The organism is Mesorhizobium sp. M0478, assembly GCF_040321305.1.
Lineage (GTDB): Bacteria > Pseudomonadota > Alphaproteobacteria > Rhizobiales > Rhizobiaceae > Mesorhizobium.
Map to the genome: position 1 here is coordinate 1 of NZ_JAMYRH010000012.1, position 57430 is coordinate 57430.

48 protein-coding genes are annotated in these 57430 nt (G+C 62.9%); 26 read left to right on the forward strand and 22 right to left on the reverse strand.

Annotated features, from left to right (window positions below; genetic code table 11):
- Positions 1–163 precede the first annotated feature (163 nt).
- The 11 genes from pyrH (at position 164) to lpxB (ending at position 11476) form a co-directional block, all read left to right on the forward strand.
- Entirely contained in the window at positions 164–886 is a 723-nt protein-coding gene (gene pyrH / locus NKI64_RS24325) for a UMP kinase (RefSeq protein ID WP_023671026.1), read from the forward strand.
- A 101-nt stretch (positions 887–987) separates the two neighbouring features.
- Positions 988–1542 carry a ribosome recycling factor gene (gene frr / locus NKI64_RS24330; protein WP_023671027.1) on the forward strand — a complete coding sequence of 185 codons (555 nt, stop codon included), beginning with the start codon at positions 988–990 and terminating at the stop codon, positions 1540–1542.
- 31 nt (positions 1543–1573) lie between these two features.
- The gene (locus NKI64_RS24335) at positions 1574–2296 is read left to right on the forward strand and encodes an isoprenyl transferase (protein ID WP_023748403.1); all 723 of its coding nucleotides are present in this window, start codon (positions 1574–1576) and stop codon (positions 2294–2296) included.
- Between the two features lie 11 nt (positions 2297–2307).
- Complete coding sequence (locus NKI64_RS24340) at positions 2308–3123, forward strand: phosphatidate cytidylyltransferase (protein WP_023696555.1); 816 nt, start codon at positions 2308–2310, stop codon at positions 3121–3123.
- A gap of 103 nt (positions 3124–3226) precedes the next feature.
- On the forward strand, positions 3227–4369 hold the full coding sequence (rseP, locus tag NKI64_RS24345; protein ID WP_023754870.1) for an RIP metalloprotease RseP: 1143 nt from the start codon (positions 3227–3229) through the stop codon (positions 4367–4369).
- Between the two features lie 217 nt (positions 4370–4586).
- Complete coding sequence (gene bamA, locus NKI64_RS24350) at positions 4587–6980, forward strand: outer membrane protein assembly factor BamA (RefSeq protein ID WP_023684694.1); 2394 nt, start codon at positions 4587–4589, stop codon at positions 6978–6980.
- 77 nt (positions 6981–7057) lie between these two features.
- Positions 7058–8116, forward strand: coding sequence for a UDP-3-O-(3-hydroxymyristoyl)glucosamine N-acyltransferase (gene lpxD, locus NKI64_RS24355; protein ID WP_023688576.1), 1059 nt, complete (start codon positions 7058–7060; stop codon positions 8114–8116).
- Between the two features lies 1 nt (position 8117).
- Positions 8118–8570: a 3-hydroxyacyl-ACP dehydratase FabZ gene (gene fabZ, locus NKI64_RS24360; RefSeq protein ID WP_023684696.1), complete on the forward strand. Its 453-nt coding sequence runs from the start codon at positions 8118–8120 to the stop codon at positions 8568–8570.
- Between the two features lie 15 nt (positions 8571–8585).
- Positions 8586–9419 (forward strand): acyl-ACP--UDP-N-acetylglucosamine O-acyltransferase, encoded by an 834-nt coding sequence (gene lpxA, locus NKI64_RS24365; protein WP_023706235.1) that lies wholly within the window; start codon positions 8586–8588, stop codon positions 9417–9419.
- Positions 9406–10308: an LpxI family protein gene (locus tag NKI64_RS24370; RefSeq protein ID WP_023706236.1), complete on the forward strand. Its 903-nt coding sequence runs from the start codon at positions 9406–9408 to the stop codon at positions 10306–10308. Before lpxA ends, NKI64_RS24370 begins: the two co-directional genes overlap by 14 nt.
- Positions 10298–11476, forward strand: coding sequence for a lipid-A-disaccharide synthase (gene lpxB, locus NKI64_RS24375; protein WP_023706237.1), 1179 nt, complete (start codon positions 10298–10300; stop codon positions 11474–11476). Before NKI64_RS24370 ends, lpxB begins: the two co-directional genes overlap by 11 nt.
- A gap of 143 nt (positions 11477–11619) precedes the next feature.
- Here lpxB and gltA read toward each other — a convergent pair whose 3' ends face one another.
- Together gltA and gltX are read right to left on the reverse strand one after the other, a co-directional pair.
- Positions 11620–12951, reverse strand: coding sequence for a citrate synthase (gene gltA, locus NKI64_RS24380; RefSeq protein WP_023671037.1), 1332 nt, complete (start codon positions 12949–12951; stop codon positions 11620–11622).
- A gap of 181 nt (positions 12952–13132) precedes the next feature.
- Complete coding sequence (gltX, locus tag NKI64_RS24385; RefSeq protein ID WP_352670540.1) at positions 13133–14557, reverse strand: glutamate--tRNA ligase; 1425 nt, start codon at positions 14555–14557, stop codon at positions 13133–13135.
- A 463-nt stretch (positions 14558–15020) separates the two neighbouring features.
- On the opposite strand from gltX, the gene arr reads away from it, so the two are divergent.
- The gene (arr, locus tag NKI64_RS24390; protein WP_023671039.1) at positions 15021–15437 is read left to right on the forward strand and encodes an NAD(+)--rifampin ADP-ribosyltransferase; all 417 of its coding nucleotides are present in this window, start codon (positions 15021–15023) and stop codon (positions 15435–15437) included.
- A gap of 106 nt (positions 15438–15543) precedes the next feature.
- On the forward strand, positions 15544–18000 hold the full coding sequence (locus NKI64_RS24395) for a ComEC/Rec2 family competence protein (RefSeq protein WP_352670543.1): 2457 nt from the start codon (positions 15544–15546) through the stop codon (positions 17998–18000).
- On the opposite strand, the gene lexA is transcribed toward NKI64_RS24395, so the two are convergent.
- Together lexA and NKI64_RS24405 are read right to left on the reverse strand one after the other, a co-directional pair.
- A complete protein-coding gene (gene lexA, locus NKI64_RS24400; RefSeq protein WP_023684703.1) occupies positions 17994–18776 on the reverse strand; it encodes a transcriptional repressor LexA in 783 nt (260 codons plus the stop codon). The genes NKI64_RS24395 and lexA overlap by 7 nt on opposite strands.
- A 205-nt stretch (positions 18777–18981) precedes the next feature.
- Entirely contained in the window at positions 18982–19746 is a 765-nt protein-coding gene (locus NKI64_RS24405; protein ID WP_352670545.1) for a GntR family transcriptional regulator, read from the reverse strand.
- Between the two features lie 167 nt (positions 19747–19913).
- Here NKI64_RS24405 and kynU point away from each other — a divergent pair, with 167 nt between their 5' ends.
- Positions 19914–21161: a kynureninase gene (gene kynU, locus NKI64_RS24410; RefSeq protein WP_023696564.1), complete on the forward strand. Its 1248-nt coding sequence runs from the start codon at positions 19914–19916 to the stop codon at positions 21159–21161.
- Between the two features lie 106 nt (positions 21162–21267).
- On the opposite strand, the gene kynA is transcribed toward kynU, so the two are convergent.
- Together kynA and NKI64_RS24420 are read right to left on the reverse strand one after the other, a co-directional pair.
- On the reverse strand, positions 21268–22104 hold the full coding sequence (gene kynA / locus NKI64_RS24415; RefSeq protein ID WP_023748414.1) for a tryptophan 2,3-dioxygenase: 837 nt from the start codon (positions 22102–22104) through the stop codon (positions 21268–21270).
- Positions 22101–23726, reverse strand: coding sequence for an AMP-binding protein (locus tag NKI64_RS24420; protein ID WP_023671045.1), 1626 nt, complete (start codon positions 23724–23726; stop codon positions 22101–22103). Before NKI64_RS24420 ends, kynA begins: the two co-directional genes overlap by 4 nt.
- A gap of 166 nt (positions 23727–23892) precedes the next feature.
- On the opposite strand from NKI64_RS24420, the gene NKI64_RS24425 reads away from it, so the two are divergent.
- Entirely contained in the window at positions 23893–24723 is an 831-nt protein-coding gene (locus NKI64_RS24425) for a hormone-sensitive lipase (RefSeq protein WP_352670548.1), read from the forward strand.
- 45 nt (positions 24724–24768) lie between these two features.
- Here NKI64_RS24425 and NKI64_RS24430 read toward each other — a convergent pair whose 3' ends face one another.
- Genes NKI64_RS24430 through NKI64_RS24450 form a run of 5 tightly spaced genes read right to left on the reverse strand, consistent with a single transcriptional unit; the run spans position 24769 to position 30213 of the window.
- Positions 24769–25974 (reverse strand): molybdopterin molybdotransferase MoeA, encoded by a 1206-nt coding sequence (locus NKI64_RS24430; protein ID WP_352670551.1) that lies wholly within the window; start codon positions 25972–25974, stop codon positions 24769–24771.
- Positions 25975–26457 (reverse strand): cyclic pyranopterin monophosphate synthase MoaC, encoded by a 483-nt coding sequence (gene moaC / locus NKI64_RS24435; RefSeq protein ID WP_023684710.1) that lies wholly within the window; start codon positions 26455–26457, stop codon positions 25975–25977.
- A 2-nt stretch (positions 26458–26459) separates the two neighbouring features.
- A complete protein-coding gene (trpC, locus tag NKI64_RS24440) occupies positions 26460–27272 on the reverse strand; it encodes an indole-3-glycerol phosphate synthase TrpC (RefSeq protein WP_023684711.1) in 813 nt (270 codons plus the stop codon).
- A 3-nt stretch (positions 27273–27275) separates the two neighbouring features.
- Positions 27276–28286 carry an anthranilate phosphoribosyltransferase gene (trpD, locus tag NKI64_RS24445; RefSeq protein WP_352670554.1) on the reverse strand — a complete coding sequence of 337 codons (1011 nt, stop codon included), beginning with the start codon at positions 28284–28286 and terminating at the stop codon, positions 27276–27278.
- 31 nt (positions 28287–28317) lie between these two features.
- On the reverse strand, positions 28318–30213 hold the full coding sequence (locus tag NKI64_RS24450; protein ID WP_352670557.1) for a peptidyl-prolyl cis-trans isomerase: 1896 nt from the start codon (positions 30211–30213) through the stop codon (positions 28318–28320).
- A gap of 147 nt (positions 30214–30360) precedes the next feature.
- Between NKI64_RS24450 and tpiA the strand changes: the two genes are divergently transcribed.
- From tpiA to NKI64_RS24475, 5 genes are all read left to right on the forward strand, one after another.
- Positions 30361–31131 (forward strand): triose-phosphate isomerase, encoded by a 771-nt coding sequence (gene tpiA, locus NKI64_RS24455; RefSeq protein ID WP_023754858.1) that lies wholly within the window; start codon positions 30361–30363, stop codon positions 31129–31131.
- A gap of 196 nt (positions 31132–31327) precedes the next feature.
- Positions 31328–31816 (forward strand): preprotein translocase subunit SecG, encoded by a 489-nt coding sequence (gene secG / locus NKI64_RS24460; RefSeq protein WP_023724397.1) that lies wholly within the window; start codon positions 31328–31330, stop codon positions 31814–31816.
- Positions 31817–32017: 201 nt separating this feature from the next.
- Entirely contained in the window at positions 32018–33136 is a 1119-nt protein-coding gene (locus NKI64_RS24465) for a L,D-transpeptidase (protein ID WP_023724398.1), read from the forward strand.
- 154 nt (positions 33137–33290) lie between these two features.
- Positions 33291–34928, forward strand: a complete 1638-nt coding sequence (gene pyrG / locus NKI64_RS24470; RefSeq protein ID WP_081725397.1) for a CTP synthase — start codon at positions 33291–33293, stop codon at positions 34926–34928.
- A 24-nt stretch (positions 34929–34952) separates the two neighbouring features.
- Positions 34953–35498: a DUF1697 domain-containing protein gene (locus NKI64_RS24475; protein WP_023743360.1), complete on the forward strand. Its 546-nt coding sequence runs from the start codon at positions 34953–34955 to the stop codon at positions 35496–35498.
- Between the two features lie 83 nt (positions 35499–35581).
- Here the strand turns inward: NKI64_RS24475 and NKI64_RS24480 are convergent, their stop codons facing one another.
- The 5 genes from NKI64_RS24480 to NKI64_RS24500 all read right to left on the reverse strand — a co-directional run bounded on the left by NKI64_RS24480 (position 35582) and on the right by NKI64_RS24500 (position 43218).
- On the reverse strand, positions 35582–37039 hold the full coding sequence (locus NKI64_RS24480) for an NCS1 family nucleobase:cation symporter-1 (protein ID WP_023693457.1): 1458 nt from the start codon (positions 37037–37039) through the stop codon (positions 35582–35584).
- 200 nt (positions 37040–37239) lie between these two features.
- Positions 37240–38028: a trehalose-phosphatase gene (gene otsB, locus NKI64_RS24485; protein ID WP_023672690.1), complete on the reverse strand. Its 789-nt coding sequence runs from the start codon at positions 38026–38028 to the stop codon at positions 37240–37242.
- Positions 38025–39806, reverse strand: coding sequence for an alpha,alpha-trehalose-phosphate synthase (UDP-forming) (locus NKI64_RS24490; RefSeq protein WP_027049439.1), 1782 nt, complete (start codon positions 39804–39806; stop codon positions 38025–38027). The genes otsB and NKI64_RS24490 overlap by 4 nt, the downstream gene beginning before the upstream one ends.
- A 144-nt stretch (positions 39807–39950) precedes the next feature.
- Complete coding sequence (locus NKI64_RS24495) at positions 39951–42113, reverse strand: amylo-alpha-1,6-glucosidase (RefSeq protein WP_023688553.1); 2163 nt, start codon at positions 42111–42113, stop codon at positions 39951–39953.
- Between the two features lie 43 nt (positions 42114–42156).
- The gene (locus NKI64_RS24500; protein ID WP_023672687.1) at positions 42157–43218 is read right to left on the reverse strand and encodes a glycosyltransferase family 4 protein; all 1062 of its coding nucleotides are present in this window, start codon (positions 43216–43218) and stop codon (positions 42157–42159) included.
- On the opposite strand from NKI64_RS24500, the gene NKI64_RS32185 reads away from it, so the two are divergent.
- Both NKI64_RS32185 and NKI64_RS24510 read left to right on the forward strand, forming a co-directional pair.
- Positions 43204–43710, forward strand: coding sequence for a DUF982 domain-containing protein (locus tag NKI64_RS32185; protein WP_373432840.1), 507 nt, complete (start codon positions 43204–43206; stop codon positions 43708–43710). The two genes, NKI64_RS24500 and NKI64_RS32185, sit on opposite strands and share 15 nt — an antisense overlap.
- A gap of 185 nt (positions 43711–43895) precedes the next feature.
- Positions 43896–44054 carry a hypothetical protein gene (locus NKI64_RS24510; RefSeq protein ID WP_023672685.1) on the forward strand — a complete coding sequence of 53 codons (159 nt, stop codon included), beginning with the start codon at positions 43896–43898 and terminating at the stop codon, positions 44052–44054.
- A gap of 600 nt (positions 44055–44654) precedes the next feature.
- On the opposite strand, the gene NKI64_RS24515 is transcribed toward NKI64_RS24510, so the two are convergent.
- The 5 genes from NKI64_RS24515 to NKI64_RS24535 all read right to left on the reverse strand — a co-directional run bounded on the left by NKI64_RS24515 (position 44655) and on the right by NKI64_RS24535 (position 49721).
- Positions 44655–44855: a hypothetical protein gene (locus NKI64_RS24515; protein WP_081726098.1), complete on the reverse strand. Its 201-nt coding sequence runs from the start codon at positions 44853–44855 to the stop codon at positions 44655–44657.
- Between the two features lie 2 nt (positions 44856–44857).
- A complete protein-coding gene (locus NKI64_RS24520; RefSeq protein WP_023682450.1) occupies positions 44858–45043 on the reverse strand; it encodes a hypothetical protein in 186 nt (61 codons plus the stop codon).
- 685 nt (positions 45044–45728) lie between these two features.
- Positions 45729–47243: a protein adenylyltransferase SelO gene (locus tag NKI64_RS24525; protein WP_352670564.1), complete on the reverse strand. Its 1515-nt coding sequence runs from the start codon at positions 47241–47243 to the stop codon at positions 45729–45731.
- Positions 47244–47486: 243 nt separating this feature from the next.
- Positions 47487–48863: an NAD(P)/FAD-dependent oxidoreductase gene (locus tag NKI64_RS24530; protein ID WP_352670568.1), complete on the reverse strand. Its 1377-nt coding sequence runs from the start codon at positions 48861–48863 to the stop codon at positions 47487–47489.
- Between the two features lie 30 nt (positions 48864–48893).
- Positions 48894–49721, reverse strand: a complete 828-nt coding sequence (locus NKI64_RS24535) for a DUF2243 domain-containing protein (protein ID WP_023696175.1) — start codon at positions 49719–49721, stop codon at positions 48894–48896.
- Positions 49722–50032: 311 nt separating this feature from the next.
- On the opposite strand from NKI64_RS24535, the gene ctaD reads away from it, so the two are divergent.
- Positions 50033–51691 (forward strand): cytochrome c oxidase subunit I, encoded by a 1659-nt coding sequence (ctaD, locus tag NKI64_RS24540; RefSeq protein ID WP_023693467.1) that lies wholly within the window; start codon positions 50033–50035, stop codon positions 51689–51691.
- A 103-nt stretch (positions 51692–51794) separates the two neighbouring features.
- Here the strand turns inward: ctaD and sdhD are convergent, their stop codons facing one another.
- Complete coding sequence (sdhD, locus tag NKI64_RS24545) at positions 51795–52184, reverse strand: succinate dehydrogenase, hydrophobic membrane anchor protein (protein ID WP_027050929.1); 390 nt, start codon at positions 52182–52184, stop codon at positions 51795–51797.
- Between the two features lie 657 nt (positions 52185–52841).
- Here sdhD and cphA point away from each other — a divergent pair.
- The 3 genes from cphA to NKI64_RS24560 are packed head-to-tail and all read left to right on the forward strand — an operon-like array spanning position 52842 to position 57339.
- Positions 52842–55619 carry a cyanophycin synthetase gene (gene cphA / locus NKI64_RS24550; protein WP_050590558.1) on the forward strand — a complete coding sequence of 926 codons (2778 nt, stop codon included), beginning with the start codon at positions 52842–52844 and terminating at the stop codon, positions 55617–55619.
- On the forward strand, positions 55619–56518 hold the full coding sequence (locus NKI64_RS24555) for an isoaspartyl peptidase/L-asparaginase family protein (RefSeq protein ID WP_352670573.1): 900 nt from the start codon (positions 55619–55621) through the stop codon (positions 56516–56518). The genes cphA and NKI64_RS24555 overlap by 1 nt, the downstream gene beginning before the upstream one ends.
- Entirely contained in the window at positions 56515–57339 is an 825-nt protein-coding gene (locus NKI64_RS24560; protein ID WP_023688542.1) for a cyanophycinase, read from the forward strand. Before NKI64_RS24555 ends, NKI64_RS24560 begins: the two co-directional genes overlap by 4 nt.
- Positions 57340–57430: the final 91 nt, after the last annotated feature.

Sequence of the window (57430 nt, forward strand, 5' to 3'; positions counted from 1 at the left end):
CACCCCCAAGTGCGGGGCCGCGAGGGGATGGCGGATTTGGGCGCCGGGCGCCGGGGGACATGGCGGCGCCCTTCGTGTATCGGAACTCGGCATCGCGCCAGCGGCGGCGCCCGCGCGAGGGCGGCCTGCCCAGGCTGCCATACGCAACAATGACGAGGTCCAGATGACGGCAAAGCCCCTCTATCGACGTGTCCTGCTGAAAGCGTCGGGCGAAGCGTTGATGGGCGAGCAGCATTTCGGCATCGATGTCTCGGTGGTCGACCGAATCGCCGCCGACATCGCCGAAGCCCGCGCACTTGGTATCGAGGTCGGCGTCGTCATTGGCGGCGGCAATATCTTTCGCGGCGTGGCGGTGGCATCCAAGGGCGGCGACCGTGTCACCGGCGACCACATGGGCATGCTGGCCACCGTCATCAACTCGCTGGCGCTGCGCACCTCGCTGAACAAGATCGGCGTCGACGCCGTCGTGCTGTCGGCCATAGCCATGCCCGAACTTTGCGAGAGTTTTTCCCAGCGCCAGGCCACCGCCTATATGAACCAGGGCAAGGTCGTCATTTTCGCCGGCGGCACCGGCAATCCGTTCTTCACCACCGATTCGGCCGCGGCCTTGCGCGCCGCCGAGATCGGCGCCGACGCGCTGTTCAAGGGCACCCAGGTCGACGGCGTCTATTCGGCCGATCCCAAGAAGGATCCGAATGCGACCCGCTTCGAGCGCATCAGCCATGCCGAAGTCATCAACAAGGGCCTTTCGATCATGGATACCGCCGCAATTGCACTTGCGCGCGAAAACAACATCCCGATAATCGTCTATTCGATCCACGAAAAAGGTGGTTTCGGCGATATTCTGCGGGGCGGCGGCCGTTGCACGATCGTCGCCGACGAGTGACCCGGAGTATACTCTCCTAAAAAGGGGATCAGTTTTCGAAAGCGGGTCCGAATATAGGCCCTAAGCACTGAACCCGGATCAAACGGGTCGAGGAGACTAAGATGAGTGGTGAGTTCGACGACCTCAAGCGGCGCATGGATGGCGCGATCGCCGCCTTCAAGCACGATCTGGCTTCGCTGCGCACCGGCCGTGCCTCCAGCAATCTGCTCGACGCCATCCAGGTCCAGGCCTACGGCACCACCATGCCCATCAACCAGGTGGCGAACGTGTCGGTGCCGGAGCCGCGCATGATCTCGGTTTCGGTATGGGACAAGTCGATGGTCGGCGCGGTCGACCGTGCCATCAGAGAATCCAATCTCGGCTTCAATCCGATCGTCGACGGCACCAATCTCAGAATTCCGCTGCCCGAGCTCAACGAGCAGCGCCGCAAGGAACTGGTCAAGATTTCGCATGGCTACGCCGAGAACGCCCGCGTTGCGGTGCGCCATGTCCGTCGCGACGGCATGGACTTCTTGAAGAAGGCGGAAAAGGACGGCGACATCAGCGAGGACGATCAGCGCAAGCGCTCCGATCAGGTCCAGAAGCTGACCGACGAAACGATCAGCACCATCGATCACCTGCTTTCCGATAAGGAAGCTGAAATCATGCAGGTCTAGGGTCGGCCCACACCGGCCCGAAAGCGAGACAATGGCAACGCCCGCGCATGTCGCGATCATCATGGATGGAAACGGACGCTGGGCCAAAGCGCGCGGCATGCCGCGGCTTGCCGGCCATCGCGCCGGCGTCGAAGCGCTGCGCAAGACGGTGCGCGCCGCGCCCGGTCTCGGCATTTCCTTCCTGACCGTCTACGCCTTTTCGTCGGAAAACTGGTCGCGGCCCAAGGCCGAAGTGAGCGACCTGATGGGGCTTTTGAAGCTGTTCATCCGCCGCGATCTGGCCGAACTGCACCAGAACGGCGTGCGCGTCAGGATCATCGGTGACAGGGCGGGGCTGCAGCCGGACATCAGGGGCCTGCTCGAAGAGGCCGAATCGCTGACTGCGCGCAATGAATCGCTGACCTTGGTCATCGCCTTCAACTATGGCGGGCGCGACGAGATCGTGCGCACGGCACGCAAGCTCGCAGCCGCAGTGGCGCGCGGCGAGATCGACGCAGAGGCGATCACGGCAGACACTTTTGCCGGCGCCCTCGACACCGCAGGCATTCCCGATCCGGAGCTGGTCATCCGCACCAGTGGCGAGCTTCGGCTGTCGAACTTCCTTCTGTGGCAGGCAGCCTACAGCGAACTGGTTTTTCTGCCTTGCTACTGGCCTGACTTCAGCCGCGAACACCTGGCCGACGCATTGCGCGATTTTGCTGGCCGCGAGCGCCGTTTTGGCGGGCTTGCCGCTCAAGATGTCGCTGCCTCGTGATCGGCGGCGGGATGAACAATCTTCAGCTTCGCATCGTCTCGGCGCTGGTGCTGGCCGCAATAGCGCTTGGCCTGACCTGGTTGGGAGGGCTGTGGTTCCGCCTGCTTTGCGCCGGGATATCGGCGGTCATCTTCTATGAATGGGCGCGCATGTCGCGCCCCTTGGCCGGTGCGACCCTCGGCTTCATTCCCGAAGCGCTGCTTCTGGTTTTCGTCGTCGCCCTGGTTGCAGGCGTGCCGGCATCGTGGCTTCTGTCTCTTGTCCTGGCCATGGTTGTGGTCGCTGCTGTCGGCGCCCGTATGCGTGGAGCGGCGCAATGGGATGCAGCCGGTCTTGCCTACGCGGCTTTGTCCGGCTTATCGCTGGCGCTGCTGCGCGGCGGCGACCATCCCGGCCTGGTCGCAATCCTGTTTCTGTTCGCCGTGGTCTGGGCGACCGACATCTTCGCCTATTTCGTCGGCCGCTCCGTCGGTGGGCCCAAGCTCGCGCCATCTATATCCCCCGGCAAGACGCAGAGCGGCGCGCTTGGCGGCGCTGTCGGCGGCGTGGCCGCCGGCGTGCTTCTGGCTGCCGCCGCCGGGGCCGGCAATCTTGGCGTCCTCGCCTTGGTTGCGCTGGTGCTGTCGATTGTTGCCCAGGCTGGCGATCTCTTCGAATCCTGGGTCAAGCGCCGCCACGGCCGCAAGGATTCAAGCGCGTTGATACCCGGGCATGGCGGTGTCATGGACAGGGTGGACGGGCTTGTCGCGGCGGCTTTTGCCCTATACGTGATCGGCTGGATTTCGGCGGGCGCCGATCATCCGGCGCAGGGGCTGTTTCCGGCTTGAGTGATATTTCACGGCGAAGAAATGGCGCACGCCACGGATTCGCCTGGATTGATGTCACAGTCGCGGCGACACCTTTTGCCGCGGGTGAATTTGAGGGCACGACTTGAACGAAATTCTTCACGCGTTTTTCAGCACGGAAGGCTTTGTCCTCGGCACGCTGGTGCCGTTTCTGTTCGTGCTGACCGTGGTCGTCTTCATTCACGAAATGGGACATTACCTGGTCGGCCGCTGGTGCGGCATTGGCGTGAAGGCCTTTTCGATCGGCTTCGGCCCCGAACTTCTCGGCTTCAACGACAGCCACGGCACGCGCTGGAAGCTCTGCGCCATACCGCTCGGCGGTTATGTCAAATTCGTCGGCGACATGAGCGCCACGTCGAGCCAGCCGAGTTCGGAAGATCTGGAAACGCTGACTGACGCTGAACGCAAGGTCGCCTTCCACACGCAGCCGATCTGGAAACGCGCCGCCACGGTGGTGGCCGGACCGCTGTTCAACTTCCTTTTGACCATTGCCGTCTTTGCCGTGCTGTTTTCCCTCTATGGCCGCCCTGTGTTTGAGCCGATGGTGGCGGCGGTCACCGCCGGCAGTCCAGCCGAAAGGGCCGGCATTTTGCCAGGCGACCGATTCGTCGCCGTCGACGGCAGCAAGGTTGAGACCTTCGCCGACGTCCAACGCCTGGTCTCAGGCCGCGGCGGCGACGCTATCAGCTTCACCATGTTGCGCGACGGCAAGGAGGTCACCGTCGTCGCGACGCCGGAGCCGATGGAGCAGCTGGACGCACTGGGCAACAAGGTCAAGGTGGCCGTCATCGGCGTCGTCAACAACAAGGATGTCGGCCAGCCCAGGCTGATCACCTACAGCCCTGTCGGAGCAGTCGGCGCCGCGGTCGAGGAGACGGGGCACGTCATTCAGCGCACCGGCCAGTTCCTGCAGCGATTCGTTGTCGGCCGCGAAGACAAATGCCAGCTGGGCGGCCCGATCAAGATCGCCAAGATGTCGGGGCAGGCGGCAAAGCTGGGCTTCCTATGGCTGGTGCAACTCGTCGCCGGCCTGTCGGTCGGGATCGGAATTCTGAACCTTTTGCCGATTCCCCCCCTCGACGGCGGCCATCTCCTGTTCTACGCACTCGAAGCCGTTTTCCGGCGTCCGGTATCGGAGCGGATGATGGAAATGGGATACCGGGCCGGCCTCTTTCTGGTGCTGGGATTTATGGGCTTCGTCTTCTGGAACGATCTGTTTGGGTGCTGAAATCATGAAGAAATTTGGCTTCAGCACCGGCAATGTTGAGACGCCGTTTACCATGCACGGGGGTATGCGTGACGCGAAAGCCACGCATCAGGGTTAAGTAATTACAAATTAACCAGAAGCCTTGCGTGTAGGGAAAATCCGGTTAATACGGTAGGAGAAATTACCGCACGTCCGGTTTTCTCGCCGTGGGGACTTCGAGAAAAGGTACAAAAGCCCGATGAAGGCAGCATCCAAATTTTTGAGCGCCGCGTCCGCGGTGGCTATGTCCGCCGCTCTGGTTGTACCAGGTGCGCTCGCCGTGCAGTTCGTTGCCACATCTGCGGCGCAGGCAGCCGTTGTCTCGAGAGTCGAGGTCAGCGGCAACCAGCGTGTCGACGCCGACACCATCCGCAACTACATCACGATCAAGCCGGGCAAGGCGTTTTCCAGCGCCGATATCGACGATGCGGTCAAGGCGCTGTTCGGCACCGGGCTGTTCTCGGACGTGCAGATCAATCAGGTCGGTTCGACGCTGGTAGTCAAGGTTGCCGAATACCAGGTCGTCAACCAGGTTCTGTTCCAGGGCAACAAGAAGCTCAAGGACAACGCGCTGGCAGTCGCCGTGCAGTTGAAGCCGCGCGGGACGTTCTCGCAGGCAACGCTGGACTCCGATGTCGAGGCGGTAAAGGCTGCCTACAGGCGAATTGGCCGGGATGACGCCGCTGTCACGACGCAGATCATGGATCTCGGCGACAACCGCGTGAACGTGGTCTTCAACATCAACGAAGGCGGCCGCACCAAGATCGCCGCTGTCAATTTCGTCGGCAACAGCGCCTATTCGAGCCGCCGCCTGTCCGACGTCATCGCAACCAAGCGCTCGAGCTTCTTGTCCTTCGTGCTGCGTGACGACGTCTATGACGAGGACAAGCTCCGCGCCGACCAGGAATCGCTGCGCCGCTTCTATTACAATCACGGCTATGCCGACTTCCAGGTGGTCTCAGCCGTCGGCGAGCTCGACGACACGACCAACCAGTACACCGTTACCATCACCGTCCAGGAAGGCGACCGCTATACGTTCGGCGACGTCAGCGTCGAGAGCACCATTCCCGAAGTCGACTCGAAGGCGCTGGAATCGGTGGTTCAGACCCACAAGGGCGACGTCTACAACGCCAAGAATGTCGAGGACACCATCATCGCGCTGACCGAAAAGGTCGCGGGTTCGGGCTATGCCTTCGCCCAGGTGACGCCGCGCGGTGATCGCAACTTCGAGAACCACACCATTTCGGTCGTCTATACGATCGACCAGGGCACCAAGGCCTATATCGAGCGCATCGAAATCCGCGGCAACGACCGCACGCGCGACTATGTCATTCGTCGTGAGTTCGATGTCAGCGAAGGCGACGCCTTCAACCAGGTACTCATCCAGCGCGCGAAGAAGCGGCTGGAAAAGCTAGATTACTTTGAGAAAGTCGACGTTTCGACTGTCCCGGGTTCTGAGCCAGACCAGGTCGTGCTCGTGGTTGACGTAGTCGAGAAATCGACCGGCGAGTTCTCGGTTGGCGCAGGATATTCGACCGGTGGCGACACTGCGGGTCCGTCCGTCGAAGGTTCGGTCGCGGAGCGCAACTTCCTCGGTCGCGGCCAGTACATCAAGGTTTCGGCGGGTGGTGGCAAGAATTCGCGCGACTACAGCCTGTCCTTCACCGAGCCCTATTTCCTCGGGCGCCGTATCGCTGCCGGCTTCGACATCTTCCAGCAGACACGCAACTACGACCACTATGACAGCGAGACGCTGGGTGCGACGGTGCGCTTCGGCCTGCCGATCACCGACAACATCTCGACGCAGTTGGCGTACAATATCGCCCAGGAGAAGTACAAGCTCGACGACGGTTGCGATAACAATCCTGCCGTCCCGGGCAACGCCCCTGGCGACGGGATTCCCGACGCGGACTGCAACGTATCTGCGGCAATCGTCCAGGGAATTGATGAAAGCCCTTGGATCAAGTCGTCGGTCAGCCTTGGGTTGGTCTACAACACCATCGATGACATGAAGAGCCCGCATGAAGGCATCTACGCCACCACGACCATGGAAGTTGCCGGCCTTGGTGGCGATGCCAAATTCGTAAAGGTTACCGGTCGTGGGACTGTCTACCAGACGTTGTCCGAACAGCTGGACCTGGTCGGCCTGATCTCAGGCGGCGCCGGCCATATCCAAGGCTTCGGCGGTGACGGCCTGCGTATCTTCGATCAGTTCCAGAGCAGCGACCGCATGATCCGCGGCTTCGAGTATGGTGGCATCGGTCCTGCGGATATTGCAACGGGTGACCACCTCGGCGGCACCACCTATTTCAATGCGTCGGCGGAAGCTCAGTTCCCGATACCGGTCATTCCGGAAAGCTTTGGTGTGCGCGGCGCCGTGTTTGCTGATGCCGCCACACTGTATGGCAGCAAGATCAACGTCGCCGGGGTTACTCAAGCTTCAACTGATCTAGAGTTGCGCGCTTCGGTTGGTGTCGGCTTGTTGTGGTCATCGCCTTTCGGCCCGATCCGCATTGACTACGCGATGCCCGTCAAGAAGGAAAAGACCGACGACGTGCAGGAATTCAACTTCGGCATGTCGAGCCGCTTCTGATGCGCGGGTAACGATGCTTCCGGGCCGTTGGGGTCCGGAAGAGAATTGATCCGACCTAGCTGGATATTGCTTCTGGAATGACCGATCCGGTGTTCTTCGCGCCATCACGCCGGTATACGGCCGGCGAAGTCGCGAATCTGACCGGCGCATCGCTTGTCGATTCCGATCTTGCCCACATATCGATCGATGCGTTGGCGCCAGCCAATGAAGGCGGCGAGGGTGCGCTCGTCTTCGTCGACGGCAAGCGCAATTTCGCGCTGATGCAGTCGCTGAAGGCGGCGGCCGTGTTTTGTCCCGCCGAGTTCGCGGGCAAGGCGCCGGCCGGCATCGCGGTTCTGGTTCATCCGCGCCCGCAGCAGGCCTTCGCCATGATCGGCCGGCTGCTGTTCCCGACGGCGGCTACGCCGGGACCGATGACCAGCGAAACCGGGGTCTCGCCGCAAGCTCATGTCGATGCCTCGGCGCATATCGAGGCCGGGGCGATCATCGAGGCCGGAGCGGTCATCGGCCCCCGCGCTTCCATCGGCAGCGGAACGGTCATTGCCCCCCACGCCGTTATCGGCCCCTCCTGCCAGATCGGCCGTGACGGCTACATTGGGCCGGGTGTCAGTGTTCAGTATGCGCTGATCGGCAACCGCGTCATCATTCATGGCGGCGCCAGGATAGGCCAGGACGGCTTCGGCTTTGTCGGCGGCGCCAAAGGCCCTGAGCGTGTGCCGCAGGTCGGCCGCGTCATCATCCAGGACGATGTCGAAATCGGCTCGAACACGACCGTCGATCGCGGCGCCATGTCGGATACGGTCATCGGTCAGGGCACCAAGATCGACAATCTGGTGCAGATCGCCCATAACGTTCGCATCGGCCGCAATTGCATTATTGCCGGGCTCTCTGGTATTTCCGGCTCCGTCACCGTCGGCGACGGTGTCACCATGGGCGGCGGCGTTGGCCTTGCCGATCATTTGACCATCGGATCAGGGGCCAAGCTTGCTGCAAGAAGCGGGTTCATGAGCAACGTGCCGGCGGGCGAGATCTGGGGAGGCTATCCGGCGCAGCCGATGGCGGAAGCCATGCGCGAGATCGCCATGCTGAGGAAGCTCGCCAGGACGCGCAAGCAGGGCGAAGGGGGAAGTAGCTGAGATGGTGCCGGCGACGCTCGAAGCGGTCGATATATTGGGGTTGATGAAGCTTTTACCGCATCGCTATCCCTTCCTGATGATCGATCGCATCATCGAAATCGACGGCAATGATTCTGCCATCGGCATCAAGAACGTGACCATCAATGAGCCGCATTTCCAGGGCCATTTCCCGGATCAGCCGGTGATGCCGGGCGTGCTCATCGTCGAGGCCATGGCGCAGACCGCCGGGGCGATCTGCATCCGTAACCTCAACACGGAAAAGCCGTCGCTGGTCTATTTCCTGACCATCGATAATGCGAAATTCCGCAAACCGGTCGTCCCGGGCGACCAGTTGAAAATCCACGTCAAGAAAATCAAGATGCGCGGCAACCTGCTCAAATTCGCCTGCGAGGCCATGGTGGAGGGCACAAAGGCCGCCGAAGCCGAGATCTCGGCAATGATGGTTACCGGCTGACGGTTCGAAATGCTCATGAAAATACAGACTTCAATCCACCCCTCGGCCGTCATCGAGGCCGGCGCGCAGATCGGCGAAGGCGCCGCAATAGGACCTTTCTGCTATGTCGGCGCTGACGCCGTGATCGGTGACCGCGTCGAACTGGTCAGCCATGTCTCGGTGCTGGGCGCGACAACCATTGGCGCCGCGACCAAGGTCTATCCAATGGCGACACTGGGCGGACCGCCGCAGAACACCAAGCACAAGGGCGGCCGCACCACTTTGGTCATCGGCCAGAACTGCACGATCCGCGAAGGCGTGACCATGCATCTCGGCACCGATTCCAGCCGCGGCGAGACGACCGTCGGCGACAACGGCAATTTCCTTGCCTATGCCCACATTGCCCATGATTGCGTCGTCGGTAAAAACGCCACCTTCGCTAATGGCGCGACCCTGGGCGGCCATTGCGAGGTCGGTGACAGCGTTTATATTGGCGGCCTCAGCGCCGTTCATCAGTTCGTGCGTGTTGGTGACAACGCCTTTCTCGGCGGCTGCTCGGCTTTTGTCGGCGATGTCATTCCCTACGCCATTGCGGTGGGCAATCGCGCGAGCCTGCGTGGACTCAACATCATCGGCCTGAAGCGCGCCGGGTTGCCGCGCGCCGAAATCTACCTGCTGCGCAAGGCTTACAAGACCATCTTCGACCGCTCCCGCACTGTCGGCGAGAACATCGAATTCGCCAAGGCCGAGTTTGCGTCGTCGCCGACGGCCATGAAAATCATCGATTTCATCACCAGTCGCGGCAAGCGGCATTTTGCCGTCCCGTCGCTTAAGGGTGGCGACGGCGACGATGCCGATGACGAAGGCTGAGGCCACTTCAACGGCCCTCGATCTTGCGCCGGACGCCAGGGTCGGCATCATTGCCGGCGGCGGTAGCTTGCCGGTCGAAGTTGCCGCCGGCCTGGCGGAGGCCGGACATCCGCCCGTCATCATCCTGGTCGAAGGTCAGGCCGACCGTCAGTCCGACCTCACAATCTATGAGCATGAAAGCCTTGCGCTGGAAGACATCGGCTCGCTGGTTGCGTTGCTGAGGCGCCGGCGGATCACCCATCTTGTGCTTGCCGGCGAGATCAGGCGCAGGCCGCGGTTGGTCGACATGCGTCCGAACCTTGGGCTACTGGCACTTATACCCTCGCTCGCCATGGCGCTTGCCCGCGGCGATGACGGGCTGTTGAAGATATTGACCCGCGGCCTGGAGGCACGGGGCGTCAAGGTTGTCGGTGCGCATGAAGTCGTGCCCCGGCTCGTCGCGGCCGAAGGGCCGCTGACCAAAGCAGTGCCGCGAAAGTCCGACTGGCGCGATATCGAGGCGGCACACGCGGCGGCAAAGGCCATCGGCGCGCTCGACATTGGTCAGGCGGCAATTGCCATCGGTGGCCGCACTGTTGCCCTGGAAGGCGTCGAGGGCACCCACGGACTGCTCGAGCGGACGCAGCAGTTGCGCGGCCATGGCAGGCTGGCCGGCAAGACGCGCGGTGTCCTGGTCAAATGCGCCAAACCTGGCCAGGAATTGCGTGCCGATCTGCCATCTATTGGCCCCCAGACCGTCGAGGCGGCGCATGCCGCGGGGCTCGCCGGCATTGCCGTCGAAGCCCGCCGTTCGCTCATCCTCGAAGGCCCCGCCGTTGTCGCGCGCGCCAATGCGCTCGGCCTGTTCGTGTTCGGCCTGCCGGCTGCGGAGTCTGTCCATGGCAGCTGAGAAGCCGCTGAAGATTGCCATCGTCGCCGGCGAAGAATCCGGCGACCTGCTCGGCGCCGACATCGTGCAGGCGCTGAAGCGCATGACCGGGCGCGAGGTGCAACTCGTCGGCACTGGCGGGCGGCATCTGCAGGCGCTCGGACTGGCGCCGCTGTTCGACGGCGCCGAGATCGCGCTGATGGGGCTCAGCGCCATCCTGCGTGACTTGCCGCGCCTGATGCGGCGGATCAGCCAGACGGCAAGTGCTGTCGCCGCCGAAAAACCCGACTGTCTGATCACCATCGACAGCCCCGATTTCTCGCTGCGCGTCGCCAAAAAGATCCGCGCCGCCGATCCGTCGATCCCGATCGTCCATTATGTCTGCCCGAGCGTCTGGGCGTGGCGGCCGGGTAGGGCGGCCGCGATGAAGCCCTATGTCGACCACATACTGTGCATCCTGCCTTTCGAGGTAAAGGAGCTCAGCCGTCTCGGCGGCCCGCCTGGCACTTACGTCGGACATCGCCTCACGCATGATCCAGGCGTGCAGGGCGCGGCCAGGGCGCAAGCCCAGCCACGCGATCTCTCGGCCGATCACGTCAAGACGCTGCTCGTCCTGCCAGGGTCGCGGCGCGGCGAGGTGAGCCGGCTTATCGGTCCGTTCGGCGAGACGGTGTCGGCGCTGCGCGCGCGTGGCCACCGGCTGCGGCTGTTGCTGCCGACGGTGCCGCATGTCGCCGAACTGGTCAAGACATCGGTGGCGCGCTGGGATCAGGAGCCGGAAGTCATCCTCGATCCCGAGCGCAAGTGGCAGGCCTTCGGCAAGGCCGATGCGGCGCTGACCGCGTCTGGAACGGTGTCACTGGAACTGGCGATGTCGGGTGTCCCGATGATCTCTTGCTACAAGTTCGATCCGATCATGCTGATGGCGCAGAGCCTGATCACGGTGTGGAGCGCTGCTTTGCCCAACCTTATTGCCGACCGGCCGGTCGTGCCGGAAAGCTACAACCAGTATGTGCGGCCGCACTATCTGGCGCGGCAGCTCGAGGCACTGTTCTCAGACACCGCCTACCGCGCTTGGCAAAAGGACGGCTTTGGCGAGGTTGCCAGACGCATGGCCACCGACAGGCCCTCCGGCGACATCGCCGCCGATGTCGTTCTTCGCCACATCGGGAGAGCGAATAGGGCTTAGTAAGGAGTGAACGATGAATAGTGAATAGCGAATAGTGAATAGTGAATAGTGATTAATGCGCTCTCGCTATAATCAAGCTGCTACTTACTACCTGCTACTTACTACATGCTATTCACTACTTACCATTCACCATTCACTCTCTTTCACCTTTTCGCAATCGGCACGTAGTCGCGTTCCGGGGCGCCGGTATAGAGCTGGCGCGGGCGGCCGATCTTCTGGTGCGGGTCCTCGATCATTTCCTTCCACTGCGCGATCCAGCCGACGGTGCGGGCGACCGCGAACAGCACGGTGAACATGGTGGTGGGGAAGCCCAGCGCCTTCAGCGTGATGCCGGAATAGAAATCGACGTTCGGATAGAGCTTCTTTTCGATGAAGTAGGAATCGGTCAGCGCGATCTTTTCCAGCTCCATGGCGATGTCGAGCAGCGGATCGTCCTTGATGCCGAGTTCGCCGAGTACCTCATGCGCCGTCTTCTGCATGATTTTCGCACGAGGATCGTAGTTCTTGTAGACGCGATGGCCGAAGCCCATCAGCCGGAACGGATCGTTCTTGTCCTTGGCGCGGGCGATGAATTCCGGGATGTGGTCGACATGGCCGATCTCGCCCAGCATGTTGAGCGCCGCCTCATTGGCGCCGCCATGCGCCGGGCCCCACAGGCAAGCGATGCCGGCGGCGATGCAGGCGAACGGATTGGCGCCCGACGAGCCGGCAAGCCGCACCGTCGAGGTCGAGGCGTTCTGCTCGTGGTCGGCATGCAGGATGAAGATGCGCTCCATGGCGCGCGCCAGCACCGGATTGATCTTGTATTCCTCGCACGGAACCGCAAAGCACATATGCAGGAAGTTGGCGGCGAAGTTCAGCTCGTTCTTCGGGTAAATGAAGGGCTGGCCGATATGGTATTTGTAGGCCATGGCCGCAATCGTCGGCATCTTGGCGATCAGCCGCATCGAGGCGACCATGCGCTGATACGGATCCGAAATATCGGTGGAGTCGTGATAGAAGGCCGACAGCGCGCCGACCACGCCGCACATCACAGCCATCGGATGCGCGTCGCGGCGGAAGCCGGTGAAGAAGCGCGACATCTGCTCGTGCACCATGGTGTGGCGCGTCACCCGGTAGTCGAAATCGTCCTTCTGCGCCTTGGTCGGCAGTTCGCCGTAGAGCAGGAGGTAGCAGACTTCGAGGAAGTCGCCATGCTCGGCCAGCTGGTCGATGGGATAGCCGCGGTGAAGCAGGATGCCGGCATCGCCGTCGATGAAGGTTATCGCCGACTCGCAGCTCGCCGTCGAAGTGAAGCCGGGATCGTAGGTGAAGGCGCCGGTGGTGTTGTAGAGCGCACCGATGTCGATGACGTCGGGCCCGACCGACCCGCTTCGCACCTTGAATTCATGCGTCTTGCCGGCCAGTTCGAGCGTGGCAGTCGACGGGTGCGTCGTCTTGCTGCCGGTTTCCAGTCTTGTCGCAGCTTCGCTCATTCTCAAACTCCTTCATGTTCCTCATGCCGGCAAGGCAATTCCTGCAAACGACACGTCGAAATCACCGGAATGCGCGAACTCGCCACCGCATTTTGGGAGGTGCGTGCCTGATTGGGCCAAGGCCTAATGTTGCACTGCGAAACCCGCCTTTCAATGCCAATCTTTTTGGGCCAGCTCGCTCCTAATCGATTTGATCCGCAATCCGCGCCAGGCTTTCCTCGCGGCCAAGCACGGCAAGCACGTCGAACACGCCGGGCGAGGTGCTACGGCCGGTAAGGGCCGCCCGGAGCGGTTGGGCCACGGCGCCGAGCTTGTGGCCGCCGGCCGCTGCGAACTCGCGCACCGCGGCTTCAGCCGCGGCAGCCGACCAATCGCCCGAAACAGTCTGCAAAGCGGCATGTGCGCCGCGCAGGATCGCGCGCGCGTCGGCACTGAGCAGTGCTGCCGCCTTCTCGTCGATCGGCAGCGGCCGCTCGACGAACAGGAAGGCCGCGCCATCGGCCAGTTCCACCAGCGTCTTGGAGCGCTCTTTCAGACCCGGCAAGGCAGCCAGCAGCTGCGCCTTCCTGGCGTCGTCGAGACGGGCGGCGATAGCCGGTCCGCTTTCCAGGTATGGCAGAGTGGCGACGAAAATGTCGAACAGCTCGGCATCGGCCATCTTGCGCATATGCGCGCCGTTGATCGACTCGAGCTTGGCGAAGTCGAAGCGCGCCGCACCCTTGTTGACATCGCCGATGTCGAACCACGAAATCATGTCCTTGATCGACATGATCTCGTCGTCGCCATGGCTCCAGCCGAGCCTTGCCAGATAGTTGAGCAGTGCCTCGGGCAGATAGCCCATGGCGCGATAAGCCTCGACACCGAGTGCGCCGTGCCGCTTCGACAGCTTGGCGCCGTCGGCGCCATGGATCAGCGGGATATGCGACATCGACGGGACGTCCCAGCCCATGGCGTTGTAGATCACCGTCTGGCGCGCGGCGTTGGTCAGATGGTCGTCGCCACGGATGATGTGGGTGACGCCCATGTCATGGTCGTCGACGACGACGGCATGCATGTAGGTCGGATTGCCGTCCGAGCGCAGAATGATGAAATCGTCGAGGTCCTTGTTGGGGAAGCGCACCTCGCCCTGCACACGGTCGTGCACCACGGTTTCGCCCTCGGTCGGCGCCTTGATGCGGATGGCGCCCTTGACGCCGGGAGGCGCCTCCGAGGGGGCACGATCGCGCCACTGGCCGTTGTAGCGCGGCGGCAGACCCTTGGCGCGTGCGGCCTCGCGCATCGCCTCGAGCTCGGCAGGCGTCTCGTAGCTGTAATAGGCCTTGCCCAGGCGCACCAGCTCCTCGGCCACCTCACGGTGGCGCGGCGCGCGCTCGAACTGCGATATGGCCTCACCGTCCCAGGAAAGGCCGAGCCAGGTCAGCCCATCCAGAATGGCCTGTATCGCCGCCTCGTTGAAGCGTTCGCGGTCGGTGTCCTCGATGCGCAGCACCATCGTGCCGCCGGTGTGCTTGGCGTACAGCCAGTTGAACAGCGCCGTGCGCGCGCCGCCGATATGCAGATAGCCGGTGGGCGAGGGGGCAAAACGGGTGACGACCGTGTCGGACATGGAACTCTCGGGAAGTTTGGAAAGCGGAGCGTGATCGCGCGGACTTTCGCGCTTTGCGCGTTCATGTAGCATAGGGGGTCTGGGGCGCAAGGGGCAGACCCGATGGCTGGACGTGGCCGGGGCACGTCGGCAATTATCGGTTGCGTCAACTGGCGCTGGAGCCTTGTAGCACAAAATCTGTTCGCACCCTCCGCGCAACCTCGTTTGGCAGCAGCGTCAATGTCTGGGTTTCATTCGGCTGCAGCGTCCGTCACAGTGCCTGGAACATCGCTGCGACGGTGGTAGCCCCCTCTGACGAGCGGACATTTCTTCACGGATGCGGCACTGCCCGACTACAACGCCGCCGTGACAGCGTTGGCTTGGTCACGCATATTGACCTTTCTGCAATCATTATCGTGAACACCGCAACTGTGTGCGGTCCGGTCTCGCCACGAAGGAGGAATGATTGAAAGAAGGGCTCCCGATGACCAGCAACGCCGACCATACGGAGGGTGATCCGTTCTACCATGGTACCCGGGCGGATTTGAAACCCGGGGATCTGCTGAGCGTCGGCCACCCTTCCAATTTCAGAGGTAAACCACTGTCATGGATCTATTTCACCCAGACACTGGAAGCCGCCATCTGGGGAGCAGAGCTTGCAACGGGTGACGGTCGTCAAAGGATTTACATCGTAAAGCCGACAGGGTTTTTTATGGATGACCCTAACCTGACCGATAAAAAATTTCCCGGCAATCCGACGAAATCCTACCGCTCCCGTGATCCGTTGCTCATCCTGGGGGAGCTCGCTGAATGGCAGGGTCATACACCGGAACAATTGAAGGCAATGCACGATGGGCTTGCTCGCCTGAGGGCGGAGGGCCGGGATATGATTGAGGATTGAGCGTCCTTGGCGGGTCAATTCCGGCGCGGTGGATGCGACCGCACGGACTTTCGCGCTTTGCGCGTTCATGTAGCATAGGAGGTCTGGGGCGCAAGGGGCAGACCCGATGGCTGGACGTGGCCGGGGCACGAAGGAAGGCGAAGGCGGCGAGGCAAGCGTCAGCGAACGCTCGCTGTTTGCCGATAGTCCCTATGCCGAGCCGCTGCCCCTCGCGCTGCCTGAGCCGCATCCCGGCATAGCGCCCGCGCTGCCCGGTGACGCGTTGCCGGCGCAAGTCACAGCGCCCGGATCTATCGCCCGACTGCGCAGACGGCTTCGCCGCCCGTCATGGCCCGCGCTCCGCCGCAGCCTTGCCGTGGCTGCCGACACGGAGCTCGACCGGGGCGTCGCCTTCCTGCTGGTCCCGGTTTTCCTGGCAGCCGGCGTCATCGTCTACTTCTCGCTGGCCGGCGAGCCGGGCTTTGCGCAGCCAATCGCCATTGTGGTGCTGGCGACATGTTGCGCTGTCGCCACGCGATCGCGGCCGAGGACGCATCTGTTCTGCATGGCCGCGATGCTGTGCGCGCTCGGCGTCGTCGCCGCCAAGGTCGAGACCTGGCGCGCCGGAACGCAGATGCTCGGCTCCGAGATTCAGACACGGCTGACCGGCCGCGTCGTCAGTCTCGAACAGATGGAAAGCGGCCGCATCAGGCTGACGCTCGACGTGGTTTCGACCGCTTACCCCGAGCTGCGCTACGCCCCGGAGCGGGTCAGGCTCTCGGCGCGGACCGTTCCCGCCGATATGACCGCCGGCTCCCTGATCACCGGCTATGCCAGGCTGTTGCCGCCGACCGGTCCGGTGCGGCCGGAGAGCTACGATTTCTCCTTCGACAGCTATTTCACCGGTATCGGCGGCAGCGGCTTCTTTCTCGGCAATCCGAAAACCATTGCTACGCAGGGACCGCCGCCGCTGACCGCACGGCTCTCCTCGGCAATCGAGAACGCGCGCGAAAACATTGCCGACCATATCAGGGGCAAGATCGGCGGCGCCGAAGGCGAGATTGCCGCGGCGCTGATTGTCGGCGTGCGCGCCGGCATCCCGGACGAGGTCAACGAAGCGATGCGGCGCACCGGCATCTACCACATCATCTCCATCTCCGGCCTGCACATGGCGCTGGTTGCCGGCACCATCATGGCGTTGCTGCGTGGCGCCTTTGCGCTGTTTCCCGTTTTCTCTTCGCGCCGGCCGGTGAAGAAATATGCGGCCGCGGCAGCGCTTGTCTCGATCGCCGCCTATCTCGTTATTTCAGGCGTCGTGGTTGCCGCCGAGCGCAGCTTCATCATGCTGGCGGTCATGCTTGTCGCCGTGCTGTTTGATCGCGCCGCACTCACCATGCGCAATCTGGCGATCTCCGCCATTGCCGTCATCCTGGTGTCGCCGCACGAGGTGGTCGGTCCCAGCTTCCAGATGTCGTTTGCCGCCACCGCCGCCCTTGTCGGCGCCTATGCCGGCTGGGCCGATTACCGCGCCGACAAGGTGAGAACGCCGCCGGCAAAGCGCTCCTTCGTCGGCTTCCTGTCGCGAAAATTCGCGCTGGCCATGGGCGGCCTCGCCATGACCTCGATCATCGCCGGCAGTGCAACCTTGCTGTTCGCCATCTGGCATTTTCAGCGTGTGTCGCCGCTCAGCCTGATCGCCAATCTGGCCGTGATGCCGATTGTTTCGTTGATCGTCATGCCTTTTGCCGTGCTCAGCGCACTGGCGATGCCGTTCGGCGCCGACGGGCCGTTCCTCTATGTGATGGGCAAGGGTCTGATGGCGATGATCGCTATATCGGCCTGGATTTCCGAGCGCTCGCCGGTCGACGCCGTCGGGCTGATCTCCATCCGCTCGGTGCTGTTGGTGGCGGTCGCCCTCGTCATCGCCACCATGGCCACCACCTGGCTCAGGTTGGCGGCCGTGCCTTTCGCGCTGGCCGGCCTGTTGACGGTGCCGCAGGTGCTTACGCCCGACGTGCTCATATCCGAGGATGCGCATCTGGTGGCCATGCCGATCGGTGGCGGCGAACTCGCCCTCAACCGCGAACGCTCCAACGAATTCACCACGGACAATTGGAAACGGGCGCTGCGGGCCGAAACCATTATCCCACCTGAGATTTTCGAGTCAACAGATACGCGGTTCGATCTCGATCCGCTCGATCTGCCGCCCGGCTCGCCCTTCTATTGCACCGGCGATCTCTGTATCGCCCGGCACCCTTCCGGAGCCATTGTAGCGCTTGCGAAAGACCGCAAGACGGCGCGGCCGGCCTGTGCCTTCGCGAGCCTGATCGTCATCGATGACGCCACCGCCTACAATCCGTGCCGCGACCCGCTGGTGCTGGTCGTGACGAAGAAACAGCTGGCCCGCGACGGCAGCGCCGCCGTCTTCTTCGATCCGCAATCGGCAGCTGCAGCGCCAACCATCCGCTTCGCCGTCGACAAGCCGTATCGCCCCTGGCACGAGCAACGCCGCTTCTCCCGCGAAGCGCGCGGCCTGCCGCCTTACAACCAGCGTGAAAAGTACAAACCCAAGCCGGCTCAGTAGCGCCGGATCAATCCGACAAGCTTGCCCTGCACCTTCACCCTGTCCGGTCCAAAAATGCGGGTCTCGTAGGCCGGGTTGGCGGCTTCCAGGGCGATCGAGGCGCCCTTGCGGCGGAAGCGTTTCAGGGTCGCTTCCTCATCGTCGACCAACGCCACCACGATCTCGCCGGGGCTGGCTGTGTCGGCATTGCGGATGATGACCGTGTCGCCATCGAAAATGCCGGCCTCGATCATCGAATCGCCCTTGACCTCGAGCGCGTAGTGTTCGCCGCCCATGATCATATCGGGCGGCACCGAGATCGAATGGGTCTGATGCTGGATGGCGTCGATCGGCACGCCGGCGGCGATGCGTCCCATAACCGGGATTGAAATCGCGGAAACGGCATCGTCATTGCCGGCCGACATCGAACGCGACGGCGAGCCCGGCTTGATCTGGCGGCCGAGACCGCCTTGGCCCAACGCGCCTTGTCCTTGGCCGCCTTGCCCTTGGCCGGTTTGACCAAGACTGCCCTGAATGACGCTCGGCGAAAACTTCCTCGCCGCATTGAGGCCTGGTGCGATCGAGTCGGGCAGCCGCAGCACTTCCAGCGCGCGCGCCCGGTTCGGCAGCCGGCGAATGAAACCGCGCTCCTCAAGCGCCGTGATCAGGCGGTGGATGCCGGACTTGGAGGCGAGGTCGAGCGCTTCCTTCATCTCGTCGAAGGACGGCGGGATTCCGCTCTCCTTCAGGCGTTCATGGATGAACATCAGAAGCTCATGTTGTTTGCGCGTCAGCATCGCGGCCCCCAAGGGTTCTGAAACCAGAATCAGAAAAAACAAACCCAGAACAAACACTATCTGTTCCAGTTGTGTTCCGCAACCTTTTAAAGTTTAATGAATGTGTTGACGTTTTGTTCAGCGTGACGTTCGGCACCGCGAGCGGCGCTCGTAGTCGTTGGCCGGCAACGGGGTGAAACGAAGACAAAGTGCCCTGCGTCGTCGGCTACGATCGCCGCTTCCTTTTCGGACGGGGCTGCGCAGCATCCGCGCCGGGTTCACTCTGGGCATAGACCTGCAGCGTGTAGCCGATGTGAGCGGTCATCAGAGTTTTCGCACGTTCGACGTCGCGATCGAGGGCCGCTTCCATCAGGGCGGTATGGTGTTCGATCGCCACGGCGTCGCGCAGGGCCGCCACGGCCTTCCGGTGGCCATCCGTGCGGCCGGCGGCGGCGCGCAGCGTCGGGGCCAGACCCAGAAAGCGGTGATGGCGATGCAATTGGTCGGAAATCGTCGCATTGAAGCGCAGCAGCCAGCTGGATGTCGCGGCACTGAGCAGCGCCGCATGGAAGGCATCGTGTTTTTCGTACCACGCGTCGACCGCATCATCCGATGGATCGTCGAGAACAGACCCGCACCGTGAGAGACGATAGTGGGCGGCAACGACCGCGTCTTCCCACTCACGATCGCCCTCCTCGATCGATTCCACCAGCAGGGGCAGTTCGACCACCAGCCGCGCACGCGCCAAATCCTCGAGCTCCGCCCGAGAGACGGGAGCGACCGCAAACCCGCGGTTGCTGATGGCGGTCACAAGCCGTTCCGCCTCCAGCCGCGACAGCGCCTCGCGCAACGGCGTCCAGCCGATGCCGTAGGTGTTGCGCAGCGTGCTCAGCTTCAACGGCGCGGCAGGCGCCAGCCGGGTCGCAAGAATATCGCGCCTGAGCAGGCGATAGGCCGCTTCCGTCCTCGAGGTCTGCTCGTCATCCAGCATCGTGATCCATCAGACATAAACGCTCGGCGGATCATTATATATCAAAGCCTTTCAATGGGTGAATTATATATAATGTTTGACAGTTCAAGGGCGACCACTCAAGATCGCCGGCATGTTTGGGCGGCAGGCTCCGCCGCGCGCGTTTGTCCATGGAGGGGCGCCGGATCATGAGCACGACACCCGATCTCGCTACAATCGAAGCAATGGATGCCGCCGATCCGCTGCGCTCCATGCGCGAACGCTTTGTCTTGCCGCAAGGCGTGATTTATCTCGACGGCAATTCCCTGGGCGCCGCGTCAGCGGTCGTCTTCAGCGAACTGCAGCAGGCCGCCACGCAGGAATGGGCGCACGACCTCATTCGCGCCTGGAACACCGCCGGCTGGTTCAACATGCCGGTGGAACTCGGAGATCAGCTCGGGCGACTGATCGGCGCGGCTGATGGGCAGACGGTGGTCTGCGACACAACCTCGATCAACATCTACAAGCTGCTGCACGCAGCGCTCGGCATGCGGCCGGATCGGTCGGTCATCGTTGCCGAGGGCGACAGTTTCCCGACCGACCTCTACATGGCCGAAGGCGTCGCCTCGACCCGGCCGGGAACGCGGCTGCGGCTGGAGGGCGTCGACGCGGCCGCAATCGAGGAGCTGATCGACGACAGCGTTGCCGTCATCCTGGTCAACCACGTCAACTACAAATCCGGCCAGTTGCGCGACATGGCGGCGCTGACGCGCAAGGCACATGACGCCGGCGCGCTGATCATCTGGGATCTCTGCCACACGGCCGGCGCCTTGCCGGTCGAACTTGACCGTGCCAATGCCGATTTCGCCGTCGGCTGCACCTACAAATACCTCAATGGCGGCCCGGGCTCGCCAGCCTTCATCTACGCGGCCGAGCGCCACCATGACGATGCCCACCAGCCGCTCAGCGGCTGGTGGGGCCATGCGCGGCCCTTTGCCTTCGAGCAGGGCTTTGCCGTCGGCAGCGGCATTCGCCGCTTCCTGTGCGGAACGCAGCCGGTGCTGTCGATGCGGGCGCTCAAGGGCGCGCTCGATATCTGGAACGACGTCGATATGGCGGCGGTGCGCAGAAAAAGCATCGCGCTGACCGACCTGTTTATCCAGCTCGTCGAAGCCAGATGCGGCGCCTACGGGCTTGAACTGGAAAGTCCTCGCGACGGCAGCCAGCGCGGCAGCCAGGTGTCGTTCCTCCATCCGCATGGCTATCAGGTGATGCGCGCGCTGATCGAGCGCGGCGTGATCGGCGATTTCCGGGCGCCGTCGACCATCCGTTTCGGCTTCACGCCGCTCTATGTCGGATATGGCGATGTCTGGCAGGCGGTCGAAGTCCTGGAGGATATTCTGCGCACCGGCGCCTGGCAGGACGCCCGCTTCGCGGTGAAGACCGCGGTCACCTGAGGAACTAGAGCAATTTCAGGAAAAGTGTGAAGCGGTTTTCCGTCCGCAATTGCGTCAAATCAAAGGGCTAGAGCATTTCGCCGTTTACGTTAAACGGTGAAATGCTCTAGAGCCGGGTGCGGACCGTCCAGAGCTCCGGAAACAGCACAACCTCCAGCATCTTCTTCAGATAGGAGGCGCCTGAGGTGCCGCCCGTGCCGCGCTTCAAGCCGATGATGCGCTCGACCGTGGTGACGTGGTTGAAGCGCCAGCGGCGGAAGTAATCCTCGAAGTCGACCAGCTTCTCGGCCAGTTCGTAGAGCATCCAGTAGCGCTGCGGGTCGCGGTAGACGGTTTGCCAGGCAGCCAGCACGTCTTCGTTCTCGACGCGCGTCTCGCGCCAGTCCGTGCGCCCGGCATCGGCGCCGATGTCGAAGCCATTGCGCGCCAAAAGCAGAAGCGCCTCGTCGTACAGCGACGGCGTGGCCAGGATCGCTTCCAGCCTGTCCGTAAGATCGGGCCGGTGCTTGTGCGGCCCGAGCATGGCTAGGTTGCGGTTGCCGGCCATGAACTCGATAGCGCGGTACTGCCACGACTGGAAGCCCGAGGATTGGCCGAGCGCGTCGCGAAACTCGGTGTATTCGCTTGGCGTCATCGTGCGCAGCACGTCCCAGGCATTGTTGAGCTGCTCGAAGATGCGCGCGACGCGAGACAGCATCTTGAAGCTCGGTTCGAGGCGGTCGGCGCGGATAGAGCGGATCGCGGCGCCGATCTCGTGCAAAGCGAGCTTCATCCACAATTCCGATGTCTGATGCTGGATGATGAACAGCATCTCGTCATGGGCCGAAGACAGCGGCGCCTGCGCATCGAGCACCTTGTCCAGCTGCAGATAGTCGCTGTAGGACATCCGCTCCTTGAACGACATCTGCGCGCCATCGGACGCCGGATCGTGCGGCTTAATCAATTGCTCTTCTCCGCGCGCAACCGGAAGCGCTGGATCTTGCCGGTCTGGGTTTTGGGCAAGGCGTCGATGAACTTCACCGAACGCGGATATTTGTAGGGCGCGATCGTTGCCTTGACGTGGTCCTGCAGGCGTTTGACGGTCAATGCGTCCGGCGAAACACCTTGCACAAGCACGATATGCGCCTCGACGATCTGGCCGCGTTCACCGTCCTCGGCGCCGGTCACCGCGCATTCGGCGACGTCGGGATGCGAGAGCAGCGCCGCTTCGACCTCGGGGCCGGCGATGTTGTAGCCGGCGCTGACGATCATGTCGTCGGAACGCGCGGCGAAGTGGAAGAAGCCATCCTCGTCCTGCGTGAACGTATCGCCGGTGAGATTCCAGCCATCGCGGACATAGTCCTTTTGCCTGGCATCGGCCATGTAGCGGCAGCCGGTCGGGCCGCGCACCGCCAGCCGGCCAGTAGAGCCGCGCGGCAGCTCCCGCATCTCGTCATCGACGATGCGTGCCTGATAGCCGCCGACGGGTTTGCCGGTGGAGGCCGGCTTCATGTCGTCGAAGCGGTTGGAGATGAAGATATGCAGCATCTCGGTGGCGCCGATCCCATCGAGGATCGGCTTGCCGGTCTTCTCAGTCCATTCCTCGAAGACAGGCGCCGGCAGCGTCTCGCCCGCCGAAACCGCGACGCGCAGCGAGGACAGGTCAGCGCCTTGATCCATGGCCTTGAGCATGGCCCGATAGGCGGTTGGAGCGGTGAAGGAAATGGTCGCTTTGTAGGTCTCGATGATGTGGATCATGTTGGGTGGCGTCGCCTGTTCCAGCAGCGTCGCCGCGGCGCCGAAACGCAGCGGGAAGATGGCGAGCCCGCCAAGACCGAAGGTAAAGGCAAGGGGCGGGGAGCCGACGAAGATGTCGTCGGGCGTCACCTCCAGGATTTCGCGGGCATAGGCGTCGGCGACGATCAGCAGGTCGCGGTGGAAATGCATCGTCGCCTTCGGCACGCCGGTGGTGCCGGAGGTGAAGCCGAGCAGGGCGACATCGTCGCGGCCGGTGTTGACGGCAGTGAAGGTGACCGGCTTGTCGAGGGCGGCGCGGTCGAGTTCCGCGTCATGGTTGGCCGTGCCGTCGAAGCCAATGACCTGCTTGAGATACGCACTGCCCTTGGCGCAGGCGGTCATCTCGTCCATCAGCCTTGTATCGCAAAGCGCAACCGTGATTTCCGCCTTGTCGACGATCTTGGCGAGTTCGCCGGCGCGCAGCATCGGCATGGTGTTGACGACCACCGCGCCAACCTTGGTGGCGGCCAGCCAACAGGCGACCATGGCCGGGTTGTTGGCCGAGCGGATCAGCACCCGGTTGCCCGGCTTGACGCCATAATTCTCGACCAGGGCATGGGCGAGCCTGTTGGTCCAGTCGGACAGTTCCTTGTAGGTGCGGCGGCGGCCATTGCCGATCAGCGCGGTGTGGTCGCCGAACCCTTTTTCGACCAGCCTGTCGGTCAATTCGACGCCGGCATTTATGTGGTCGGGATAGTCGAAGCCGTCGAGCAAAAACTCCGGCCATTGCTCCGGCGGCGGCAGGTTGTCGCGCGTGAATGTGTCGATATGCGCTGATGGCCCAAGCATTTTCGGCTGCCCCTGTCTGCCTCGCGCCCATGGCTGAACAAGGCGCAGGATCGCACCAGTCGAAATTTGTTTCAAGCCTAAAATGTTTTTAGGTCGCAGCATTGACGCCGCCCTGTTCGGCGGCCATTCCTGTCGACTGAACTGAAGCCATCCGGGAGGGATGCAGATGCTCCAACATCGTGTTGCCGATTGGGACAATGCCTACGCCAACGGCGACAACATTGCCGGCAGCAATCGCTGGCCGGCCGCGTGGGACACACCGGCACAGGCTTTTCGCGACACAATGTCGGCGTCCGGTCGGGCCAAGCTCGACATCGCCTATGGCGACAGCCCGCGCAACAGGCTCGATCTGTTCCTTCCCGATGTCATGCCCAAAGGGCTCGTCGTCTTCATCCATGGCGGTTACTGGAAGGCGTTCGACAACAAGCCATGGTCGCATCTGGCCAACGGCGCGGTTGCCAATGGCTTTGCCGTGGCAATGCCGACTTACACGCTTTGTCCCGACATACGCATTTCCGGCATCGTTAGGGAAATCGCGGCGGCGATCGGCAAGGCGGCGACGATGGTCGGCGGGCCGGTGATCCTGACCGGGCATTCCGCCGGCGGCCATCTCGCCTCCAGGATGGTGACGACAACGGCACCCCTGGCCGCCGATGTGGCGGGCCGCGTGCGCAATGTCGTCTCGATCTCCGGCGTCCATGACCTGCGGCCAATCATGCGGACGGGGATGAACGCGACACTGGCCATCGATGAAGCGGAAGCACTGGCCGAAAGCCCGGTTCTGCTGCGCCCCATGCAGGGCGCGCGCATCACCTGCTGGGCCGGCGGCGGCGAGCGGGCGGAGTTCCTGCGCCAGAATGCGCTGCTTGCCAACATCTGGATCGGCCTCGGCGCCACGACCAGCACAGTGGTCGAGCCGGACCGGCATCATTTCAGCATCGTCGACGGGCTTGCCGATCCGACACATCCGCTGACGCGGACATTGCTGGCGGAGTAACAACCAGTCTTATCTCTTGGAATTAACGGCTTGGATCCGCGACCTTCAGCGCAACATCAGAACGCTGCAAGCAGCGCCTGCTTCTGCCGCCGGAGCGAAGGGCTCGCGCACGATCAGGCCGTTGGCGTCGGCCAGCATTCTCAGCATCGAGGAATCCTGGATGCCGAATGGTGTCGCCACCAATGCGCCGGCTTCTTCCCGGACCACGGCGCGCACATAGTTTTGCCTTAGATCATTGGCCGGCATCGCGGCGCCAAGCTGAGCCTGGCGGATGTCCTGCCGGTGGGGACGGCCGCCGAGCTGCGCCAATAGCGGCTTCAGGAACAATTGCGAGCAGACCAGGCTCGCCACCGGATTGCCGGGCAGGCCGATGCACCTGATATCGCCCAGCCGCCCGAACATCAGCGGCTTGCCCGGGCGCATGGCGAGCTTCCAGAAGTCGAGGTTCATGCCTTCGCCGGTCAGCACGTCATGAACGAGATCATGGTCGCCGACCGAGGCGCCGCCGAGCGTGACGATGACGTCGGCTTTCGCATCGACCGCCTTTTTCACCAGCGCCGCGATCGCTTCCTTGCGATCGGCCGCTATACCGAGATCGAGCGCGCGAGCGCCGACCGACTGCGCCACAGCAGCGACGCCATAGGCGTTGGACGAGATGATCTGGGCGGGGCCAGGTTCGCTGCCCGGTGGCAGCAATTCGTCGCCGGTGGCGATGATGGCGACCAGCGGCCGTTGCACCACGTTCAACCGGGGATGATTGGCCGACGCCGCCAGCGACAATGCAGCCGGATCGAGCACGCGGCCTTTCTCCAGCAGCACGTCGCCTTGGGCAAAATCCAGTCCAAGGCGGCGGATGTTGCGGTTCTTCGCCGTCGGTTCGGTGACCTCGATCCGGCCACCGCCGAGATCGCGAACATTTTCCTGGATGACGATGGTGTCTGCGCCTTCCGGCAGCGGCGCGCCGGTGAAGATGCGCACAGCTTCCGCCTTACCTACAGCGCCGTCAAAGCCTCGCCCTGCAGGCGCCTTGCCGATCACCGAAAGCCTCGCCGGGAGGGTCGCCACATCCCGCGCCCGTGCGGCATAGCCGTCCATGGCAGATGCATTGAAAGGCGGCTGGGTACGCAGCGCCACGACCGGCTCCGCCAGCACCCGGCCGGCCGAATCCGCCAGCGCGACGCTTTCACCGGGCAACGCCACAGCGCCGTCGAGTAGGCGTTGAAGCGCCTCGGCGACCGGAACCAGCGCCATTTACGAACCCGCCTTGTAGTCGCCGGACTTGCCGCCGGTCTTTTCCACCAGCTTTATACCGGAAATCACCATGGCGCGGTCGACCGCCTTGGCCATGTCGTAAATGGTCAGGCACGCGACAGATGCCGCGGTCAGCGCCTCCATCTCGACCCCGGTCTTGCCGGTGACGCGGGCGAGCGCGGTGACCCTGAGGCCGGGCAGCGTGGTGTCCGGTTCGATGTCGACCGACACCTTGGTCAAAAGCAGCGGATGGCAGAGTGGGATCAGCTCATGCGTTTTCTTGGCAGCCATGATGCCGGCAATGCGCGCGGTACCCAGCACATCGCCCTTCTTGGCGTCGCCGTCGAGGATCATCTTCAGGGTTTCGGCCCGCATCGAGACAAAGCCCTCGGCGACCGCCGTGCGCGTCGTCTCCGCCTTCTCGCCGACATCGACCATGTTGGCCTCGCCCTTGGCGCCGAGATGGGTGAGGGCGGCTGCCATCCTCAGATGGCCTCTGCTTTCGCCTTGCCTGTCAAAAGCAGCCGCGTTGCCGCAGCGACATCCTCTTGCCGCATCAGGCTCTCGCCGACGAGGAAGGTGCTGATGCCGGTCTTTTGCATCCTGAAGCAATCGTCGTGGGTGAAAATTCCGCTCTCGCTGACCAGCAATCGGCCGCCCGGCACCATCGATGCCAGCCGTTCCGAGGTCTCGAGGCTGGTCTCGAATGTTCTGAGATTGCGGTTGTTGATGCCGATCAGCTGCGACGAGAGTTTTACCGCGCGCTGCGTCTCGGCCTCGTCATGCACCTCGATCAGCGCGTCCATGCCGAGTTCGAACGCGGTCGCTTCCAATTCGCTCGCCAAGGCATCATCGACGCTGGCCATGATGATCAGGATGGCATCGGCGCCCCATGCGCGAGCCTCGTAGACCTGGTAAGGGTCGAACAGGAAATCCTTGCGCAGCGCGGGCAGGGACACTGCCTTCCGTGCATTGGTGAGAAATTCCGGCGCGCCCTGGAAGGATGGCGCATCGGTCAGCACCGAAAGACAGGCGGCACCGCCTTTCTCATAGGCCTGCGCCAGTGCGGGCGGGTCGAAATCGGCACGGATCAAGCCTTTGGAGGGGCTTGCCTTTTTGATCTCGGCGATCAGGCCGAAGCTGCCCGATCTGCGCTTCGCCTCAAGCGCCCTCCGAAAGCCACGCGGTGCGTCGGCATCCTTGGCTCGCGCCTTGATCTCGGCCAACGGTATCCGCGCCTTCGCCGCCGCGATCTCGTCGCGCTTGTAGGCCTCGATCTTGCGCAGAATGTCAGCCACGGCTCATCCGTTCGAAATCTCGACCAGCCTGTCGAGCACGCCCAGCGCCCGGCCGCTGTCGATGGCCTGTGTGGCCGCGGCCATGCCGTCGGCAAGCGTCGTCGCCTTGCCGGCCACCACCATGCCGGCGCCGGCGTTCATCAGCACCGTATCGCGATAGGCCCCGGCAGCACCGCCCAGCATGTCGCGCAACGCCTTGGCGTTGTAGGCGGCATCGCCGCCGCGCAGCTCGTCCTTGCTGTGGCGCTGCAGGCCGACCGCTTCCGGCGTGAGCGTGAAATGGCGGATCTCGCCGCCGGCCAGTTCCGCCACCTGCGTTTCGCCGGTGGTGGTGATTTCGTCATAGCCGTCACCATGGACGACCCAGGCATGCTCGGTGCCCAGCGCCTTCAATGTCTCGGCCACCGGCACGATCCATTCCGGCAGGAACACGCCGACCATCTGCCTGCTGACGCCGGCCGGATTGGACAGCGGTCCGAGCAGGTTGAAGATGGTGCGCGTGCCGAGCTCGACGCGGGTCGGGCCGACATGCTTCATCGCCGGGTGGTGCGCAGGTGCGAACATGAAGCCGACGCCGGCCTCCTGGATGCAGCGGCCGATCACCTCTGGCGGGATATCGATCTTGACGCCGAGCGCGACCAGCACATCGGCAGCGCCCGTCAGCGACGACAGGCCCCGATTGCCGTGCTTGGCGACCGGCACACCGCAGCCGGCAATGACGAAGGCCGAAGCGGTCGAGATGTTGACTGAATGCGAATTGTCGCCGCCCGTGCCGACAATGTCGATGGCGCCCTCAGGAGCTTCGACGCGCAGCATCTTGGCACGCATGGTGGCGACGGCGCCGGAAATCTCGCTCACGGTCTCCCCGCGCACGCGCAACGCCATCAGGAAGCCGCCGATCTGGCCCGGCGTCGCGTCGCCAGACATGATGATGTCGAAAGCTTCGCGCGCTTCCTCGAAGGTAAGCCCGGTTCCCGTGGCGACCTTGGCGATATGGGTCTTCAGGGCGCTCATTGGGCCAAGACGTTCATTGGGCTAAGGCCATTCATTGGGCGAGGGCTTGGGCAACGGCGGCCTGGTCGACGCTGACGGCGTACTGCGTCTGCAACTGCGCCACCAGCTGGTCGAGCAGATCGTCGGACATGCCTTGCGTGAAGGATTTTTGCGCATCGTCGGGTACCGAGCTGGCGTCGGCTCCGGCCGGCTCGAACACTTCGGCGACCTTGAACAGGATCTGGCCGTCGCCGGTGGGCGAGGGGATCAGCCCGGTGCCGCCTTCGCCGACGCCGAACATCGCAGCAGCACCCTCCTTGCCGAAATCGACATCGTCGGCCTCGCGCTTCACGCCGCGCTTGGTCTGCTTTTCAAGCTTCAGTTCGCCGGCGATGACGTCGAGTGTGGTGCCAGCCTTGAGGCGCTTGTCGAGTTCGTCTGCTTTCGCGGTCAGCCGCTTGGTCGTTTCCTCTGTCGTCCAGTCCGCCACCACGCGCTGGCGGACTTCGTCCAGCGTGCGGTCGCGAGCCGGCGTGATCGATGTCAGTTCATAGAACACGAAGCCGTTGTTAGGCGTGGTCAGGGCTTGATTCTCGGTGTTGGGCTCGGCTTCGAACACCGCCTTGATCAGGTCCGCCGATGCCGGCAGGTCCTTGATGATGGTGCCGTCCGGCTTGAGGCCGGTGCGGTCTATGGCCTCGACGGTGACGTCCTTGAGCTTCAGTTTGGCGGCGGCTTCGGCCAGCGTGCTGCCGGCGGCGCGGGTGTCTTCGTAATTGTCGTGCACGTCGAGCAGGATGCGGCTTGCTTCGCCGAGCGCCAGATCCTTTCGGATCTGGTCTGACACTTCCGCCAGCGGCTTCACCGTTTCCGGTTTGATCTCGGTGACGCGCAAAAGCACCGGACCGAACGCGCCCTGGACGACCGGGCTGACTTCGTTGACGGCAAGCGCGAATGCGGCATCGGCGACCGCCTTGTCGGTGATCTTATCCTTGGAGAGCGTGCCGAGCAGCGTGTCGGCCGGGGTCTTGCCCTGCGCGGTGACGATCTTGTCGAAAGTGGCGCCCGTCTTCAGCGAATCGGATGCCGCCTTGGCGGCGTCCGCGGAAGGGAACACCAGCTGTTCGATGGTGCGCATTTCCGGCGTGGTGTAGCGGCCCTTGTTCTTGTTGTAGTCGTCGCTGACCTGCTGGTCGGTCACGGCGCTGACATCCATGATGTCTTCGGGCTCGAGCCGGACATAGGAGAATTTGCGGTATTCTGGCGCCGCGTAGGTTTTCTTGTTGGCCTCGAAATAAGCCTGAAGCACGCTGTCGGATGGCGCCTCGATCGGCTCCACCAACGCCTTTGGCAAGATCAGATAGTCGATGGTGCGGTCTTCGCCGCGATAGAGCGCAACTGCCTTGAAGAAGGTATCCGGAGCCTTGAGCCCGTCCGAAACCGCTTCGACGATCTGCTGGCGCACCGCCACCTGAGCCCGGTTCTTCAGATAATCCTCCGGCCGCATTCCCAGTTCGCGCAGCCGGGATTCGAACAGCCGGCGGTCGAACTGGCCATTCGGGCCCTGGAAGGCGGGTTCCTGCCGCGTCAGTTCGGCCAGCCTGTCCTTGGAGAAGCCAAGCCCGAGCTTGCGCGCCTGTTCGTCGAGGACGGCGCCGGACACCAACTGAGCCAGCACCTGGTTGTCGATGCCATAGGCCTTGGCCTGGTCGCGGCTGATGCGTTGGCCGATCTGCTGCTGCAGCATAGCGATCTGGCGATCATAGGCGAGGCGGTACTCGGTGATCGAGACGGTGGTACTGCCGGCGGTGATCACCGCATGATGGCCAGCCAGGAAGCCGCCCGTCATCCGCGTGGTGACGCCCCAGGCAAGGAAACTCAACACCAGCAGCGACAGCAGGGCTTTCGCGACCCAGGTCCCTGCCGCGCTTCTCAATATACCAAGCATTGTTACTTCCGATTTTTGCGCAGTTTTGCGTGCGCCCGAGTCTGAAACAAGCGCAATAGCGCCCTTCCGGCTCACTGTCGATTGCTTTGTGGCCTGATTTTGATAGGGAGGGCGAGACCCCAATGTCGCCCGGAGAACCAGATCCCCATGACGCCAGGAATTCGACCGCTCGTTGCCGGCAACTGGAAAATGAACGGCACCAGCGCTTCGCTGAACGAGCTCAGGATGATCGGCAACGGCTTCATGAGCGGGCTCGACGCAGAGACCGAAGCATTGGTCTGCGTGCCGGCGACCTTGCTGTCGCGCGCCGTCGAAATCCTGTCGCGCACGCCGGTGCGGGCCGGTGGCGAGGACTGCCACATCAAGGAAAGCGGCGCCTTCACCGGCTGTGTCTCAGCCGAGATGCTGAAGGATGCGGGCGCCAGCCACGTCATTGTCGGCCATTCCGAGTGCCGCGAACAGCGCAGCGAGGACGATGCCATCGTCCTCGCCAAGGCCTCGGCGGCGTGGCGGGCAGGGCTCGTCGCCATCATCTGCATCGGCGAGACCAAGGCCGAGCGCGAAGCGGGCACAGCACTCGACGTGTTGTCGCGGCAGGTCGCCGGCTCGGTGCCACCGAGCGCAACGCCCGCCAACACCGTTATCGCCTACGAGCCGGTATGGGCTATCGGCACCGGCCTGACGCCGACCGCCGAAGACGTGGCGGAGGCGCACGCGAATATCCGCCAAAAACTGGCGGAAGCGCTCGGCGCAGCCGTGGCCGGCAAGATGCGCATCCTCTATGGCGGCTCGGTCAAGGCGTCCAACGCGGTCGAACTGCTGGGCGTCAAAAACGTCGACGGCGCGCTGGTTGGCGGCGCCAGCTTGAAGGCGTCCGACTTTCTCGCCATCGCCGAGGCATACCAGAATATCGCGTAGGCCCCGGAATTTCGTTGCCGACCAGTTCCGTCATCGACTTATGAACGCAGCAGTTCGGCGGAAATCGTTGCAAAGGGCGCATTGCTTCCCATATTCCGGCCACGGGCTTGGAAATGCCGTTAAAGCATTGTATGGAGCCGCCTCCAAATCACCGGCCCTGATCGCCAGGGAGCGGCAGGGCTTGCCAGGATAAAATATGGAAACCGTACTGATCGTCATCCACCTCATGGTCGTGCTCGCCCTTGTCGGCGTGGTGCTGCTGCAACGCTCCGAAGGCGGTGGTCTCGGCATTGGCGGCGGTTCCGGTTTCATGACCGCGCGTGGCGCCGCCAATGCGCTGACGCGGGCGACGGCGATCCTGGCCGCGGCCTTCTTCGTGACGTCGCTGACACTCTCGATCGTTGCCCGCTATGGCGAAAAACCGATCGACATTCTCGACCGCGTGCCGGCCGACAGCGGCAACGGCGTGCTCAATCAGTTGCCCGGCACGACGGCGCCGACGCCGCCTTCGGGCAACACCGCACCGGCCGCGCCCGCGGCCAACGGCGCCGCCACCACGCCGCCCGCCACCACGGCCCCGGCGACGGCTCCATCTCCGGCGACGCCACCTGCAACCGATTCGGCTGCGCCGCCGGCTACCAATGGCGTTACCTTGCCGGTCACGCCGCAGGTTCCGAACCAGTAGTCGGTAGGGTCGGATGCCGCGATCTGTTGTTGTTTCAACACAGTCGCGGCAAATGGCACACGATCACGAAGATTCGACCGCACCCCGTGCTTGAGGCCCGTACGCCACTTCGATTATAGATTGCCGGCGGCACTTTCTGCGCCCTTGGGGGGCGCCGGGCGACGCCGTGGGCAACAAGCATTGAACGATCGGATCTTCGCCATGCAGCTTCGCAGCTTCATTTTCATGGGGTTTTGTGCCGTATTCGGCATGAGCTCCGCGGCCTTCGCCGGCACTCCGGCAATGACCTCACCGCAGGCGGTTGGCAAAACCGCTGTCATCAACGTCGCCGCCAAGAGCGATGCGACGCAGCTGAAGCTTCTCAAGAAGAAGAAAAACCCGAGCCCGGACGATCTGGCTCAGATCAGCAAGCTCGAAGACAAGATCGCCGCCGACAGGGATCTCGCCCGCGTCAAGGCGCTCGAGGCCCGCAAGCTGGCGATGCGCGATGCGGCGAAAGCCAGGGCCGATGCCCAGCGCCAGGCGTTCCTGGCCAGCAAGGGCAAGCCGGTGGTGATCGCTGACGCCAAGCCAGGCAAGAAGATCACCAAGATCATCGCTCCGGTTGACCCGATCGCGCCGGTCGAGCCGATCGAATCGGCTGAACCGCTTCCGGCCGAAGCGATGAATATCGCGCTGACCGGCAACAATGGCGAATTGCGCAGCGAGGCCCCGGGCCAGAAGCCGACGAGTGGCGGACTGTTCGCCGGCCTGTTCGGCGGCACGTCCTCTGCCTCGTCGATCGCCTATCTCCCCGAAACGCGCGCGCTCGACCAGGCTCTCGCCAAGCGGCAAGCCAAGAAGCAGTTCAAGGTGAAGCCGGAATTCGTGCCGCAGGACGTCGAATTCAGCGGCTATGAGCCGGGTACGATCGTCATCGATACCAGCGCGCGCCGCCTCTACCTCGTCGAATCGGCTTTCACCGCCCGCCGCTATGCGATCGCGGTCGGCCGCGAAGGCCTGCAGTTCAAGGGCAAGGTTGCCGTTGGCGACAAGCAGGAATGGCCGCGCTGGATCCCGACGCTCGACATGCAGAAGCGCGAACCCAAGCATTATGGCCAGTACAAGGACGGCATGCCCGGCGGCGGCCAGAACCCGCTCGGCGCCCGCGCCATCTATCTCTACGACGGCAAGAAGGACACGCATCTGCGCATCCACGGCACCATCGCGCCGCAGTCGATCGGAACCAGCGCTTCCAATGGCTGCTTCCGCATGATCAACGAGCACGTCATGGACCTCTACAGCCGCGTCAGGGTCGGCACCAAGGTCGTCATCATCTGACGCTTTCACAAACCTGCCGAAAGGGCCGGCTTTTGCCGGCCCTTTTGTTTTGACCAAAACACCAGTCTCGAACCTCGGGACTATCGCGCCTTCTCTGGAAAAAGCCTCAGCGGCGGTTTTTTCTCTGGCGGAATCAATTCGGCCGCGTTAAGCGATGACTCCCATGGCGCGATATGTATTCATCACAGGCGGCGTGGTTTCCTCACTTGGAAAAGGCATCGCTGCAGCGGCCCTTGGGGCTCTCTTGCAGGCGCGAGGCTATCGCGCACGCATCAAAAAGCTCGATCCCTATCTCAATGTCGATCCCGGAACGATGTCGCCTTACCAGCATGGCGAGGTTTTCGTCACCGATGACGGCGCCGAGACCGATCTCGATCTTGGCCATTACGAGCGCTTCACCGGCCGCTCGGCCAACCAGCAAGACAACATCACCACCGGCCGCATCTACAAGAACATCATCGAGCGCGAACGGCGCGGCGACTATCTCGGCGCCACCGTGCAGGTCATTCCGCATGTCACCGATGAGATCAAGAATTTCGTGCTCGACGGCAATGACGACTATGATTTCGTGCTGTGCGAGATCGGCGGTACGGTTGGCGATATCGAGGCGATGCCGTTTCTCGAGGCTATCCGCCAGCTCGGCAACGATCTGCCGCGCAACAACGCCGTCTATGTCCACCTGACCTTGATGCCTTACATCCCCACGGCCGGCGAGTTGAAGACCAAGCCGACCCAGCATTCGGTCAAGGAACTGCGCGGCATCGGCATCGCGCCCGATATCCTGCTGGTCCGCGCCGACCGCGCCATCCCCAAGGAAGAGCGCAGAAAACTGTCGCTGTTCTGCAATGTGCGCGAGAGCGCCGTCATCCAGGCGCTCGACGTGCCCCACATCTATGACGTGCCGATGGCTTACCACAAGGAAGGGCTCGATTCGGAAGTGCTGGCCGCCTTCGGTATCGATCCGGCGCCGAAGCCGCGCATGGAGCCCTGGCAGGCCGTGTCCAACCGCATCCACAATCCGGAAGGCGAGGTAACGATCGCCATTGTCGGCAAATACACCGGCCTCAAGGATGCCTACAAATCGCTGATCGAGGCTTTGTCGCATGGCGGCATGGCCAACCGCGTCAAGGTCAAGCTCGACTGGATCGAGAGCGAGATTTTCGAGAAGGAAGACCCGACGCCGTGGCTGGAAAAGGTGCATGGCATCCTGGTGCCCGGCGGCTTCGGCGAGCGCGGCTCGGAAGGCAAGATCCTGGCGGCGAAATTCGCCCGCGAGCGCAAGGTGCCGTATTTCGGCATCTGCTTCGGCATGCAGATGGCCTGCATCGAGGCAGCGCGCTCGCTGGCCGGCGTCGAACACGCCTCGTCGACCGAATTCGGTCCGACCGACGAGCCGGTCGTCGGCCTGATGACCGAATGGCTGAAAGGCAACATGCTGGAGAAGCGCCGCGAAACGGGCGATCTCGGCGGCACCATGCGGCTTGGCGCCTATCAGGCTGAACTCGCCAAGGGTTCGAAGATCGCCGACATCTATGGCGACACCCAGATTTCCGAGCGCCATCGCCACCGCTACGAGGTCAATATCGACTACAAGGAGCGGCTGGAAGATTGCGGCCTGGTGTTTGCCGGCATGTCGCCCGACGGTGTGCTGCCGGAAACCGTCGAATATCCCGACCATCCCTGGTTTATCGGCGTCCAGTACCATCCGGAGCTGAAGAGCCGGCCGCTTGAGCCGCATCCCCTGTTCGCCAGCTTCATCTCGGCCGCGGTGGACCAGTCGCGACTGGTCTAGGGCCACGGTGAGGTTTCGCAGCTGATGCAGACCTATGTTGCGCTGCTCTACAGCATTATCCTCGGCGAAGGCCGCCGGGTCGTCATGGCCGACCTCAAGGCGATGGCTGAACAGCTTGGGCTGAAGAACCCGCGCACCCTGGTGGCGACCGGCAATCTGGTCTTCGAGACACGGGCGACCGGCATCGCCAAGCTGGAACAGCGGCTGGAAACGGCCTTCGAAAAAACCTTCGGCCGCAACGTCGTCATCATCGTGCGCACTGCCGAGGATTGGCTGAAACTTGCCGCCGGCAACCCATTCCCGGCCGACTCTGCCGAGGCAGGCGATCAGGTGGCTGTGCGGGTGATGCGCAAGCCAGCGCCAGCGGATGGTGTGGCCGCGCTCCAGGCCTATGCCGCCGAGGACGAGAAGGTGGCTTCGGTCGATGGCGACATCTGGGTCGTCTTTTCGCGCGAGCGGCCAAGCTCGCGGCTGCTCGCTGCCATGAACCACAAGCGCATGGGCATCGGCACCGCACGCAACTGGAACACGGTGCGGAGATTGGCTGAGATGGTAGGGAGTAGGGAGTAGGGAGTAGGGAGTAGGGAGTAGGGAGTAGGGGTTATACTATTCCCTACTGACTACTGACTACTGACTACTCCCTATCTCTCATTTCACGCCTTTGCCGTCCTGGCCCCTGCGCCAAGGGCGGCGGTGCGAAGGACGTAGTAGATGACCCCTGCAATGCCGACGCCGAAGAACCAGCCATAAACGCCCCACCATGCCGGTAGCAGGTTCGTGAAGTTCGGCAGGACCGAGGAGAAGATGGCGCCGATGCCGGCGGCTATGAAGGCGTTGATGTGCCAGCCGCCCTGGAAGCGGAACTCGCCATCTTCGCGGTACAGTGCCTCGACGTCGACCTCGCCCTTCCGGATCAGATAGTAGTCGACCATCATCACCCCGAAGATCGGCCCCATCGTCGCGCCGATGACGTTGACGAAAGACGCCGCACTGCCTTCCCACGGCGCGAAGGGATAGAGCACCAGCGCGATTACGGCCGCGATATAGCCGCCCTTCTTGAAGTCGATCTGCCGCGGAAAGACGTTGGAGAAGTCGAAGGCCGGCGAGACGAAGTTTGCCACCACATTGATGCCGAGCGTCGCCACGGCAAAGGTCAGGGCTGCAAGCGCTGCCAGGAACCAGCTGTCGAATTTCGCCGAGATCTGGTCGGGATGCAGAAGCACTTCGCCATACACGTCGAAGGCAGCGATGGTGGTCACGCCGGCGACCAGCGAGAACAGGATGAGATTGATCGGCAGGCCCCAGATGTTGCCCTTGCGCAGCGATGCCTTGTCTGGGGCATAGCGGGCGAAATCGCAGAAATTGAGATAGAGCGCCGAGAAATAGGTGACCCAGATCGCCGCCACCGCAAACAGCGACGTCCAGGAGCCAGGGGTTCCGGGTACGCCGGCATCCTTTGTCTTGTCGAGCAGCACATCCATCGGGATGTCGCTGGTAAAGGCAAATCTCCCGGATTTTACACAGAGATAGATCGCCAGGATCAACATCATCACCCACACCGCCGGGCCGGCCCAATCCTGGAAGCGGCGCACCGTTTCCATGCCGTTCTGGATGATCAGCAATTGCAGTGCCCAGATGACCACAAAACAGATCACTTCCAGACCCGTATGGCCGAGGAAATGCGTGTTGGCGTTGAAATCGGCGAACCATTGCGAGCGGATCAGCAACGCCACGATCGCGCCCGATGCCGCTGCCGTCTGCGCGCCGTACCAGAAGCAGGCGACGATGGCGCGCACCAGGGCCGGAATGTTGGCGCCCCAGATGCCGAAGGACGCGCGCGCCAGCACGGGGTAGGGCACGCCGGTCTTCACGCCGGCATAGCCGACCATGTTCATCAGCGCGTAGATGATCAGCGAACCGATGCCGATGGCGATGATGAAATTGACGAAGCCGCCGCAAAACAGGAACAGGCTTGCGGCGAGATAATAGCCCCAGAGGCTGTGGACGTCCGACGTCCAGACGTTGAAAATCGAGAACGGCCCCCAGTTTCGGACTTTGGCCGGAGCCAGATCCTCATTGTATAGATCGGGTGATGCGCCTTGTATGGTCACTGCGATGTCCTCCCCTTGATGCCGCACGCGCCCTCACGCGTCGACTGCGCAGGTTATGCCTGACGCAGGGGAACCGGCAAGCAATCCATTTGCCGGCTTTGGCCTTAAAGATATTCAATGAGAACAGCGCTTATCGATCGGCTTTTGGCGAAGGTCGGCGCAATCACGGCGATCTTGATTCGACCCGCAGACGGCAGGGATCAGGACGCTTTGCGGTTGAGGGCCGGTGATGCGTCGAAATTGGCGGCAAGCCAAGCTATCGCGCAGGTGACATCATCGAGCCTGTATTGGGCCACGGTCGGCCCACGCGGCTTGACCCGGATCGAGATGCCGCCGGCCTCGTTGATCGCCTCGAAACCGTTTTCGTCGGCGGTGTCGTCGCCGAGAAAGACCGGCCGCCGTCCGGCAAAGGGCGGGATTGCCATGAAACGCCGCACGGCAGCGCCCTTGGCTGCTTCGAGCGGCATGAGTTCGACGCCGGCGTTGCCCGGGATAACCCGATAGCCCTTGGGAAGCTCGGTCAATGCCTGTTCGGCAAGATGCGTTGCCCTGGCCAGCAGATGCGGCGCCGCACGCGTATGGATGGCGAGGATCGGACCCTTGCGCTCGATATGAACAAGGCCGTCATCCAGTTCGGCCTCGATGGCGTCGGCAAGGGCAGCGATATCGGCGGGAGCATCGGCGGTAACGACCGGGCCGTCCGGCGTCAGCCGGTGTTCCAGCCCATAGAGACCGGCAACACGCAGCTTCAACGGATGAAACAGGCGGTCGGCGCCTTCGACCGAGCGGCCGGTGATAAAGGCGACAGCGCCGTCCAGCCGTTCATCGACGACGCCGAGGAGGTTGCGCAGTTCGTCGCTTACGGACACGGCGTCGGGGTGCGCCGCGTGCTCCAGCAACGTGCCGTCGATATCGAGGAAAAGCGCCCATTGTCCTTCCGGCAGGTCGGGTGCGGTTGGCAGGCCCGGTGCTTTTGACAGGCTATTCATGACGCCACCTTCCGCATGCGGTCGAACAGCGAGACGATGTTGGTGTCGGTGTTTGCGGGCCGCTCGGCGACACTAGTCGCTCTTTCGAGGTCGCCGCGTTTGCGCAGGCGCGCCGCATCGAGCAGCATGCTGCCGGCCCAGCGAAAGACATTGTTGTCGCGCACTATTTCCCGCATCGGGCGCATGCGCTCGCGCTGTTCGTCCGGTGACATGGTCAGCGCCTGCAGCAGCACCTGGCTCATCATCGCCGCGTCGTAAGGATTTACGATCAGTGCTTCCAGCAGTTCGCGCGACGCGCCGGCAAATGTGCTGAGCAACAGCACGCCCTGTTCGTCGTCACGCGCGGCGACGAATTCCTTGGCTACGAGGTTCATGCCGTCATGCAGGCTGGTGACCATGCAGATGTCGGCGGCGCGATAGATCTCATAGACCTGTTGCTGCGAATGGTGCTCAGCCACCATGACCACGGGCTTGTACCCGTCATGACCGTAGCGCTGGTTGAGTTCGTTGGCATAGCGCATGCATTCATCGTGCAGTTGCTGGTAGGCCGGCAGCGTGCCGCGGCTTGGGGCAGCAATCTGCAGGAACACTACCTTGCCGATCCACTCGGGGTGGCGCGTAAACAATTCGTCCAGCGCATGGAAGCGGTCGAGGATGCCCTTGGTGTAGTCCAGGCGCTCGACGCCGACGCACAGCTTGACGTCCGCCGACAGGCCGAACCGCTCACGCAGGCGGGCGCGGCTTTCCTCGACCGGTGGCAGTTTGGCCAGGAGTTCGGCCGGCCATTCGATGGAGATGGGATAGGCGTGCACCAGGGTCGTCCGCCCGCCATACGAGATCGCGGCGTCGGCGCGCTCGATGCGGCTTTCCAGGAACCGGTCTACGCTTTCAGTGAAATTATTGGCATGAAACTGGGTGTGAAAGCCGATGATCGAGCTCCCGAGCAGTCCATCAAGAACGCGTTCGCGCCATGGGCAGATGCTGAACACTTCGGAGTTCGGCCACGGGATGTGCCAGAAGGTGATGATGATCGCCTCCGGCAGGCGCTCGCGGATCATGCGCGGCAGGAGCGCGAAATGGTAATCCTGAACCAGCACGATCGGCCGCTCATTGCGCGCCTCGGCAACCACCATATCGGCGAATTTGCGGTTGACGGCCTCATAGGCCTCCCAGTCCGAGGCACGGAAGACCGGCCGGGTGAAGGCGATATGGCAGAGCGGCCAAAGCCCTTCATTGGCAAAGCCGAGATAGTAGCCCTGATATTCGTCGTCGCTCAGCCACACGCGGCGCAGCGTATACGACGGATTGTCCGGCGGCACCTGAACCCGATCGTTGCTATCGACCGTCAGACGATCCGCCGTTCCGCCGCCATAGGCGATCCAGGTGCCGCTGCAGGCGCGGGTGATAGGCTCAAGCGCCGACACCAGGCCGCTGGCCGGCACCAGAAGCTCGACGCCGTCGTCCTTGATGTTGTGGATATAGGGTTCTCGGTTCGAGACGACGATGACCTGCGCGTCCGGCAGGTCGTCGGCAAGTATCTTACGCAAGGTGTCGGGCGACCAGTTCACCAGCGCCGCGTCGGGAGATTGTCCATTCTTCTCGAACTCCCGCAAAACCTTGCGCGTCGCTTCCGATGCGACGTCCTCGCCGGCAGTCGGTGCAACCGTCAAGCTATGGCTACGACGTTGCCTGGAGATCGATAACAGAACGGCTAGAATCGAAAGGCCAAGGCTTGCAAGGATCAAGACCCAGAGCAGGGCCATGCCATAATCAGTCATTCCAATTCCAACTCAATTTTGGCCGTCAGGGCCTTTTTCTTCATGGTTCCATTTGAGTGTTCGCAGCCGACGATCGCCCGTGAGAACCTGTGTTTTTCGCAACGCACAAACCCTGGGTTCGGTTCCCGTTGAAGGCCGTTCAGATCATGTCCGCACGATCAGCGGAACCAGCCCTTCATGGCGGTCGGCGAGAAAGGCGACGACGCGGTCGCCGACGCGCTGGAAGGTAAGATCGACCCTCTTTTCGCCGACACCCAGATGCCTGAGCGTCAGCGTATCGATGCCGATCGGCAAACGGGGTCGAGTGACGTGGATTTCGCCGTTCCAGCCGTCGATTTCCAGACCGAGGCACGCCTGCATCAGCATGAAGGCCGAGCCTGCCGACCACGCTTGCGGCAGGCAGGCGACGGGGTAGGCGATCGGCGCTTCGCCCGGCGAGCGGGTGAAACCGCAGAACAGTTCCGGCAGTCGCATGTTGAAATGCACTGCCGATTCGAACGTACCGCTCATCAGCCGCACCACGCTGTCACGCTCGCCGAACCGCGCCAGGCCGGCGCCGCACATCGCCGTGTCATGCGGCCAGATGGAACCATTGTGGTACGACATCGGGTTGAACAGCACAGCGTCGTCGGAAAGCGTTCGCACCCCCCAGCCGGAGTGGAAGGAAGCCGAAAGCAACTGGTCGGCGACCATCTTAGCCCGCGCCGGTTCGGGCAGGCCGACATAGAGCAGGTGTCCGGCATTCGAGGTGCGCACCTTGCACGGCTCTCCGGCGCCGTCGATCGCCAGCGCATAGAAGCCGAGATCGTCCAGCCAGAAATCACGCTCGACGGCGATCCGCATCTCTTCGGCGCGATTTTCCCAGTGCTCGGCCTGCGCGAACTCGCCCCGGCGGCGGGCGAGAGCGGCAAGGCCCCTGAAGGCGGCGAAGACATAACCCTGCACTTCGACCAGCGCGATCGGCCCCTTGGGAATGCGCCCGTCGGCGTGGAAGACGGAGTCGAAGCTGTCCTTCCAGCCCTGGTTCGCAAGGCCGGATTCGGCAGCGCGCTGATAGGTGACGAAGCCGGTTGCGCGGCTCGCCTCTTCCGTCCACTTGGCGGCGGCGCAGAGAGACGGCCACAGGCTGGCGATGAAGTCCATGTCGCCGGTGCGTTCGGCATAGGCGCAGGCGAGGTGGATGTAGAGCGGCGTGGTATCGACGCCGCCATAGTAGCGGCCGAAAGGCAGTTCCTGCAGCGCCACCATCTCGCCCTTGCGCGTCTCGTGCATGATCTTGCCGGGCTGCGAGTCGCTGAAAGGCGATGTCTCGGTCGCCTGGTGCTGGGCGAGGAAGGCAAGCACGCCGCGCGCCAGGCCGGGGTTGAGCCATAGCATCTGCAGCGCCGAGATGACGCCGTCACGGCCGAAGGCCGTCGAAAACCAGGGGATGCCGGCATAGGGGTAGGGGCCGGTCGACAACTCGGTGGTCAGCAAGGCGACATCCGCGCGGGCGCGTTCGACCCAATCGTTGAAGACGCGACCCGAACTGTGCACCGTCGCGCCATGGCGGCGCTTGGCCCGCATGCCGAAACGGGCGCGCGCCGCGGCCGCCCGGAAGCGGTCGCGGTCGGGCGTTTCGGTCAGTTCCGCGCCGACCTCGACGTAAAGCATCTTGCTGCTGCGCTTGGTCACTGCGATGAGGAAATCCGCGCGCTCGGCGCTCAACTGGTCTGGCGGCTGCGAGAACGAGATCGCCGACACCCGCGCCAGCCCGTCCAGTCCGTCATAGCGCAGCAGCACCGAGGCAGGCTCGATCTCCGCTGCATGCGCCATTCCGCGCTTCGGCCGGGTCGAACCGCGGACCTCGAACATGTCCCGGAAATCGGCGGCAAAATGCAGCGAGACGCGGATTGCCGAATGCTCCTGGCTGTAGTTGGAAAGGGTGATGCGCTCGAACAGCCGGTCCTGCCACAACAGCCTGACGCGCTCGATATGGATGGCGCCCTGCGGGATGTCGCGGCCACCGACGCTTTGCATCGGCAAATTGGTCATATTGCTGGTGAACAGCACATTGTCCTGGCTGAGGGAGGCGCCGAGCAGCGATGTCTGCCGGCCGCCGACGGTGAGCCTGAACTCCGACAGCACCCGGGTGTCGTCACGGAAGAAACCGTCGCCCGCACCCCTGATATCGCCGTAGGCATCGGCCACGGCAAAACAGTCGCCTTGCTTTAGGGCAAACAGCCGGTGCGGCTCGCGCGGCGCGGTTTCGTCCAGGGAGGCAAGGGCCACGGCAGGGTCGAGCTTGCGCTCGTCAAGTTCGGTCATCAGTCACAAATCTCTGTTTCGGGCTCGGAACGTCCGCCGTCGTTCACGACGCTTTCGATTCAGCCGGGGCGCCGATGAGACGCGCATAGGCAGTGAGATAGTCGCGCGCCATCCTGTTGGCGGAGAACCGACTTTCGAAGACGGCGCGCACCTTTCGCCGGTCGAGTTGCAGCAAGGCCGGCACCGCGGCGACCGCGGCGTCGAGAGAATCGACGACAAATCCGGTAACGCCATGGTCGATGACTTCCGGCAACGCACCGCAGTTCCAGCCGATGGTTGGCGTACCGCACGCCATCGCCTCGATCGCGGCAAGGCCGAACGGCTCGGGCCAGTCTATCGGAAACAGCAGACCAGCGGCATTGCCGAGGAATTCAGTCTTCTCACTCTCGGCGATCTCGCCGACATAGTCGATGCGGTCGCCATCGATCAACGGCTCGATCGTCTCATGGAAATAGGCGCGATCATCGTCGCCGATCTTGGCCGCCAGCTTGAGTTTCATGCCCGAGCGCAAGGCGATGTCGATGGCCCGGTCCGGCCGCTTGTCGCGCGAAAGCCGGCCGAGAAAGGCGAGGTATGGTTCGCCTGCCGCCGTCTCGAAGGTCGGCTGATAGAGACCCGTCGGCAGCCCGTGATGGATGGTGGCCAGCCAATTGGCATTCGCAAGCCCGGTCTTCTGGCTATGCGAGATCGAGATCAGCGGAAAGCGCGGAAAACGCTCATAGGCTGGCGCCAGATCGACATAATCGAGCCGGCCATGAGGCGTTGTCACCGTCTTGTCCGGCATGGTCTCGAAGAACGAGAAATGCAGGAAATGGCTGAGATGAAAATGAATGATATCAAAGTCGTGGGCTCGGTTCCTCACATCGGCAAGCATCGCAAGATGCGCCGCCGTGTCCGATTTCAGTGGACGCGGATCGAGGCGTAGCGCGCGTTCGCGACCTGGTATCAGTCTGGCCGACGTCCGGCTGTCGCCGCTGGCGAACAGCGTCACCTCATGGCCGAGTTCGACCAGCCCTTCGGTCAGATAGGAAACGATGCGCTCGGTGCCGCCATAGAGAAGGGGTGGCACCGATTCGTGCAAAGGGGCGACATGGGCTATGCGCATGGTTTGAACGTGTCCCTCAAGGCAATCACGAGAGCGAAATGCATCAGCCGGCCTAACGTTCCGGACAAAAGCGGGCGTCGGCAACCCAAGCCCACCAGCGCAGATTTTTTTGCAATAAGCGGAACAAACGCGCCATCCGCGAATTTAGTAGGGTTGGTTCGCGCTGCGGCCGACCAGGGAGAGAACAAAATGGACCGCTTGCATTTCTTTACGCCCGTGCGCATTGCGCGCGGGCAGGGACACCCCGTCGAGGAAGTCGATAGCGTTGCCGAAGCGATGGTCTTTTTGCAGAAATGGCCATTGGGACGGCGTGGGCCTGTGTATCAGTGCGCCGTGAATTGCTGCTCCGCGGCCCTGTCGGGCAGAATGTCGGCCGAAGCAGCCAGGAAGGCGTTTACGGGCTTTGCCCGCATCACCCGGCTGCTCGATGATGACATGGCCCTGCCGATGGGCGGCGAAAGCATGGCGGAAGTCCACGCGCTGAGGCGCTAGGCGCCGGTCCAGCCATTTGGCTATTGAACACCCGGGCTTTGGCGGCGCGGGCATCATCTTTTCCGCACCGGAGTATTCCGGCGCGGCCCTTCACCTCATGGGCCACACTGTGCTTTCATGCGGCGTTTCGCATGACCGGTGGGTGACGACCATCCACGGGCGGCCCGAACGTGGAGGGGTAGACAATGCCGAGACTGATCCTGGGAACACTCGGCGCTATCGTCATCGCCCTCATCTGGGCGGTCTTTGCCAGTTTGATGGGCGCGCCATCGATCGTGATCACGGTCGGCGCGGTCGCCATTGGGGCCGGCGTCTACACCTACGTCGACCGACGCTCGACTTGACGCGTCCCCGGTCTGCCGCGCGCTCGACCAATTGCACGCCGGTGTTTGACGCGCGCGGCAGTCGCGGCGGGCATTCTTCAAAGATGAGCTTGCTGGCCGCATAGAGAGCCAAGACGCAGACAGGGCGCCACACGTCGGACCGGGCTCCGCGAGAACTTGGGAGAGATCGTCAAAGATCTTTCAATCCGGCCAATGTAGATCGAAACGGCGAATCCGTGGATTTCCGGTGGAACATCGTCGCCTCGAAACACTTCGGGCGTTGCACTGCCCCATCAGTGCACGTTCCCTTGTTCTGTTGGAACTGGCCGGCTGCCGAAAGGTGGCCGGCTTTTTTGTATATTAGCGGAACCTGAAATTACGGGGCTTGTTCTGCATGCGGCAGCGAGCCCCTCGCTGCTGGTCGAGGGCCGTAACCCTTGGCCGGGCCCGCATCGCTCCGCCAGTGGTGCGGGCCCACGGCCTCCGGTTTTTCCGGGCGTCTCGACTCGCTGATCCTCACCCTGGTCCGGCTATGCATGTCACTCAAAAAAAGGCTCGGTTGTGAGACAATGACATGCACACGCGGCGCGCTTTAGCACAATCATTCACAAAGCCGTGGGTTCAACTGTTGCTACCCTTCTTGGCTGGATTGTGCGAATGATGACTGTCCTTTTCACCGCCACCCCCTGAAACTCGGCTTTTGGATCGACGGTCTTCATCCGCCGGGGGCTTGTTGATCTGTAAGGGTTTTCTGGCGTTCTCGTGCGATGCGCCTGGCCCGCCCTGCCGGATCGTGTTCGGGTGTTTCTTCGATGTGGACATGATCACCGATCCTGCTGACGGCCCTGATGAGTGGTGTTGACCTTGGTGTTGGCTTGCTGCCCTTGGCGCTCCGGATCCGGCGCTCCGTGAGTGCCGTGCTGGGCATCATCGTGGCTAATCTGTCGCCCTTCTCCTCGACCCTTCTGGCTCTGGTTCTCAGGCGGCACGGGCGGCATTTTGCTCGACATCTGCATCTCCTTGGTTGGTCTCGTGACTCCAAACCGTGATCGTGGGGGGAAGTTCCGTCTGCTTCGTCAGCACCTGTGATTTCGGTGCCGACGGAATCTGACTCCCAACGCGGATTTCAACGAACGGCAGGGCCTGCGTTGCTTGTCGAGGACAGGCAATCTCTGGGCAGGCCCGCGTCGCCCCGCCAGTGATGCGGGCCTGCAATATAAACCTCAAGACTGGGCTGCTATCGCAGTTTATTGCGAGCTTCCGGCGACTTGCGTAGCGGGCTTCAGTGGCTTTCAGGAGAGCAGCGTGTTGTATCCGGTCGATTTCGAGCGACCGAAATACAGTGCTTGACCACGTTGCTGACATGATCGGTGATGGTGTCGCGCCTGGATCGCGGCAGCAGCCTCAGGTCCGCTCTCCCTGCAGCTGATGGCAGCTAAAACGACGTCAAAAGACCTAAGTCTCTTTGATCGCCCTCGCTGCTCGCACGAGCGATGACCAGTCAGCTCCCATGGCTGCGACAAGGTCTCGAGCATCTTCGTCTGATATTCCGGTACGGTCTACGAGCTTCCGTGCCAGCAATTCGAATGCCAATTCTATGATCGTCATAGCTCAGCCCTTACGAGAGTACCCGTGACGATAGCTTGCAAATGGGTCTTCCGCATTTGCACATGTTAAGCGACCATCACGAATGTCTCAGGTACCGCAGAATGTCTGCAGGACGCGCTCATCCGGGCGTGGCGGCTCAGCATAGCGTTCCATTCCCGGCTGCTCATCGAAGGGACGGCTGACGACCGTCAAGATCTCCTCGAACGGTGTGAAGTCGCCGCCCAACGCCGCCTGGATCATCGCCTCGATGCGATGATTGCGGGGGATGAATTTGGGATTGACGGATTGCATGGCTGCCCGGCGCGTGGCCGTGTCGGCTGCTTCGCTTGCAATGCGCTGGCGCCACCGCGCCGACCAGGCATCGAATGAGCCTGGATCCTTAAACAACTGCCGCGCCGTGCCTTGGCCGTCCGCAGCGTCGAGGTCATCGCCCAGGCGCCGAAAGCCGAGCGTAAAGTCCGCTTCGCCGTGAGCCAGCACGTCCAGAAAGTCGGCAGCGAGCTGCAAGTCGCCTTCCGCTTCGGTCAGCAGTCCGAGTTTTCTGCGGAAGCCGCGCTGCAACACAGCCTCATAGGAGGCCTGGAACGACCTCAGCACCTCTTCCGCTTCAGACACTGCTTCATTCTCGTCCGTGCTCATGAGCGGCAGCAGGGTCTCGGCATAGCGCGCAAGGTTCCATGTGGCGACACGAGGCTGGTTGGCATAGGCATAGCGACCGGCGCGGTCTATCGAACTGAACACCGCGCCGGGGTCGTAAGCGTCCATGAAGGCGCATGGGCCATAGTCGATCGTCTCGCCCGAGATCGACATGTTGTCGGTGTTCATGACGCCATGGATGAAGCCGACCAGCATCCAGCGCGCCACCAGGTCCGCCTGTGCGGCGACAACGGCCTCCAGCAAAGCCCGGTACGGCCGTGCTTCCCCCGCCAGCTGTGGGAAGTGACGCTGAATGGCATAGTTGGCCAATATCTTGAGCGCCTCGGTGTCGTGGCGCGCGGCGAAATATTGGAACGTGCCGATCCTGATATGACTTGCCGCCACCCGTGTCAGGACGGCGCCGGGCAGCCGGACCTCGCGATAGACCGGGTCGCCGGTGAGCACCGCCGCAAGGCTTCGCGTCGTCGGAATGCCGAGCGCCGCCATCGCTTCGCTGACGACATATTCGCGCAGGACAGGGCCGAGTGCGGCGCGGCCGTCACCGTTGCGCGAGAACCGCGTTGGTCCCGATCCCTTCAGCTGGATGTCACGGCGAATGCCGTTGACGTCCACCACTTCGCCAAGAAGCAGAGCGCGCCCGTCGCCAAGCTGAGGCACGAAGTTTCCGAACTGGTGGCCCGCATAAGCCAGGGCGATTGCCTGCAAGCCTTCCGGAAATCTGTTGCCGGCAAGCATCGCCACTCCATCCGGGCTGGTAAGCTGGTCGGCATCGAGCCCGAGTTCCTCCGCGAGGGGCCGGTTGAACCGGATCAGCCGCGGTTCGGATACCGGCTTCGGATCTGTTTGCGAGAAGAAGCGCTCCGGCAATTGCCCATAGCTGTTGCTCAGGGCGGGAAGCCCCGTCTGAATGACCGGGGGTTGTTCAGCAGTCGCAGGTGACGTCATGACAAGCTGTCTCTGAAGAGGAGGGTTCAACAGCTCCCGTTTCGAGGAGCCTGTGTTCATTTGAGCATATAGGGACGCAACGCCGCTGGTGCCATCCGGATCCCATCAGGCCGGCACCGGATACAAGCTGGGAACCACCCGCCTCGATTTTCGAGGTTCAGGCTGCCGTGGGACGACGGGCCGTGGCGGAATCCAGAGATGACCCCCGCATCGCCACTGTCTCCGAACTGAGCACCCGGCAATCTAGTCAGTGCGGGCGGGCAATGCCGGGGCGGCGTCTGCCTTGGGTGGCAGCGGCTCTCTCGGGGCCGCTCCCGGCGATGATTTCGAACCCGGTTCGACTCGTTCCTCGGCGATGAGTCGGGCGCCACGCTCATAGGTCAGGTAGCGCCAGAGCCACTGGATCGAGACCTGAACGCGGTGCTGAAAACCGACGAGCAGATAAACATGGATGAGCGCCCAGGCAGACCAGGCGAACCAGCCTTTCAGTTTCAGCCTGCCCGATTCGAACACGGCAGCGTGGCGGCCGACAATGGCCGTGTTGCCTCGATTGCTGAAGACAAAAGCGGGCAGCGTGTCGCCAGCATCTATCCGGCGTGACAGTGCCTTGCCGAGGTACTCGCCCTGCTGCTTGGCGACTTGGGCAAGACCCGGCAATGGCTGGCCGTTCCCATCGAGGACCAGTGCGACGTCGCCAAGCGCGAAGACATCGGGATGGCCAACGACCTGCAGGTCGGATTCGACCTTCACCCGACCGCCGCGGTCGAGCCCGACACCAAGCTGGGCGACCAGCGGAGAAGCCGCCACCCCGGCGGCCCAGAGCGTCAAGGCCACCGGGATCACCTGGCCGCCGACGGTGATCTGATGCGCTTCGATCGCCTCGACCCGGTTGCCGAGCGCGACCTCGACGCCCAGGCTTTCAAGGCGCAGACGTGCATATCTGGAAAGCTCCGGGGCGAATCCGGCGAGCAGACGCTCGCCGGCTTCTACCAGTATGATCCTTGTCTTCTCGGGCCGGATGTTGCGGAAGTCGCGCGCCAGTGTGTGCCGGCTGAGTTCGGCGATCGAGCCCGCCAGTTCGACACCGGTCGGGCCGCCGCCGATAATGGCGATCGTCATCAGCCGGGATTGCTCGACTGGATCGGTGGTCCGTTCCGCGTGCTCGAACGATAGCAGCAGCCGTGACCGGATCGTGCGCGCGTCCTCGATGGTCTTTAAACCGGGACAAACCCGAGCCCAGCTCTCCTGGCCGAAATAGAATGGCTGCGAACCAGTGGCCAAGACCAGGATGTCGTAGGGGACCGTGGTCCCATCGGCCAGCACCAGTATCCTGGCCTCGGTGCCGATCTCGGTGACATCGCCGAAGAGGAACTGAACCGAGGGATAGCGGCCCAGGATCTTGCGGATGGGCTCGGCGATATCAGGCGCCGACAAGGCGGCGGTTGCAACCTGATAGAGCAAGGGCTGGAACAGGTGGTGATTGTGGCGGTCGATGATCGTCACCCCGATTTCCGCCTTGCCGAGCGCCTTGGCAACCTCCAGACCGGCAAAGCCTCCGCCGACCACGACGATGCGCGGTGTCAGGCTCCGGCCGTGGCTGCTCTCGGTGGCGAACTGCATGCTTGATACTCCCCTATCCCTGTCCGGAAGTCATAGCCTGGCAGGAGTGCCTCGCTGCTGGCTGGAGCTACTGCTCATTCCGGCGGCATCGGTCCAGGCGAGGCATCCGGCAATGACAGGCGTCGTGCTGACCACAAGGGCGCCGCGCGCGTGAAGGGATACCAACCCGCGCCATGAGACGCGGTCGACCGCCCAGATGGTGCCGCTGGCGTCGACCCATTTGAGATGGGCGTCGGCGACTTCAACGGCCCGCATCATCGCCGCCGGTTCCATCCCGGCCCGAAAGACGATGATGGAATTGGCGGCACCGTTGAAGAACGGGCCGGCGCCGGCTGCCAATCCCGCGAGCAGGACGATGCTGGTAAGCGCTGCCGAAGCACCGCGTGCCGGTCCGCCGCGGTTGGGCAGCACCAGCACCAACACAAGCGGCACGATGCCGAAGATGACCAGCCACGCAATATCCCAGGCGAGCGGCAAGTCGCTGTTCATCTTGATCCGGTGCAGACCCAGCAGCCAGTGAAACACGACGGCATCGACGACATGCCAGACGCCGAACCCGGCGAAGGCGAGCCGCAGGATCTCCGTGGTGGTCCCGGGCCGCGCGCCGGCCGCCCTCGCGGCCACCAGCAGCACCGTGCCGGCGACGGCGAGCACATACATGAAAAGATGGAAGAGGCCGTCGGCCATGATCTGGAAGCGCAGGTCGGAACCCACCGGATCGGCGACGCCCGAGAGAAGATGATGCCATTGCAGGATCTGATGCAGGACGATGCCGTCGAAGAAACCGCCGAGCGCGAAGCCGAGCAGCAGCCAGCCGGCTCGCGTTCTCGGGTCGAGTGTCGCGGTGATCGCGTCCATGTCAGGACCACCGGCTCCAGGCCGGGGCGTTCAGTTGCCTGGGCACCGACATGTCCGGCGGCATGGGGTCATGGAGACCATGACGCGCCTCGAGCCAGAAGGCGGATATCAGCCCACCAACCACCGTAGTCAGAACCAGTGTCGCAGCAATTATCGCCAGCATGGACGTCGATCCTCAGCCGCGCAGGGTCGGCCGCGCGGAACCTAACCGCGGCTTCCGTGGAATGTTCCTACCGCCGGTTCGGTGGAGGGAACAATCAAGTTCCAGCACGGTTCGATGCTGGCGACGGACGGCTCAAGCGGAGAAGGTCATGAACGAATATACGGCGGCAGATCCGGACGGTCTCGACAGCCACCAGCCGACCGGCATCACCCGATGGCTGTTTTCGACCAACCACAAGGACATCGGCACACTCTATCTGGTCTTCGCTTTCATCGCGGGGGTGATCGGCATGCTCTTGTCGGTGAGCATGCGAATCGAGCTGCAGCAACCCGGGATCCAGTTTTTCCCCGGACTGGCGTCGATGATCTACGGTTACCAGGGCGACGCGGCGATCGACGCCGGCAAGCAGCTTTACAACGTCTTCACCACGGCCCACGCGCTGATCATGATCTTCTACACTGTGATGCCCGCCCTGATCGGCGGCTTCGCCAACTGGATGGTTCCGATCATGATCGGCGCCCCCGACATGGCCTTCCCGCGCATGAACAACATCTCGTTCTGGCTGCTGCCGCCGGCATTGATGTTGCTTTTATTGTCGATCTTCATGCCCAGCGTCCCCGGCGGCTATGGCCCTGGGACCGGCTGGTTCCTGTACCCGCCGCTGTCGACCTCCGGCCATCCCGGTCCCGCCGTGGATCTGGTCATCCTGTCTCTGCACATTGCGGGCGCCTCCTCGATCCTGGGAGCCATCAACTTCATCACCACCATCTTCAACATGCGCGCGCCGGGGATGACCCTGCACAAGATGCCCCTGTTTGTGTGGTCGATCCTCATCACCGCCTTCCTGCTGCTGCTGGCTCTGCCGGTGCTGGCCGGCGCCATCACCATGCTCCTGACCGATCGCAATTTCGGAACCACGTTCTTCGCGCCGGACGGCGGAGGCGACCCGCTGCTGTACCAGCATCTCTTCTGGTTCTTCGGCCACCCGGAAGTCTACATCATGATCCTGCCGGCGTTCGGCATCGTCAGCCAGGTGATCTCGACCTTCTCGCGAAAGCCGATCTTCGGGTATCTCGGGATGGTCTACGCAATCGTGGCGATCGGGGTGATCGGCTTCGTCGTCTGGGCCCACCATATGTACACCAGCGGGATAGGCCTCGACACGCAGCGCTACTTCACCTTCGCCACGATGGTGATCGCAGTGCCGACCGGGATAAAAGTGTTCTCCTGGATTGCAACCATGTGGGGCGGTTCGGTCAGCCTGCGGACGCCGATGCTCTGGGCCCTCGGCTTCATATTCCTGTTCACCGTAGGCGGGGTGACGGGCGTTCAACTCGCAAATGCCGGCCTCGACCGTGAACTGCACGACACATACTTCGTCGTCGCGCATTTCCACTACATACTTTCACTGGGAGCGATCTTCGGCATCTTCGCGGGCTGGTATTACTGGTTTCCGAAAATGACGGGATATCTCTACAATCCGCTTCTGGCTGGGGTCCATTTCTGGACGACCTTCGTCGGCGTGAACCTCGTCTTCTTCCCCCATCACTTCCTTGGATTGGCGGGCATGCCGCGTCGCTATGTCGACTATCCCGACGCATTCGCCGGCTGGAACATGGTGTCCTCGTATGGATCGTACCTGTCGGCCGCGAGTGTCGTGATTTTCCTCTTCGGCATCTTGGAAGCTTTCTACCGGCAAAGAGCCGCCGGCATGAACCCATGGGGGCCAGGAGCTACCACATTGGAGTGGGAGCTGACCTCTCCACCCCCTTTCCATCAATGGGACAGGCTGCCGCAAATCAGATGAGGCCGGGTTGTCGAACTCCTGTGCGCAAGCCAGCCCGGTTCGCCGCTGAGGCGAACTTCAGCCTGCCGGTGGCAGACGTTGGCTGCAGCTGAGAACCGGATCGCTATCTGAAGCTGATTAACAGCACAGCGAACAAGCTTGCGAGCGCGACTGCCCAGCAGAATAACCAATTGGCGATCAGAAGAAGCGATTTGAGCACGGTGGCATGGCAGTAATCTTCGATGATCGATTGCATTCCAAGCCGCATGTGAACGCAGCTTACGAGAATGAAGCCAATAAGGGCTGGCGCGACATAGATCGATCCTACGACGCTGAGGACGGCGTCTCGAGGCTCACCGACCAGCATTATAACGACCGCGACGATGTAAATGACAAGGATCAACAGGGCAGCAGATGTCAGCCGCTCCAGCATGAACGTTTCGGTTCCGTGTTTCGCCGATCCAAGGCCCCGCACTCGAGCTAGCGGAGTTCTGATTGAGGGTCTGTCAGCCATGGCGTTTCCCCAAAATTACTTGGTTGCCTTGCGCGCAACTCAAGCTGTTGCTGTTTCGATGCCCGGGCCGTCGGTGCCGACGGATAGTGGGCAAGCACGGTCTCCAGTCGAGCAAGGCGGGCTTTGTGGGCGTTCAGTTCGTATCCTGAACGCCATCCAATTTGCCTGGGTCTGCCATCTCTGCATAGCTCGCTTTCAAGCAGCGAGATACGAAGGCGGACCGCGTCGATCTCCTTGACGAGCGCGGCCTTCACCGATTTTCGACTCTGCATGGCTGTAGTTCCGGTGCAAGGATGGTTCCAAACCTGACGCGTCTGGAAATGTTCCCGGGTGCCGAAGGCGTGCTGAAGATTAATGCCTCAGTGCTGGACCCGCACAATGGGTCGCCATGAGCTAAAGCCGGGCACTAGCTCAACGGCCGCGATGTGCCCGGCGAATGCTTGTGAAAACGAGCGAATGCCTGGCCCGCCTCGTCCCGAGAGATAAGTAGCCCTCAGAACAGCGACCGCACGTGGCCGAGATGACCAGAGGGTGTTCTTGGTCCAACATATGTTAACGGCCACTTTTGTTTCTCTCTCCTGCAAAAATATTTGGGCTGAAAGGCCGGGAACTAACCGATCCTCCTGATGTTGCGGAGTTAGTCAGGAGAAACGGACTATGTCGGACAAAGAAATTCATCGGGGCGCCTCGCGTTTTCGCCCTATCCGCGTCGTGGACGCCCGCGTGTTTCGCGGGCCGCACCTCTATAGCATGACGCCAATGGTCCAGATTCGGATCGACCTCGGAGCCCTTGAGGCGTTCCCGACAGACAAACTGCCCGGGTTTTCCGAACAAATCGTCCGACTGTTGCCCGGCCTTGCGGGCCATGGCTGCAGCTATGGCGCCGCCGGCGGCTTCGTCCGCCGCATGCAGGAAGGAACCTGGCTCGGCCACGTCGTCGAGCATGTCGCCCTGGAACTGCAGAGCATGCTCGGTCACCGGGTGACACGAGGAAAGACACGGTCGGTCAAAGGCAGTCCGGGCACTTATAACGTCATGTTCGCCTACAAGGACGAGCTTGTCGGGCTGCTCGCCGGGCGCGTCGCGCTCGAACTGGTGGACAGCCTGCTGCCGGCCAATCTCCATGGTGTCGAGGGGCTCGGCGACATTGCGGAAACGCAGGGGCCCTTCGAGTTCGCAGCCAGGCTGCAGCAGCTCAAGCTTCTGGCCGCCGAGCGTGCCTTGGGGCCTACGACTGCTTCCTTGGTGCGCGAGGCCGAGAGGCGAGGCATTCCGGCGGCGCGGATCGACGACAGCAGCCTCGTGCTGTTTGGTCACGGAAAGCATCAGAAGCGCATCCGCGCCAGTTGCAGCGACCTCACTTCCGAGATTGCGACCGAGATCGCCTCGGACAAGGACCTGACCAAATTCCTGCTGCAACAGGCCGGCCTGCCGGTGCCACGCGGGGAGCTGGTGCGATCGGCGCAGGACGCAGTCGCGGCGGCAGCACGGCTGGGCTACCCCGTGGTCACCAAACCACTCGATGGCAATCATGGAAGCGGCGTCAACATCGGTCTGGCAACAGAAGACGAGGTCCGCTGGGGCTTTGAACAGGCGCGAGAACACAGCCGTAGCGTTATAGTCGAGCAGCATTTCGTCGGCTCGGACCACAGGATCCTGGTGATCGGCGGAAAGGTGGTGGCGCTCGCCGAGAGGGTTCCGGCCCATGTGGTCGGCGATGGCCGGAGTTCTGTCGCCGAGCTCGTCGAGGAGACGAACCGCGACCCACGAAGGGGAGAGGGCCATTCCTCGGTATTGACCCGCATCGAGATCGACGAATGCGTCGAGCATTTCCTGTCAAAATCGCAGCTCACCCTGGCGAGCGTTCCAGCGCCGGGTCAAATGGTGCTCTTGCGGCCCACCGCCAATCTCTCCACCGGTGGGACCGCGATCGACCGAACGGAAGAAATCCATCCCGAAAACGCGCTGATCGCCAGGCGGGCGGCACAGATCGTCGGCCTCGACATTGCCGGGATCGACTTCGTCTGTCCCGACATCTCACGGCCGGTGAGCGAAACCGGCGGCGGCATCATAGAGGTGAATGCCGGTCCTGGCTTTCGCATGCATCTCGAACCCTCGTCGGGGCGCGCCCGCAACGTCGCACGGCCCGTGCTCGATCTTCTCTTCAAAGGCGGCAAGGACGGCCGGATTCCGATCTTCGCGATCACGGGAACCAACGGCAAGTCGACCACTGCCCGGATGCTGGCGCACATCCTGCAGGCGAATGGGGCAACCGTCGGGCTCACCTCCACCACCGGCGTCTACTTGAACGGCGAGCGGATCATGACAGGGGACTGCTCCGGTCCGCAGAGCGCCAGGATCGTGCTGCGCGAGCCGGGTGTCGATGTCGCGGTGCTGGAATGTGCGCGCGGCGGCATCCTGCGCGAAGGGCTTGCCTTCGATGCATGCGATGTTGGCGCGGTTCTGAACGTCCACGGCGACCATCTCGGGCTGAGGGGCATCGACACGATCGAGGACCTGGCGGAGGTGAAATCGGTCGTGGTCGAGTCCGTCCGCCGCGGCGGATGGAGCATTCTTAATGCCGACGACGTCCACACGTCCGCAATGTCTCGAGATGCCGGCGGCAGGATCTGCTACTTCTCGCTGGCGAGCAGGAGCGAGTGGCCCGGTTTCTTGCGCAGCCACCTGGCGGAAGGCGGCCGCGCCGTGACGCGGGAGCCCAGCAGCGACGGCTGGGACATTTTCATCCACGAGGATGGGGAATCGATGTTCCTGATGAGCGTCGACGAAATTCCCGCGACCTTCGAGGGTTCGGCCGAATTCAACGTTGCCAACAGCCTGGCAGCCGTCGCTATGGCGCATTGCCACGACGTTCCGGCGGCAACGATCCGGGCGGCGCTGGCGGAGTTTGGCACCTCGTTCGAGCAATCTCCCGGTCGCCTCAACGTCTTCGACGGGCATGGTTTCCGCACGATCGTCGACTATGCGCACAATCCGGAGGGGCTGAGGGCGCTCGGAAAGCTCGTTTCCCACATGAGGCGCGGCTATCAGCGCACGATCGGCCTGGTCGCCATACCGGGCGACCGCCGCGATTGCGACATCCGCGAGATGGGCGCGATCGCTTCGCGGATATTCGACGTCATCGTCTTCAAGGAGGATGAGCAGGAGCTGCGCGGCCGAGCCCCCGGAGCGATCGCCGGCTTGCTGCGGGAAGGTGCCTTGAACGCCGGCTGCGCCCCAGGCCGCATTCACGCCGTCTGTCCCGAGAAGGAGGCCGTCGACGTGTGTCTCCGGCTTGCACGGGAAAACGACCTTGTCGTGCTGACCGTCGACGACGTTGAAGCCGTGTGGCGGCAAGTAACCGGCTTCGGAGGCGCGACGCCTTCGAGGGGAGGGCCCGATCAGACCCATATTCGCCATCTGAGGGCTGGCTGATGTGGTCGCTGATCCTGCACGGCGGCGCCAAGGAGATCCATCCGCAAGAGGAGGAGGCGCATCGCAACGGATGCATCGAGGCGCTCGAGGCAGGTCGGGCCGTCCTGGCCGGCGGCGGAACGGCGGTCGATGCCGTGGAAGCTGCCGGTCGCGTCCTCGAGGCCGACCCGACATTCAATGCGGGATATGGAAGTGCCCTCAATTCGGACGGCGAGGTCGAGATGTGCGCTGGCCTGATGGAGGGCAGGGACTTCAATGTAGGTGCCGTCGCAGTGATCAAGGGCGTGCGCCATCCAATCAGTGTCGCCAAGGCCATGCTGCATGAGGAGCCGATCCTGCTGGCGTCGGAGGGGGCCCGGCGTTTCGCCGCCGACAAGCAGCTGGAACTTTGCGATCCGGCGGATTTGATCACGTCGCAGCAGCGCGACGCCTCCAGCAAGTCTGAGGCGAAGGATACGATCGGTGTGGTTGCCCTGGATCAATACGGGGACATCGCCGTGGGCACTTCGACCGGCGGACTGGACGGCAGTGCTCCCGGTCGTGTGGGGGATTCTCCGCAACCCGGCTGCGGCTATTATGCCGACAACCGGTTGGGAGCCGTCGCCTTCTCGGGAGACGGTGAGCATATCGCGCGAAAGGCTCTCGCGGCCCGTGTCATGCAGGCACTCTCGGCGCGGCAGGCATTGTCTTCGGGACAGGCTGAAGGCGGCCTGGAGCAGGTGCTGAATCCCGCGCTCAAGGAAGTCGAGGCGATCGGCGGCGAAGCCGGAGCCATCGTGCTTACCGCGACCGGCGTGTCTGGATGGGCGCATAACAGCAAGGAGTTCGCAGTCGCATTCATGACCAGCGAGGACAACCACCCACACGTTTTCCTGCGCAAGAAAGACGTGGACAAATGACCGACAAGAAGAAAAAGCGATCCTCGAACGGTAAAGCCGGAACGCTCGTCATCATCGGCGGCCACGAGGACCATGATGGCGATCGTGTCATCTTGAAGGAGGTGGCGAGCCTGGTTCCGAACGGCCGCCTGGTGCTTGCCACCATCGCGTCTCATGAGCCGGATGGCTATCTCGAGAAGTATCAGAGGTCCTTCGGTGAGCTGGGCATCAAGGATGTCATCGAGCTCTACGTCAACGACCGCCTCGAGGCAGCTCATGAAAAGAAAATAAGTGCGCTTGCAGACGTGAGCGCGGTGTTCTTCTCCGGCGGCGACCAGCTCCGCATCACCAGCCAGATAGGCGACACGCCCATCGACGAGCGGGTGCACGAAATCTATGAAGCCGGAGGCGTCATTGCCGGCACCTCCGCGGGCGCGTCGGTCATGAGCGACACAATGATGGTGAAGGGGCCGAACGCAGCGTCCTTTCGGATCGGCCACATTCGGATGGCGCCGGGACTGGGCCTGCTGCCGAATGTCATCATCGACCAGCACTTTGCGGAACGGGGCCGCATTGGGCGGCTCATCGGGGCGGTGTCGCAGAACCCGCGCGTCCTCGGCATCGGCATCGATGAAGACACCGCGATCGTGGTGAAGGGCGAGATGTTCAAGGTCATCGGCAGCGGCGCTGTCTATCTGGTCGATGCAGCCGGCGTGACCCATTCCAACATCGCGGAAGGTGAGCCTGATGCCGCCCTTTCCATCCATGATCTTAGGGTTCACGTGCTGAGCTCAGGCGACGGGTTCGATCTCGCGCTGCGACGGCCGGTGGGGATTCCTTAAGACTTCGCCGCACTCAAGCTGGTGGTGTGGCGCGGTCCGCGTACCGCGAAAACCGCATATATGAAGCAGTTCTCCTATTTGAAGTCGCCCA

Excerpts from the sequence above, each read along its gene's own strand:
- pyrH (WP_023671026.1), top strand. The coding sequence starts at position 164 with ATGACGGCAAAGCCCCTCTATCGACGTGTCCTGCTGAAAGCGTCGGGC.
- frr (WP_023671027.1), top strand. The coding sequence starts at position 988 with ATGAGTGGTGAGTTCGACGACCTCAAGCGGCGCATGGATGGCGCGATC.
- NKI64_RS24335 (WP_023748403.1), top strand. The coding sequence starts at position 1,574 with ATGGCAACGCCCGCGCATGTCGCGATCATCATGGATGGAAACGGACGC.
- NKI64_RS24340 (WP_023696555.1), top strand. The coding sequence starts at position 2,308 with ATGAACAATCTTCAGCTTCGCATCGTCTCGGCGCTGGTGCTGGCCGCA.
- bamA (WP_023684694.1), top strand. The coding sequence starts at position 4,587 with ATGAAGGCAGCATCCAAATTTTTGAGCGCCGCGTCCGCGGTGGCTATG.
- lpxD (WP_023688576.1), top strand. The coding sequence starts at position 7,058 with ATGACCGATCCGGTGTTCTTCGCGCCATCACGCCGGTATACGGCCGGC.
- fabZ (WP_023684696.1), top strand. The coding sequence starts at position 8,118 with ATGGTGCCGGCGACGCTCGAAGCGGTCGATATATTGGGGTTGATGAAG.
- lpxA (WP_023706235.1), top strand. The coding sequence starts at position 8,586 with ATGAAAATACAGACTTCAATCCACCCCTCGGCCGTCATCGAGGCCGGC.
- NKI64_RS24370 (WP_023706236.1), top strand. The coding sequence starts at position 9,406 with ATGACGAAGGCTGAGGCCACTTCAACGGCCCTCGATCTTGCGCCGGAC.
- lpxB (WP_023706237.1), top strand. The coding sequence starts at position 10,298 with ATGGCAGCTGAGAAGCCGCTGAAGATTGCCATCGTCGCCGGCGAAGAA.
- gltA (WP_023671037.1), bottom strand. The coding sequence starts at position 12,951 with ATGAGCGAAGCTGCGACAAGACTGGAAACCGGCAGCAAGACGACGCAC.
- gltX (WP_352670540.1), bottom strand. The coding sequence starts at position 14,557 with ATGTCCGACACGGTCGTCACCCGTTTTGCCCCCTCGCCCACCGGCTAT.
- arr (WP_023671039.1), top strand. The coding sequence starts at position 15,021 with ATGACCAGCAACGCCGACCATACGGAGGGTGATCCGTTCTACCATGGT.
- NKI64_RS24395 (WP_352670543.1), top strand. The coding sequence starts at position 15,544 with ATGGCTGGACGTGGCCGGGGCACGAAGGAAGGCGAAGGCGGCGAGGCA.
- lexA (WP_023684703.1), bottom strand. The coding sequence starts at position 18,776 with ATGCTGACGCGCAAACAACATGAGCTTCTGATGTTCATCCATGAACGC.
- NKI64_RS24405 (WP_352670545.1), bottom strand. The coding sequence starts at position 19,746 with ATGCTGGATGACGAGCAGACCTCGAGGACGGAAGCGGCCTATCGCCTG.
- kynU (WP_023696564.1), top strand. The coding sequence starts at position 19,914 with ATGAGCACGACACCCGATCTCGCTACAATCGAAGCAATGGATGCCGCC.
- NKI64_RS24420 (WP_023671045.1), bottom strand. The coding sequence starts at position 23,726 with ATGCTTGGGCCATCAGCGCATATCGACACATTCACGCGCGACAACCTG.
- NKI64_RS24425 (WP_352670548.1), top strand. The coding sequence starts at position 23,893 with ATGCTCCAACATCGTGTTGCCGATTGGGACAATGCCTACGCCAACGGC.
- NKI64_RS24430 (WP_352670551.1), bottom strand. The coding sequence starts at position 25,974 with ATGGCGCTGGTTCCGGTCGCCGAGGCGCTTCAACGCCTACTCGACGGC.
- moaC (WP_023684710.1), bottom strand. The coding sequence starts at position 26,457 with ATGGCAGCCGCCCTCACCCATCTCGGCGCCAAGGGCGAGGCCAACATG.
- trpD (WP_352670554.1), bottom strand. The coding sequence starts at position 28,286 with ATGAGCGCCCTGAAGACCCATATCGCCAAGGTCGCCACGGGAACCGGG.
- NKI64_RS24450 (WP_352670557.1), bottom strand. The coding sequence starts at position 30,213 with ATGCTTGGTATATTGAGAAGCGCGGCAGGGACCTGGGTCGCGAAAGCC.
- tpiA (WP_023754858.1), top strand. The coding sequence starts at position 30,361 with ATGACGCCAGGAATTCGACCGCTCGTTGCCGGCAACTGGAAAATGAAC.
- secG (WP_023724397.1), top strand. The coding sequence starts at position 31,328 with ATGGAAACCGTACTGATCGTCATCCACCTCATGGTCGTGCTCGCCCTT.
- NKI64_RS24465 (WP_023724398.1), top strand. The coding sequence starts at position 32,018 with ATGCAGCTTCGCAGCTTCATTTTCATGGGGTTTTGTGCCGTATTCGGC.
- pyrG (WP_081725397.1), top strand. The coding sequence starts at position 33,291 with ATGACTCCCATGGCGCGATATGTATTCATCACAGGCGGCGTGGTTTCC.
- NKI64_RS24475 (WP_023743360.1), top strand. The coding sequence starts at position 34,953 with ATGCAGACCTATGTTGCGCTGCTCTACAGCATTATCCTCGGCGAAGGC.
- otsB (WP_023672690.1), bottom strand. The coding sequence starts at position 38,028 with ATGAATAGCCTGTCAAAAGCACCGGGCCTGCCAACCGCACCCGACCTG.
- NKI64_RS24490 (WP_027049439.1), bottom strand. The coding sequence starts at position 39,806 with ATGACTGATTATGGCATGGCCCTGCTCTGGGTCTTGATCCTTGCAAGC.
- NKI64_RS24495 (WP_023688553.1), bottom strand. The coding sequence starts at position 42,113 with ATGACCGAACTTGACGAGCGCAAGCTCGACCCTGCCGTGGCCCTTGCC.
- NKI64_RS32185 (WP_373432840.1), top strand. The coding sequence starts at position 43,204 with ATGGGCTATGCGCATGGTTTGAACGTGTCCCTCAAGGCAATCACGAGA.
- NKI64_RS24500 (WP_023672687.1), bottom strand. The coding sequence starts at position 43,218 with ATGCGCATAGCCCATGTCGCCCCTTTGCACGAATCGGTGCCACCCCTT.
- NKI64_RS24510 (WP_023672685.1), top strand. The coding sequence starts at position 43,896 with ATGCCGAGACTGATCCTGGGAACACTCGGCGCTATCGTCATCGCCCTC.
- NKI64_RS24515 (WP_081726098.1), bottom strand. The coding sequence starts at position 44,855 with ATGTCCACATCGAAGAAACACCCGAACACGATCCGGCAGGGCGGGCCA.
- NKI64_RS24520 (WP_023682450.1), bottom strand. The coding sequence starts at position 45,043 with ATGTCGAGCAAAATGCCGCCCGTGCCGCCTGAGAACCAGAGCCAGAAG.
- NKI64_RS24525 (WP_352670564.1), bottom strand. The coding sequence starts at position 47,243 with ATGACGTCACCTGCGACTGCTGAACAACCCCCGGTCATTCAGACGGGG.
- NKI64_RS24530 (WP_352670568.1), bottom strand. The coding sequence starts at position 48,863 with ATGCAGTTCGCCACCGAGAGCAGCCACGGCCGGAGCCTGACACCGCGC.
- NKI64_RS24535 (WP_023696175.1), bottom strand. The coding sequence starts at position 49,721 with ATGGACGCGATCACCGCGACACTCGACCCGAGAACGCGAGCCGGCTGG.
- ctaD (WP_023693467.1), top strand. The coding sequence starts at position 50,033 with ATGAACGAATATACGGCGGCAGATCCGGACGGTCTCGACAGCCACCAG.
- sdhD (WP_027050929.1), bottom strand. The coding sequence starts at position 52,184 with ATGGCTGACAGACCCTCAATCAGAACTCCGCTAGCTCGAGTGCGGGGC.
- cphA (WP_050590558.1), top strand. The coding sequence starts at position 52,842 with ATGTCGGACAAAGAAATTCATCGGGGCGCCTCGCGTTTTCGCCCTATC.
- NKI64_RS24555 (WP_352670573.1), top strand. The coding sequence starts at position 55,619 with ATGTGGTCGCTGATCCTGCACGGCGGCGCCAAGGAGATCCATCCGCAA.
- NKI64_RS24560 (WP_023688542.1), top strand. The coding sequence starts at position 56,515 with ATGACCGACAAGAAGAAAAAGCGATCCTCGAACGGTAAAGCCGGAACG.